General features: G+C 71.6%; 54 protein-coding genes (2 of these 54 only partly in view). 31 read left to right on the forward strand and 23 right to left on the reverse strand.

All coding sequences use genetic code 11. The features are described 5' to 3' along the window. From B0I32_RS41550 to B0I32_RS41575, 6 genes are all read right to left on the reverse strand, one after another. Positions 1-352, reverse strand: the 5' end (the start) of a protein-coding gene (locus tag B0I32_RS41550; RefSeq protein WP_106249075.1) for a glycosyltransferase family 2 protein. It extends 482 nt beyond the left edge of the window; the window shows 352 of its 834 coding nt (coding positions 1-352); it begins with the start codon at positions 350-352; the stop codon falls past the left edge of the window. A 171-nt stretch (positions 353-523) separates the two neighbouring features. After that, the gene (locus B0I32_RS41555; RefSeq protein ID WP_106249077.1) at positions 524-1,627 is read right to left on the reverse strand and encodes a GNAT family N-acetyltransferase; all 1,104 of its coding nucleotides are present in this window, start codon (positions 1,625-1,627) and stop codon (positions 524-526) included. Beyond that, positions 1,624-1,995 carry a hypothetical protein gene (locus tag B0I32_RS41560; RefSeq protein WP_106249078.1) on the reverse strand — a complete coding sequence of 124 codons (372 nt, stop codon included), beginning with the start codon at positions 1,993-1,995 and terminating at the stop codon, positions 1,624-1,626. The genes B0I32_RS41555 and B0I32_RS41560 overlap by 4 nt, the downstream gene beginning before the upstream one ends. Positions 1,996-2,287: 292 nt before the next feature. Continuing rightward, positions 2,288-3,865 carry an RNA polymerase sigma factor gene (locus tag B0I32_RS41565; protein WP_181308364.1) on the reverse strand — a complete coding sequence of 526 codons (1,578 nt, stop codon included), beginning with the start codon at positions 3,863-3,865 and terminating at the stop codon, positions 2,288-2,290. A 109-nt stretch (positions 3,866-3,974) separates the two neighbouring features. Then, the gene (locus B0I32_RS41570) at positions 3,975-5,747 is read right to left on the reverse strand and encodes a substrate-binding domain-containing protein (RefSeq protein WP_245956355.1); all 1,773 of its coding nucleotides are present in this window, start codon (positions 5,745-5,747) and stop codon (positions 3,975-3,977) included. Positions 5,748-5,881: 134 nt separating this feature from the next. Further along, on the reverse strand, positions 5,882-6,520 hold the full coding sequence (locus B0I32_RS41575; RefSeq protein ID WP_106249084.1) for a cation diffusion facilitator family transporter: 639 nt from the start codon (positions 6,518-6,520) through the stop codon (positions 5,882-5,884). Between the two features lie 181 nt (positions 6,521-6,701). Here B0I32_RS41575 and B0I32_RS41580 point away from each other — a divergent pair, with 181 nt between their 5' ends. Together B0I32_RS41580 and B0I32_RS41585 are read left to right on the forward strand one after the other, a co-directional pair. Next, a complete protein-coding gene (locus B0I32_RS41580) occupies positions 6,702-7,472 on the forward strand; it encodes a DUF4184 family protein (RefSeq protein ID WP_106249198.1) in 771 nt (256 codons plus the stop codon). Continuing rightward, positions 7,465-8,292 (forward strand): TrmH family RNA methyltransferase, encoded by an 828-nt coding sequence (locus B0I32_RS41585; RefSeq protein WP_106249085.1) that lies wholly within the window; start codon positions 7,465-7,467, stop codon positions 8,290-8,292. The genes B0I32_RS41580 and B0I32_RS41585 overlap by 8 nt, the downstream gene beginning before the upstream one ends. 76 nt (positions 8,293-8,368) lie before the next feature. Here B0I32_RS41585 and B0I32_RS41590 read toward each other — a convergent pair whose 3' ends face one another. Then, positions 8,369-8,932, reverse strand: coding sequence for a helix-turn-helix domain-containing protein (locus tag B0I32_RS41590; RefSeq protein ID WP_106249087.1), 564 nt, complete (start codon positions 8,930-8,932; stop codon positions 8,369-8,371). Between the two features lie 62 nt (positions 8,933-8,994). Here B0I32_RS41590 and B0I32_RS41595 point away from each other — a divergent pair, with 62 nt between their 5' ends. The 3 genes from B0I32_RS41595 to B0I32_RS41605 all read left to right on the forward strand — a co-directional run bounded on the left by B0I32_RS41595 (position 8,995) and on the right by B0I32_RS41605 (position 10,754). After that, the gene (locus B0I32_RS41595; RefSeq protein ID WP_106249089.1) at positions 8,995-9,933 is read left to right on the forward strand and encodes an alpha/beta hydrolase; all 939 of its coding nucleotides are present in this window, start codon (positions 8,995-8,997) and stop codon (positions 9,931-9,933) included. Positions 9,934-10,029: 96 nt separating this feature from the next. Continuing rightward, on the forward strand, positions 10,030-10,275 hold the full coding sequence (locus B0I32_RS41600) for a DUF4235 domain-containing protein (RefSeq protein WP_106249091.1): 246 nt from the start codon (positions 10,030-10,032) through the stop codon (positions 10,273-10,275). A gap of 41 nt (positions 10,276-10,316) precedes the next feature. Continuing rightward, the gene (locus B0I32_RS41605) at positions 10,317-10,754 is read left to right on the forward strand and encodes a group II truncated hemoglobin (protein WP_106249093.1); all 438 of its coding nucleotides are present in this window, start codon (positions 10,317-10,319) and stop codon (positions 10,752-10,754) included. Between the two features lie 6 nt (positions 10,755-10,760). On the opposite strand, the gene B0I32_RS41610 is transcribed toward B0I32_RS41605, so the two are convergent. Then, a complete protein-coding gene (locus tag B0I32_RS41610; protein WP_106249094.1) occupies positions 10,761-11,045 on the reverse strand; it encodes a hypothetical protein in 285 nt (94 codons plus the stop codon). Positions 11,046-11,281: 236 nt separating this feature from the next. Here B0I32_RS41610 and B0I32_RS41620 point away from each other — a divergent pair, with 236 nt between their 5' ends. Continuing rightward, positions 11,282-11,875, forward strand: a complete 594-nt coding sequence (locus B0I32_RS41620) for a hypothetical protein (protein ID WP_146178504.1) — start codon at positions 11,282-11,284, stop codon at positions 11,873-11,875. Between the two features lie 188 nt (positions 11,876-12,063). Here B0I32_RS41620 and B0I32_RS41625 read toward each other — a convergent pair whose 3' ends face one another. Next, the gene (locus B0I32_RS41625; RefSeq protein WP_245956356.1) at positions 12,064-12,834 is read right to left on the reverse strand and encodes a D-alanyl-D-alanine carboxypeptidase family protein; all 771 of its coding nucleotides are present in this window, start codon (positions 12,832-12,834) and stop codon (positions 12,064-12,066) included. 176 nt (positions 12,835-13,010) lie between these two features. On the opposite strand from B0I32_RS41625, the gene B0I32_RS41630 reads away from it, so the two are divergent. Both B0I32_RS41630 and B0I32_RS41635 read left to right on the forward strand, forming a co-directional pair. Continuing rightward, entirely contained in the window at positions 13,011-13,211 is a 201-nt protein-coding gene (locus B0I32_RS41630) for a YegP family protein (protein ID WP_106249100.1), read from the forward strand. Positions 13,212-13,246: 35 nt separating this feature from the next. Further along, on the forward strand, positions 13,247-13,945 hold the full coding sequence (locus B0I32_RS41635) for an alpha/beta fold hydrolase (protein ID WP_106249102.1): 699 nt from the start codon (positions 13,247-13,249) through the stop codon (positions 13,943-13,945). A 26-nt stretch (positions 13,946-13,971) separates the two neighbouring features. Here the strand turns inward: B0I32_RS41635 and B0I32_RS41640 are convergent, their stop codons facing one another. Next, on the reverse strand, positions 13,972-14,499 hold the full coding sequence (locus B0I32_RS41640) for a DedA family protein (protein ID WP_106249103.1): 528 nt from the start codon (positions 14,497-14,499) through the stop codon (positions 13,972-13,974). 167 nt (positions 14,500-14,666) lie between these two features. Between B0I32_RS41640 and B0I32_RS41645 the strand changes: the two genes are divergently transcribed. Beyond that, positions 14,667-15,185 (forward strand): hypothetical protein, encoded by a 519-nt coding sequence (locus tag B0I32_RS41645; RefSeq protein ID WP_146178505.1) that lies wholly within the window; start codon positions 14,667-14,669, stop codon positions 15,183-15,185. An 89-nt stretch (positions 15,186-15,274) separates the two neighbouring features. On the opposite strand, the gene B0I32_RS41650 is transcribed toward B0I32_RS41645, so the two are convergent. The 3 genes from B0I32_RS41650 to B0I32_RS41660 all read right to left on the reverse strand — a co-directional run bounded on the left by B0I32_RS41650 (position 15,275) and on the right by B0I32_RS41660 (position 20,678). Continuing rightward, the gene (locus B0I32_RS41650) at positions 15,275-18,688 is read right to left on the reverse strand and encodes an ATP-binding protein (protein ID WP_106249107.1); all 3,414 of its coding nucleotides are present in this window, start codon (positions 18,686-18,688) and stop codon (positions 15,275-15,277) included. Between the two features lie 66 nt (positions 18,689-18,754). Then, positions 18,755-19,810 (reverse strand): lysylphosphatidylglycerol synthase domain-containing protein, encoded by a 1,056-nt coding sequence (locus tag B0I32_RS41655; protein WP_106249108.1) that lies wholly within the window; start codon positions 19,808-19,810, stop codon positions 18,755-18,757. Positions 19,811-19,859: 49 nt separating this feature from the next. Further along, entirely contained in the window at positions 19,860-20,678 is an 819-nt protein-coding gene (locus B0I32_RS41660) for a PIG-L family deacetylase (RefSeq protein ID WP_245956357.1), read from the reverse strand. Positions 20,679-20,701: 23 nt separating this feature from the next. Between B0I32_RS41660 and B0I32_RS41665 the strand changes: the two genes are divergently transcribed. Then, positions 20,702-21,886 (forward strand): glycosyltransferase family 4 protein, encoded by a 1,185-nt coding sequence (locus B0I32_RS41665; protein ID WP_181308368.1) that lies wholly within the window; start codon positions 20,702-20,704, stop codon positions 21,884-21,886. 226 nt (positions 21,887-22,112) lie between these two features. On the opposite strand, the gene B0I32_RS41670 is transcribed toward B0I32_RS41665, so the two are convergent. After that, positions 22,113-22,487 (reverse strand): hypothetical protein, encoded by a 375-nt coding sequence (locus B0I32_RS41670; protein ID WP_146178506.1) that lies wholly within the window; start codon positions 22,485-22,487, stop codon positions 22,113-22,115. An 89-nt stretch (positions 22,488-22,576) separates the two neighbouring features. Further along, positions 22,577-23,140, reverse strand: a complete 564-nt coding sequence (locus B0I32_RS41675) for a TetR-like C-terminal domain-containing protein (RefSeq protein WP_106249114.1) — start codon at positions 23,138-23,140, stop codon at positions 22,577-22,579. 51 nt (positions 23,141-23,191) lie between these two features. Here B0I32_RS41675 and B0I32_RS41680 point away from each other — a divergent pair, with 51 nt between their 5' ends. Further along, the gene (locus tag B0I32_RS41680; RefSeq protein ID WP_106249116.1) at positions 23,192-24,283 is read left to right on the forward strand and encodes an FAD-dependent oxidoreductase; all 1,092 of its coding nucleotides are present in this window, start codon (positions 23,192-23,194) and stop codon (positions 24,281-24,283) included. 62 nt (positions 24,284-24,345) lie between these two features. Beyond that, positions 24,346-25,458 carry an aromatic ring-hydroxylating oxygenase subunit alpha gene (locus tag B0I32_RS41685; RefSeq protein ID WP_106249117.1) on the forward strand — a complete coding sequence of 371 codons (1,113 nt, stop codon included), beginning with the start codon at positions 24,346-24,348 and terminating at the stop codon, positions 25,456-25,458. On the opposite strand, the gene B0I32_RS41690 is transcribed toward B0I32_RS41685, so the two are convergent. Then, entirely contained in the window at positions 25,428-25,982 is a 555-nt protein-coding gene (locus tag B0I32_RS41690) for a DUF1707 SHOCT-like domain-containing protein (protein WP_245956358.1), read from the reverse strand. The two genes, B0I32_RS41685 and B0I32_RS41690, sit on opposite strands and share 31 nt — an antisense overlap. 185 nt (positions 25,983-26,167) lie before the next feature. On the opposite strand from B0I32_RS41690, the gene B0I32_RS41695 reads away from it, so the two are divergent. Next, a complete protein-coding gene (locus B0I32_RS41695) occupies positions 26,168-27,100 on the forward strand; it encodes a sensor histidine kinase (protein WP_106249120.1) in 933 nt (310 codons plus the stop codon). A 4-nt stretch (positions 27,101-27,104) separates the two neighbouring features. On the opposite strand, the gene B0I32_RS41700 is transcribed toward B0I32_RS41695, so the two are convergent. Continuing rightward, positions 27,105-28,079, reverse strand: coding sequence for an aldo/keto reductase (locus B0I32_RS41700; protein WP_106249202.1), 975 nt, complete (start codon positions 28,077-28,079; stop codon positions 27,105-27,107). Between the two features lie 272 nt (positions 28,080-28,351). Between B0I32_RS41700 and B0I32_RS41705 the strand changes: the two genes are divergently transcribed. From B0I32_RS41705 to B0I32_RS41740, 8 genes are all read left to right on the forward strand, one after another. Then, positions 28,352-28,972, forward strand: a complete 621-nt coding sequence (locus B0I32_RS41705) for a DUF998 domain-containing protein (RefSeq protein WP_106249122.1) — start codon at positions 28,352-28,354, stop codon at positions 28,970-28,972. 71 nt (positions 28,973-29,043) lie between these two features. Continuing rightward, entirely contained in the window at positions 29,044-29,502 is a 459-nt protein-coding gene (locus B0I32_RS41710) for a universal stress protein (protein ID WP_106249123.1), read from the forward strand. 201 nt (positions 29,503-29,703) lie between these two features. Further along, complete coding sequence (locus tag B0I32_RS41715) at positions 29,704-30,960, forward strand: APC family permease (RefSeq protein ID WP_106249125.1); 1,257 nt, start codon at positions 29,704-29,706, stop codon at positions 30,958-30,960. A 109-nt stretch (positions 30,961-31,069) separates the two neighbouring features. Beyond that, on the forward strand, positions 31,070-32,503 hold the full coding sequence (locus tag B0I32_RS41720) for a methionine--tRNA ligase (protein ID WP_106249127.1): 1,434 nt from the start codon (positions 31,070-31,072) through the stop codon (positions 32,501-32,503). Between the two features lie 129 nt (positions 32,504-32,632). Then, positions 32,633-33,610, forward strand: coding sequence for a phosphotriesterase family protein (locus B0I32_RS41725; RefSeq protein ID WP_106249204.1), 978 nt, complete (start codon positions 32,633-32,635; stop codon positions 33,608-33,610). Between the two features lie 41 nt (positions 33,611-33,651). Further along, positions 33,652-34,038: an STAS domain-containing protein gene (locus tag B0I32_RS41730; protein WP_106249128.1), complete on the forward strand. Its 387-nt coding sequence runs from the start codon at positions 33,652-33,654 to the stop codon at positions 34,036-34,038. A 9-nt stretch (positions 34,039-34,047) separates the two neighbouring features. Then, a complete protein-coding gene (locus B0I32_RS41735; RefSeq protein WP_106249130.1) occupies positions 34,048-34,941 on the forward strand; it encodes a sigma-70 family RNA polymerase sigma factor in 894 nt (297 codons plus the stop codon). A gap of 161 nt (positions 34,942-35,102) precedes the next feature. After that, positions 35,103-35,540 (forward strand): hypothetical protein, encoded by a 438-nt coding sequence (locus tag B0I32_RS41740; protein WP_146178507.1) that lies wholly within the window; start codon positions 35,103-35,105, stop codon positions 35,538-35,540. Positions 35,541-35,752: 212 nt separating this feature from the next. On the opposite strand, the gene ilvD is transcribed toward B0I32_RS41740, so the two are convergent. Next, positions 35,753-37,402: a dihydroxy-acid dehydratase gene (gene ilvD, locus B0I32_RS41745; RefSeq protein WP_106249133.1), complete on the reverse strand. Its 1,650-nt coding sequence runs from the start codon at positions 37,400-37,402 to the stop codon at positions 35,753-35,755. A 76-nt stretch (positions 37,403-37,478) separates the two neighbouring features. Then, positions 37,479-38,699 (reverse strand): saccharopine dehydrogenase family protein, encoded by a 1,221-nt coding sequence (locus B0I32_RS41750; RefSeq protein WP_106249135.1) that lies wholly within the window; start codon positions 38,697-38,699, stop codon positions 37,479-37,481. A 96-nt stretch (positions 38,700-38,795) separates the two neighbouring features. Between B0I32_RS41750 and B0I32_RS41755 the strand changes: the two genes are divergently transcribed. Genes B0I32_RS41755 through B0I32_RS41765 form a run of 3 tightly spaced genes read left to right on the forward strand, consistent with a single transcriptional unit; the run spans position 38,796 to position 41,339 of the window. Beyond that, positions 38,796-39,494: a TetR/AcrR family transcriptional regulator gene (locus tag B0I32_RS41755; protein ID WP_106249136.1), complete on the forward strand. Its 699-nt coding sequence runs from the start codon at positions 38,796-38,798 to the stop codon at positions 39,492-39,494. Positions 39,495-39,503: 9 nt separating this feature from the next. Next, a complete protein-coding gene (locus B0I32_RS41760) occupies positions 39,504-40,247 on the forward strand; it encodes a DNA-formamidopyrimidine glycosylase family protein (RefSeq protein ID WP_106249138.1) in 744 nt (247 codons plus the stop codon). A gap of 18 nt (positions 40,248-40,265) precedes the next feature. After that, entirely contained in the window at positions 40,266-41,339 is a 1,074-nt protein-coding gene (locus B0I32_RS41765; protein WP_106249139.1) for a spore photoproduct lyase family protein, read from the forward strand. A 509-nt stretch (positions 41,340-41,848) separates the two neighbouring features. Here B0I32_RS41765 and B0I32_RS41770 read toward each other — a convergent pair. The 4 genes from B0I32_RS41770 to B0I32_RS41785 form a co-directional block, all read right to left on the reverse strand. Then, entirely contained in the window at positions 41,849-42,808 is a 960-nt protein-coding gene (locus tag B0I32_RS41770) for a hypothetical protein (protein WP_146178508.1), read from the reverse strand. A 697-nt stretch (positions 42,809-43,505) separates the two neighbouring features. Continuing rightward, positions 43,506-45,995, reverse strand: coding sequence for a Tex family protein (locus B0I32_RS41775; protein ID WP_106249142.1), 2,490 nt, complete (start codon positions 45,993-45,995; stop codon positions 43,506-43,508). 27 nt (positions 45,996-46,022) lie between these two features. Then, positions 46,023-47,207 carry an amidohydrolase gene (locus B0I32_RS41780; RefSeq protein WP_106249205.1) on the reverse strand — a complete coding sequence of 395 codons (1,185 nt, stop codon included), beginning with the start codon at positions 47,205-47,207 and terminating at the stop codon, positions 46,023-46,025. A gap of 114 nt (positions 47,208-47,321) precedes the next feature. Next, entirely contained in the window at positions 47,322-47,756 is a 435-nt protein-coding gene (locus B0I32_RS41785; RefSeq protein ID WP_106249144.1) for an RpiB/LacA/LacB family sugar-phosphate isomerase, read from the reverse strand. Between the two features lie 66 nt (positions 47,757-47,822). Here B0I32_RS41785 and B0I32_RS41790 point away from each other — a divergent pair, with 66 nt between their 5' ends. The 7 genes in view from B0I32_RS41790 to B0I32_RS41820 are tightly spaced (at most 22 nt apart) and all read left to right on the forward strand, a layout consistent with a single transcriptional unit that may run on beyond the window. Beyond that, positions 47,823-48,902, forward strand: coding sequence for an S-methyl thiohydantoin desulfurase family protein (locus B0I32_RS41790; protein ID WP_106249145.1), 1,080 nt, complete (start codon positions 47,823-47,825; stop codon positions 48,900-48,902). After that, positions 48,895-50,466, forward strand: coding sequence for a hydantoinase/oxoprolinase N-terminal domain-containing protein (locus B0I32_RS41795; RefSeq protein WP_106249147.1), 1,572 nt, complete (start codon positions 48,895-48,897; stop codon positions 50,464-50,466). Before B0I32_RS41790 ends, B0I32_RS41795 begins: the two co-directional genes overlap by 8 nt. Positions 50,467-50,488: 22 nt before the next feature. Beyond that, a complete protein-coding gene (locus B0I32_RS41800) occupies positions 50,489-52,099 on the forward strand; it encodes an ABC transporter substrate-binding protein (RefSeq protein WP_106249149.1) in 1,611 nt (536 codons plus the stop codon). Between the two features lie 2 nt (positions 52,100-52,101). Next, positions 52,102-53,118: an ABC transporter permease gene (locus B0I32_RS41805; RefSeq protein WP_106249150.1), complete on the forward strand. Its 1,017-nt coding sequence runs from the start codon at positions 52,102-52,104 to the stop codon at positions 53,116-53,118. Beyond that, the gene (locus tag B0I32_RS41810; RefSeq protein ID WP_106249152.1) at positions 53,115-53,981 is read left to right on the forward strand and encodes an ABC transporter permease; all 867 of its coding nucleotides are present in this window, start codon (positions 53,115-53,117) and stop codon (positions 53,979-53,981) included. The genes B0I32_RS41805 and B0I32_RS41810 overlap by 4 nt, the downstream gene beginning before the upstream one ends. Then, positions 53,978-54,727 (forward strand): ATP-binding cassette domain-containing protein, encoded by a 750-nt coding sequence (locus B0I32_RS41815; RefSeq protein ID WP_245956360.1) that lies wholly within the window; start codon positions 53,978-53,980, stop codon positions 54,725-54,727. The genes B0I32_RS41810 and B0I32_RS41815 overlap by 4 nt, the downstream gene beginning before the upstream one ends. Positions 54,728-54,729: 2 nt before the next feature. Then, positions 54,730-55,432: the 5' portion of an ABC transporter ATP-binding protein gene (locus tag B0I32_RS41820; protein WP_245956364.1), read on the forward strand. Its footprint extends 173 nt past the window's final position; only the first 703 of its 876 coding nucleotides appear in the window; the start codon lies at positions 54,730-54,732; its stop codon lies off the right edge, out of view.

A 55,432-nucleotide genomic window follows, 5' to 3' on the forward strand; every position in this document is an offset into this window, starting at 1 on the left:
CGATCATCACGATGATGTCGCTGGTGCACGCGGCGAAGCCGGCGGACAGGGCGTCGCCCTTGCCCTTTCCGGTCTGCGTCACGACTTTCACGTTGGGCCGCAGCCGTCTGGCCACGGCCACCGTGTCGTCGACGGAGTTGCCGTCGACGAGCACGATCTCGTCCACCCACTGCGGGATGGTGGCGAACACGTGCGGCAGGTTCTCGGCCTCGTTCATCGCCGGGACGACGACGCTGACCGTCGGGGAGATGGCCAGGTGCGGCGTCACGGGCGTGAAGCTCGAAGGCGGCGGCATCGAGCGGAGGGGCGAGGAGTGAACCTTGCCGTTGTGCTTGGTGATCTCGGGACTCATGGCGAGGGAAATCCTTCCGGGGCCCTTCGGTGCGGACCGGACGGTGTCATCCCCGGGTGCTGCGGGAATGGCGAAGCCGGCGAACGATGCATCGAAGGGTCCTGTGCGTGTGAGGGTGTGCTGTGCCGGGGGTATTCGGGGGCGGAACGCGGGCGCTCCGTCGGTTCTGGGTTACGTGTTGGGTGACTCCTGTTGCTGCATGGAACTGCGCACCCGACCGAAACCCTTGAGTACACGGTCGGCTGCTCTATAGAGAGACGGCCGATCCATGACAATTGTTCGGGCTTTGTTGAAAGGAGTTCGGCCCATCCAGTGAACCGTCGCCGCCGGGGACGGTCTCGAGATGCGGCCCTCGGCGACGTAGAGGACGCCGCTCTTGAGCCAGTCCTTGTACTCCTTGCCGCCCTTGCCCATGTCGACCATGTGCAGACCGGCGTTCGCGGCGGCCTCGGCCATCTGGAGATGGTGGACGATGCCCGGCGAATAGCGGCCGAACTCGGTGTCGTAGGCGGGGAACCACCCTACAAGCGTGGTCGCCGTACGGAGGCCGAAATGCCCGGCCACCGGGACGTCCCCGGCATACAGCATGGTCAGGACGCCCGCGAAGTCCGATGAGTTCTCGGCATGCATCATGTCGGTCAGTTCGACGATCCACGGCTGGGCGAACCGGTCGACCCGGCCGGTCCTGCGGTACTGGTCGGACTTCCAGTTGAGCAACGTCCGCAGCACCTCGGGATCGGCCGAGGACCACTCGAAGCGCAGCCCGCCCTGCTCCCTGCCGAACTTCCGCTCCTTGTAGCGGACGGTCTTGAGGTTCTTCGGCGAGTTGGACTTGACCTGTTCGAGCCAGGCGTCGAAGCCGGCGGTGAAGTCCATCACCGGCGCGGGCCTGACGTCGGCCTCGTAGGGCGCGAACGTCGGCTGCCCCGCGACCAGGTGGTCGAAGTCGAAGACGCTGAGCTTGCAGGCGCGCAGCAGGGCCTTGGCGTCGAGCCGCAGGTCCTGCTCGGCGATCAGGCCGTGGCAGGTGGTGAGGAAGCCGCCGAGCGGCTTGCCGATGCCGAAGCTGTGCCGCTCGTACGGGAAGAATCCCTTGATGCCGCCGCCATCGGAGACGACCGCCACCCTCACGTAGTCGCGCAAGCGGTCCATCGCCACGGCGAACTCGACCGACAGGAACGGGTTGTCCAGACTCGGGTCGGCCTTCTGCAGCTCCCGCCAGCGGGCGCGCTCGGCGTCTCCGAGCTCTCCCGGCCGAACTACCTGGATGTTCACCTTGCCCTGGCCCCCTGTTCGGTCTGCATGTTCTTCCCCCGGTACAACACGCGAAGCACGTACATGAACCCTCCGAGCACGGCTACCGTCGCGACGCCGGCTCGGGGTGACCACGCGTTGAACAGCAGCATGGCCTCGGCTAGGAGCACGTTCAGTACGAGACTCGCGGCGGCTCCTACTGATAGTGCGGCAAGGGGATCACGATCACGCAACAGTCCCACCACTGCCGCCCCTGGAACCACCAGAAGAAACAGGGAGATCAGGAACGGGCGCAGCGGCGTCTCGATGTCGAACAGCGCGATGACCGCTCCCGCGATGCAGGCGAGCGCCACCAGCCAGGCCAGCGCTCTGCGGTGCTGCTTGAGCATTCCTGTTTATCTCCCGCTCCTACTGGTCGAGCGCGTCTGATCGCAGTTCATGGGACCAATCCGCGCGTGGACACGTCAATGCCGACGCTTGGCGACGCACTCCGGTTTACCGCAGGCGGAGACTTCTTCGTGTGACGTTAAACACACGGTCAAGAGATCGTCTGCCCCGACGCCGTCCCCAAGCACACCAGGATGCCCTATGTGGCCTAGGATCTTCGACTCAGGGCCCGAATTATGCCTATTTGTCGATCAATCCTGTGGATCTACTGTGAATTTTCATCCACTTTGCGCATCAGTCGTGCAGCGGCTCGCCCGTCGAGGACGTCCGCAGCTCCTGGTCAGGTGAGTCGGGGCCCGAGGTCGGCTCCCCGGTGACCGTCGGCTCGTCGGTGGGCGGGTCGGAGGCGTTCGGGAGTTCCTGGCCGCGCCAGGAGAGCGAGCAGGTGGCGGTGCCGCCGTTCGAGGTGAAGGCGACGCGGCCGCGGCCCGATCCGGTCGGGTCGACGACCGTGACCATGAGCGTCACCGAGGCGCCCCGCTTGATGGATCCGCTGGCCGGGAACACGTCCAGACCCTGCGAGGCCGTGGCCACCCAGGAGACGGCGGCGTTGCGGGCGTTCAGCCCGATCTTGGCCGCGCCGTCGATCCCGTCCGGGCACGAGGCGCCGAGCCTGGCGCCGGGGGCCGCCCTGCGCCGGGTGGGCGCGGGGCGGGTGGAGCGCCCGGTGGCCGGCCTGGTGCCCAGTCGGTTGCCCGGCCGCGTCACGGCGGGCGGCGCGTCCGGCGTGCGGGTCCGGCTCGGAGTCGGCGTCGGCGTCGGCTCGGGCTCCTCCTCGTCCTCGTACGGCTCCGGCGTCGGGCTCTCCTCGACGGGAAGCGTGGGGGAGGGGGCCGGACGCAGCGCGGTGGTGTCGGAGGACTCACCGCCGTTGATCACCACCATGGCTCCCGTGGCGGCCAGCAGGCAGACGCCGGCCAGCACGAGCGGCCCCACACGGCGCGGCCGGCGGCGGCGCGAGCGGCGGTCGGCCGGCACGGGGAACCCGGTCCGGTCGAAGTCGTCGCCCAGGTCGGTGATCAGGACGCGCGTCTGGTCCAGCTCGGGCTTGACGCACGTGTCGATCACCCGGCGGCGCAGCGAGATCCTCGGGTAGGCCACCGGCACCATGTCCAGCAGCCGCGCGGCCGAGACCTGCCGGTGCCGCCGCTCGGTGCACACCTCGCACCCGCCGATGTGCCCCGACAGCCGCCGGCGCAGCAGCGGGGTGAGCGGGCCCTCCCACGAGTCCACCATCGCCGACAGGTCGGGGCAGTGCGCCCGGCCGACCCTGGCCAGCACCACGGCCGCGGCGGCGATCTCCAGGTGGTCGCGGGCCCGGCCGAGCCTGGCCGCCGCCTGCCGGGAGGTCAGGCCGAGCACCGCGGCGACCTCCGCGGGGGTCAGGTCGTGACGCACCGAGAGTTCGAGCACCTCGCGCTCGCCGCCGCTCAGCTCGCCCAGCGTCTCGTGGACCAGGTCGGCCAGCTCGGGGTCCTCGTGCTCGTCCAGCTCGGGCAGCGGCAGGCCGCCGGCGGGGGTGCCGGGGCGGCGGGCCAGCCTGGCGCGCACCTGGAACCTGGTCAGCGCGTACAGCCAGGGCCGCAGCCGGCCCGGGTCCTTGAGCCGGCTGACGCATTCCTGCGCGGTGACCAGCGCGTCGTGCACCGCGTCGGCGGCCAGGTCGTCCGCCCCGGCCAGGGAGAAGGCGTAGTCGTGCAGCCGCTCGGCGTAGGAGTCGTACAGCTTGGCGGGAGCATCGGTCTCCGTCCGGCTCAGCGCTTCGACGAGCTGCTGATCGGCGGCACGATCGACGGTCGGCCATCCAGGCACGGATTTCCCTCCCCGCGGGTAGCACAGGCGCTTCGGCCCCACGCGGAGAGGACGCGGCCGTCAACAGGCCGGTTCGCCCTTCATGCCCAATGGGCATGAAGGGGGGAAATCAGCCGTCGCAGTTGGGCGTGCAGAGGCGGCGCTCCATGCCCTGCAAGAAGAAGTCGCGGACCTGGAGGATGTTCTCGGCGATGTACGCCTCGCCGCCCGTGGCCTTGGCCAGGGTCTCCATCTGCTTCTTGCCCTTCTTGGCGTCCGGTCCGAACGCGATGAGCAGGATGGAGATCGGCCGCTTCGGGTTGTAGGTCTTGGTCAGGTACTGGATGATCTCGGAGTTCTTCACGCCGCCGTCGGGGTCGTCGTTGCCCGCGCCGTCGGTGAGGATCAGCAGGGTGTTGACCTTGTCCTGCTGGTACGTCTTCGTCAGCTGCCCGTAGGCCGCCTTGACCGTGTCGTTCAGCCCGGTGTCGCCCGTGGCCTTGGCCCGCATCTGGGCGAGGGTGCTGGCCATCACGTCCTTGCGCAGCGCCCCGTCGATCGACTCGCTGAGCGGCCCGACGGGGACGTTCTCCTTCCAGTCCTTGCCCTTGCCGTCCAGGTGCGTGGAGAACGTCCACAGGCCGATCTCGGATCCGGCGGGGAAGAGCCCGAGGCCCTCGGCGGCGATCTTGTTGATCGCCTGCATGCGCGTCATGCCGGTGCCGGGCACGGGCAGCGCCATCGTCCCCGAGACGTCGAGCAGGGTCAGCAGGCGGCTGCCCAGGTTCAGCCTGGTCCAGGTCTGCACCATCCGCGTCACGGTCGCGCCGTCCGGCGGGTCCAGCGCCACCGGGGCCTCGGGGGTGAAGCCCTTGTCCTCCGACAGCGCGTCGCCGGCCTTGCCGTCCGCGCTGCGGAACCCGGCCGCGCGCAGGACCTTCTTGGCCGACTCCGAGGAGAGCTCCTGCTTGAAGTCCGTCGCGGCCTTCAGCACGCCCGTGTCCTTGGTCAGGATCGTGACGGGGTAGTCGAGGCTGAGCGTGCCCTCCTTGGGATAGAGGGCGACCACCGGGGCCTCGGGCTTCTTGGTGTTGTGCGCGTGGATGGCCTGCTCGGTGGTGACGCCCACCGGCACCCTGCTGCCGGACTTGACCGTGAGGCTGGCCAGCAGTGCGTTCGAGTCGGGCGCGAGCTGGCCCGACAGCTCCTTGAGCGCGCCCACCAGCGCCTTGTCCTGGCCGGCCTCCTTGGCCGTGCCGGCCGCGGCCAGCAGCGCCGCCAGGCCGGCGGAGTTCTTCTGCGGGTCGAGCGCGAGCACCCGGACCTTCCTGCCGGGGCCGTCCACGTTGGCCACGTTCGCCGCGGAGACCATGGCGGTCCAGCTCGGCTGCAGCGCCCCCGACAGCTTCTCGGCCGACGCCTTCGCCGCCGCCAGCACCACGGGGGAGCTCGCGATCGAGCCCTCCACCTGCGGCAGCGTGTCCTTGCCTGAGATCGCGCGCATGCTCTCCATGAGCAGGCTGGAGTCGGCCACCCAGAAGTCGGCCTTGGACTTGCCCGCCGCCAGCGCGTTCGCGGTCCTGGCCGCCGCCTCCTTGGTCACCGACACCTCGACGCACTTGCTGTCGATCGAGTGCATGGCCTTGTTGTAGTTGCCGGCGATCTTGTTCAGCGCGGGCTGGATGTCCGGCGTGGCCACCACGCGCAGCGGCAGCTTGCCGGCCGTGCAGTCGTGGTCCCTGTTGAAGATCACGAAGGCCGCGACACCGAGGAGCACGGCCATGGCGACCGCTCCGGCCAGCGGAACGAGCACTCTGCCCCGGCTGTTCTTGGACCGCCTGCGGGGAGGGGGTTCGCTGGCTCGGTAGCCGTCGTCGAGCTCGTCTGTGCGGTGTCGCCCCACGATGTCCTCTTAGGTTGCTTGAGACCTTCCGGAGACCCTAGCGGGAGATGCTCCGCAATACTCCGGGAACGATACTCGGTGCGGTATGTGTGGCAAAACAGCCCTTTTGGTGCGACGATTACCGAGTGTTGCGGTCAATGGCAACAAGTGTGACCGCCCCAGGCGCGCTTTCCCTCCCGTACGGCGACCCCCGCCAGCACCACCGCCACCACCGGATCCACCCACCACAGACCCATCGTGTTGAGCCACAGGCCCGCCAGCACGCCCGCGGCCATGGCCGCGCAGATGAGGTTCTGCGTGCCCTCGCCCGAGGTGGCGGCCGAGGCCAGCCGCCTGCCGAGCCGGCGCTTGGCCAGGCCCAGCGCCGGCATGCCGGCCAGGCTGAGCGAGGTCACCACGATCCCGAGCGCGCTCGGCGCCGCCCGCTGGCCCGCGTCCAGGTCGTGCGCGACGTGGACGATCAGATAGGGGGCCAGCAGCCAGAAGCTCAGCGCCACCAGCCGGCGCGCGGTGCTCTCGGCGCTGGACGACAGCGTACGGGCGCCGGTGAACCGCCACACCACGATCAGGCTGGCCACCGCCTCGACCAGCGCGGTCAGGCCCCAGCCGATGAGCGCGACCGAATGCGCGGCCAGGCCCGCCGCCAGGCCGAGCGTGCTCTCCACGCCGAGCCAGACCAGCGTGCACACCGAGAGCGAACGAGCGGCCCGCGCGGCGCGCAGCCACTCGGCTGACGCGGCCGGATGCTCATGAATTCGCTGATCAGGCACCATGAACCCCCGAACTCCCGGCTATCCGGCCGTCGACAGCGATCTGTACCGTACCCATCACTCTCCGTGACTTCATCCGATGACGGCAAAGGACGGTCAAGCTTCGGCCGCATAATGAGCCTTTGATCGCCGAATGATCACCGGATGCGATGCTTTCGGTGAGTGGGAGATCCGGGGGGATTTCGTGCCGTTCACGCCCAGCCACATCGCCGCCGTCGTGCCGCTGATCACCTCGTCCCGGCTGCGCCGGATCGTCGATCCATGGGCGCTGGCGATGGGCGCGATGGTCCCCGACCTGCCGATCTTCCTGCCGTTCCTGCCCGACTACACGGACTGGCACTCCTGGCTCGGCGTGGTCACCATCGACCCGCTCGCGGTGCTGATCCTGCTGCCCTTCTTCCACCTCGTCCTGCGCGACCCGCTGATCTCGCTCCTCCCGCCCGCGCTGGCGGGCCGGGCCGCGCTGCTGACCCCCGAGCGCCCGCGGCTGCTCCCCATGCTCGCCGGAGCCGTGGTCGGAGCCGCCACCCACGTGCTGTGGGACAGCTTCACCCACTCCACCGGCTCCGTGGAGTGGGGCGCCTGGCTCTCCGTCTCCGTCTTCGGCGTGATCAGGCTCTTCCGCCTGCTGCAGTACACCTCGTCGGCGATCGGCCTGGCCGTGGTGGTGTGGTGGGCCTGGCGCGGGCTGTCCAGGATGCCCGCGGCGCCCGTACCCGACCGGCTGCGCGTCTCCGCCCGCACCCGCCTGACCGTCCTCGCGGGCTCGGCCATCGGCATCGTGGCCGGCGCCCTCCTCTGGCCCCTCGTGGACGAGCCCAACCCGAAGTTCGGCATCGCCAGCGTGATCACCAAGACGGGCGCGGGCACCGTGATCGGCCTGTGCCTGGTCCTCGTCTGCTACGCGGCCGTCTGGCAGGTCAGGCGGCGCATGGCAGTATCGGAAGGTGCTTGAGTACGTCACCGCCGCCGACGACCCGCGCCTCACCGACTACACCCGGCTGAGGGACGTGGAGCTGCGCAAGAGCCTGGAGGCCGAGCGCGGCCTGTTCCTCGCCGAGGGCGAGAAGGTGATCAGGCGGGCCGTCGGCGCCGGCTACCCGATCCGCTCCGTGCTGACCACCCGCCGCTGGCTGGCGTCCCTGGAGGACGTGCTCGGCGACGCGACGGTCTACGTGGTGGACGACGCCACCATGACCGGCATCGCGGGCTTCCCGGTCCACCGCGGCGCCCTGGCGTCGATGGAACGCCTCCCGCTGCCCGCCGTGGAGACCCTGCTGGAGGGGGGCGCGCGTCTGGGGGGCTGCGTGCGCCGCTTGCTGGTGCTTGAGGACCTGGTCGACCACGCCAACGTCGGGGCGATCTTCAGGTGCGCCGCCGCGCTCGGGGTCGGCGGCATCGTCCTGTCGCCGCGCTGCGCCGACCCGCTCTACCGCCGGGCGGTGAAGGTCGCGATGGGCGCGGTCTTCTCGATCCCGTACGCGCGCATGGACGACTGGTTCGAAGGGCTGTCCACCCTGCGCAAGGCCGGCTTCCAGACCCTCGCCCTGACCCCGGACCAGACGGCCACCCCGCTCGACACGGTCGCTCTGTCCGAGCGGGTGGCGCTGCTGCTCGGCTCCGAGGGCGACGGTCTGTCCTCCCACTGGCTGCAGGAGGCAGACGAGGCGGTGTGCATCCCGATGAGCGGGGAGGCGATGGCGGCGGGAGTCGACTCGCTGAACGTCGTCGCGGCGGCGGCCATCGCCTGCCACGGGCTGATGCGGTCCACCTGAGCCCGCCGGTGCGGCCGGCCTTCGCGGTCCGTCCGAGACCGCCGCGTGCGCCGGCCGGCTTGCTCGCGGCGGTGCGTCAGCCGCCGGAGGGCGCTCCGGCCGCGGCGTCGTCGGCGGACTTGTCGGGGACCACGGTGAGGCTGACGAGGTGGCGGGTGCGGCCGTCGCCGGGTCCGTTGCCCGTGCGGCGGGTCACCACGGCCTCGATCTCCGCGGCCAGCTCGGCGCACTCCTCCTCGCTCAGCCAGACCGCGGCCTGGCGGCAGAGCAGCCCCTCGCGGGCGGGGTCGGCGTCGTCGCGGGCGAGATAGCGGTCCACGTCGGCCATCAGAGCCCCGCTGAACAGGGCGAAGGCGCGCTGATAGTCGTCCTTGGTCATGCTCGAACGCTCCTCCGCGTCCAGGAGCGACCTGTCCCCGCGGACCCGGTAACCGCGTTCGACCACGCCGCGGACCCGTCTCTCGCTCACCACCTCCAGGAAACCGGCCTCGGCGAGGGCGGCGACGTGCCGGTACATGGTGGCCGGGGCGATGTCGGGCAGCCGCTCGCGCAACTGGGCCGTGGTCAGCTCGTCGGCGCCGAGCATGGTCTGCATGATGCGCAGTCGTACGGGATGGAGCAGATGATGTGCGGTTGCCATGTGCCCATGTTCTCATGTTTGATAGCATTATCGAAATCGAGAACATTCGGAAAGGCGCAGCCATGCCCGAGATCGACATGACAGTGACGGCTGACGACGGAATCTCCCTGGCCGGCACCCTGACCCTCCCCGCCGGGCCGGGCCCGTACCCCGCCGTGCTGCTGCTGCACGGCTCGGGCCCGCTCGACCGCGACGGCAACACCCGCAAGGCCGCCATGAACCTCGGCCGGCCGCTGGCGGAGGCGCTGGCGGCGGCGGGCATCGCCACGCTGCGCTACGACCGGCGCGGCACCGGCGCCACCCCCGGCGCCTGGCGCGCCGCCGGTTTCGTCGGCAACCGCCAGGACGCCGCCGCGGCCCTGCGCGCGCTGCGGGCCCACCCCGCCGTCCTGGCCGAGGCCGTCGGCGTCGTCGGCCACAGCGAGGGCGCGACCCACGCCATGGCGCTCGCCGCGCACCACGGGGCCCGCGCCGCGGTGCTGCTGGCGGGGTACGCGGGCTCGGGTGAGGACGCCCTGCGCAGGCAGGCGCGCTCGGTCGCCCAGAGCCTGCCCGCGCCCTTACGAGCGCTGCTGCCCTCCCTGGCCGGCCGACTGATCGCCCGGGTCAAGAAGACCCGCACGGACGTGGCCCGCGTCGCCGGGGCCCCGGTCAACGCCCGGTGGATGCGCGAGTTGTTCGTCCACGACAGCCGCGACGACCTCGCCGCCATCCGCGTACCCGTCCTGGCCGTCACCGGCGACAAGGACCTCCAGGTCGACCCGGACGATCTCGACGTGGTGCGCCGGCTGGTGCCGGGCCGGACGGAGGTCCACCGCGTCCCCGACCTCACCCACATCCTGCGCCGTGACCCCGGGCGGCCCACGCTCGCCTCCTACCGCCGCCTCCTGCGCGAGCCGGTCGACCCCGGCGTGCTCGCCCTCGTGGCCGGCTGGCTGGACCGCAACCTCGCCGCCGCCCCCGCCCGGCGGCCCGCCACGGAGCGGACGATCCCCTCCTGACCCCCACGTACGGGAGGCCCTCAGCAGGGGCGGAAAGCGCGTTTAGAAGCGTGACACGGGGCACGGGCACACACCACATCGTCGTAAGGAGATGGGATGCAGCCCCTAGAGAAGGTCACAGCGCTGGGAATGAGCCTGGCGAGCGGAGCGCTGGCGGTCGCGCTCGCCAAGAAGGTGTGGACGCTGGCCACCGGGCAGGACGAGGCCCCCGACGCCGAGGACCTCGATCGCGGCTGGACGGAGGTCCTCGTCGCGGCGGCCGTGCAAGGCGCGATCTTCGGCCTGGTCAGGGCCGCGGTGCAACGTACGGGCGCCAGGACCTTCCAGCGTCGCGGCCGCTAGAAAGCCTGGCCCGACCCAGGCGCGCGTGTGACCCTGGAGTCATGGAGACCTTATTCGAGCACGCGGGCGGCCAGGACAAGCTGCACGAGTTCATCGAGATCTTCTACCGCAGCCTGCTGGCCGACCCGCTGCTCCAGCCGCTCTTCGGCGCGGGCAGGGCCACCCACGTCGATCATCTGACCGCCTTCACGGTGGAGACCTTCGGCGGCCCCGACACCTTCTCCGCCGAGATGGGCGGGTTCCCGCTGCTCATCCGCGCCCACCGGGGGCTGCGGATCACCGAGGAGCAGCGGCTGCGCTTCGTCGAGTTGTACATGGCGGCCGCCGACCGCGCGGGCCTGCCCGACGACGAGCCGTTCCGGGCCGCCCTGCGCTCGCACGTGGAGTTCGGCACCGAGGTGGCCAAACAGAACTCCCACGCCGAGACCGACGATCAGCTCCATCCCCTGCGGGAGGTGCCGCTCTGGGGGTGGGAATGACGGGGGTCAGGCCTGGCCGTCGGTGAGCCAGTCGGGGTAGCTGTCGATGTCGTGGGTGACCGGCTCGGCCGCGACGGGCGCGTCGGGGGACGCGCGTCTGATGTGCCGCTCCAGGGCGGCGACCTGCGGGCCGGCCGCGATGAACGTGAGCTGCCAGGCGGTCGCCTCGCGACCGGGCGCCTCGGCGATGTCGATCGACGTCGCCAGGCCGGAGAAGAGGATGCCGTGAGCCAACTCGGCCGCCTGCTCGCGGCCTCCGATCGTGGTATGGACCTCGAAGAATTCCGCCATGAGGTCGTCCTTAACGGGGAGGTGACGGGCCTCACCTTACCCGCCGAATGTGCGGTGAGCGGTCATTCGCCGGGAAAGTCCACATGGTGAGCGTGGCGGACCCGCGCCGACTGGTCGACGCCCATGCACTCCCTTCCTGCGCATGGTGAAGGAGGTCGAACGGCGTCCACCGATGATGCACAATGTGAACGATCGATTACTGAGTGTGATCGGTCGGCATCGTCGAGAGGGGACCCATGAACGCGGCCTGCATCCTCGCACTCGCCACGACGGCGGGCACCCCGCTCCTGGCCCCGGCACTCGCACCCGCTCCACCACCGGCCCTCGCGCCGGCAGTGGTCAGGACCCCGATGTCGGCCCCGGCGCCGGCTGCCGCGTTGACGTGTGCCGTCTCCACGCCGACCGGGCGGCCGGTGACCTTCGCGCCCAAGGTCGGGCTGACGCCACGGCGGGTGACGGCGCGAGCCGATCTTGAGCTCACCGGGTGCTCGTCGCCCGACGGTTCGGCCGCGTACCTGCGTTCGGGCTGGGCCGTCGTGAAGGCCGAGGCGCGGGCGTCCTGCGCCAGCGCCCGTCAGGTGCGCGGCCGGGCGGTGGTCACCTGGTTCGGCGCCGACGGCCGTCCCGTCGGCACCTCCCGGCTGCGCGTCCGCGCCGACCGCCTCGTGGCCCAGCGCCCGGCCGACACGCTGCTGACCGGCGACGTCGCGGCGGGCCTGCTCGTGGGAGAACGCGTCCAGGGCGGCATCTCGCCCGCCACCGCCCTGCTCGACTGCGCCACCAGAGGCATGGCCGCCCTCCCGGGCAACGGCCGCATCACCTTCAGCTGATCCCCGACCTCACCCGGCCTCGACCTGGCCCCGGTCCCGGATCTCGACCTGGCCCCGGTCCCGGATCTCGACCTGGCCCCGGTCCCGGATCCCGACCTGGCCTCGGTCCCGGGCCTCACCCCGGTCCCGGACCTCGCACCATCGCCCGGCCTCGCCGTCGGTTCACCAGGCCGGAGGCTCGTCGTCGGTCAGCCGAAGGCGATCTGTTCGGCGGCGTAGTCGAGGAGGCGTTCGGCGGTGCTGAAGCGGCGTTCGTTCTGGTCGTCGAGCAGGACGCCCACGACCTTGCGCCCGTTGCGCTCCCCGGCGAACAGCAGGCAGTGCCCCGCCGCGTTCGTGTAGCCGGTCTTCACGCCCAGCACCCCGTCCGCCCGCGACAGCAGCTTGTTGGTGTTGGTCCAGGTGTGCTTGCGGTGCACCTTCGTCTTGCTCACCTTGTGCGTCCTGCTGCTCACGACGGAGGTGAACGTGCCGTTCTCCAGCGCGTGCTGCGCGAGCTTGGCCTGGTCGAAGGCCGTCGAGTAGCCGCCGTTGGCGGGGGTCGGCATGCCGTCCGCGTTCGTGTAGCGGGTGTTCGTCAGGCCGAGCGAGCGGGCGGTGCGGTTCATCTTGGCGACGAACGCCTCCTTGCCGGGGCCGTAGTGCCGGGCCAGGGCGTTGGCCGCGTCCGCCCCGGAGGGGAGCATGAGCGCGTACAGCAGGTCGTTGACCGTGAACCGCTCGCCCTTCTTCAGCCCCGCCGTGGCCGCGCCGCCACGGGCGGCGTACTTGACGTCGGTCGCGCTGATCGTGATCGTGTCGCTCAGCCGGGCCTCGCGCAGCACGACGTACGCCGTCATGACCTTGACCAGGCTGGCCACCGGGACCCGCCGCGTCTCCCGCTTGCCGAAGTGGACCGTTCCGGCGGAATCGACGACGTACGCCTCCTTGGCGCCCACCTTCGGAGCCTCCGCGGCCATGGCGGGAGCGGATACCCCCACAACCACGGCGACTACCGCAGAACTGATCAAACCCGCTATACGCATGCCCAACATGGTGACAGGAGATCGAGGCTTCGTTTGCTCAACACGGCCATGCGGCACCATCAGATGGGGGTAAATCTCTGATAGATCCGATATGGCGGGGGGAGGCCACCATGGCGGGAAGATTCATCATCAGTAGGGATGAGCAGGGCGGATACCGTTTCGCGTTGATCGCGAACAACGGGCAGACACTGGCGGTGGGGGAGGGGTTCCCGAGCAAGGTGGCATGCGTGAACGGCATAGAAACCGTCCGCAGGAACGCTCCCGGCGCCCCCATCGAGGACCCGAACGGCCAGGAGATCCAGGACGCGTAGCGGAGTCCGGCGAGCGGCTCCGTTACGGTGCGGTCATGGTGGATTTCGTACTGGTCGCGGGCGCGCGGCTCGGGGCGTGGGCATGGGACGACGTGGTGCCGCGGCTGCGCGCGGCCGGTCATGGCGTTCATCCGCTGACACTGTCCGGCCTCGCCGACAAGCGGGGTGTGCCGGCCGGGCAGCGGACCCACGTCCAGGACATCGTGGACGAGGTCGAGCGTCACGACCTGCGCGACGTCGTCCTGGTGGGTCACAGCTACTCGGGCATCCCCGTCGGCCAGGCCGCGCAGCGGATCGGTGACCGGCTCGCCCACGTGGTCTTCGTCGATTCCAGCGTGCCGGCCGACGGCGAGGCGTTCGTCTCCGCCTGGCCGGACGGCGGGGCGCAGATGAGGGCCTTGATCGCCGAGAACGGAGGGTTCTGGCCGGTCGCGCCCGCGGCCCACTTCGACGGCCACGGCCTCACCGATGAGCAGATCGCCCGGATCACGGCCGGATCGACGCCGCACCCGGGCGCCACGCTGACCGAGCCCGCCGTGCTGCCCCGGCCCCTTGACGAACTCCCCGCGACGTACATCCTGTGCCTGCTCGCCGGAGCCGAGCCCAGCGGCGAGGTGGTCGAGCTGCTGGCCGGCGGGCACTGGCGGCTGGTCGAGATGGACACCGGCCACTGGCCCATGTTCTCCCAGCCACGCGAACTGGCGCGGATCTTCCTCGAAGCGGCCGCGGACTGACTCCGGGCATCCCTTCGCCGGTCGGCTCAGGAGGCGAGGGCCTGGTCCTCGGCGGCGCGGCGGCGGCGTCTGCGCCGGACCGTGAGCCAGGCGACGAGCGCGACGACCGCCACGGCCGCGATCGCGGCCGTCAGCGGGGAGCGGGCGGCCAGTTCCAGCCAGCCCCACACGAGCGCCGCGAGGCCGAACCACCAGATGGGCGCCCAGGTCAGGCAGCCCAGCGCGCTGGCGACCACGTACCAGGGATAGGAGACGCGCAGCGCCCCCGCCACCCAGGGCAGCGTGTGGCGCAGCATGGGCACCCAGAAGCAGCCGTAGACGGCCAGCGCGCCCCAGCGCTCGACGACGCGCTCGATCTTGGCGATGCGGTCGCGGCCGAGCCTGACGCCGACGCGCGAGTCGTAGAGCTTCTCGCCCAGCCGGCGGCCGACCCAGTAGTAGACCTGGAAGGCGCCGAAGAGGGCCAGGATCAGGATGGCGCCCACGAGCCAGTAGGGCATCCCCAGGAAGAACGGCTCCGTCGGAGCGGGGACGGCGATCCTCGCGCGCCACATGGCCGGCCCACCACCCCTCCACGATCCTTAGGTCAGGCTTACCTTATTTCAGCGGCGATCGCGGTGCCACACCGGGTTGCAAGCCTCCCGCAAAGGGTGCAACCGGCCGACAACCAGCACTCAACCACCCGGCCCCACTCTAAGGGTGAGCAAAAGGGGTGTTGACGATGCCGACCAGAAGCGCAGCCGTCCTGGCCAGTGGAACCACGAACGCCGCCAAGCTGTTCATCGCGGCCCTCGCCTTCACCAGCGCGTACGTCGGCTTCTCCGCCTACAGCAGCGCCGGCTCCGCGGCCGTGCCGGCCGGCCCGGTCACCACGGTCACCCTGGCGGCCCGCGAGGTGCCCGTCACCGAGGACATCACCACCGCCGCCGTGGCGGGCAAGGTCACCGTGAACGTCCTGGCCGACGGTCAGGCCGGCTGCGTCAAGTCGTACGTGGCCCGCAGCCTGCTCATCAACCCCGACCCCGACCAGGGCGTCACCTACCGCTGGCGGCTGACCCGCTGGAGCCCGGCCACCAAGACCTGGCGCACCTACCTGTCCGACCACGACGGCACCGCCGCGGCCGAGCAGACCGTCCAGTGGCGGCCCCGGGTCACCGGCAACCCGGGCTGGTACCGCGTCGAGCTGAAGGTCCAGGGCGCCGACCCGATCAACAGCGACCGCTTCCAGGTCACCTGCTGACCGACCGCCCCGGCCCGGTCCCCCGAGGAGCTCCGAGCCGGCCGCCCGGCTTCGTGCCCGCGTGATCTCCTGACCGGCCGCCCGGCCGGTCAGGAGCGGCCGTTGCCGAGGGAACTGCTGACCGACTGCCTGGCCGCCTCCACCCAGCGCGGCACGCCGACCCGCTCCGCCACCTCCAGCGCCTTCTCGTAGTGCTCGCGCGCCGCGTCCGGCTGGCCCAGCCGGATGGCCAGGTCGCCGAGGGTCAGCGCCACCGGCCACAGCGCCACCACGCCGGTGCCCGCGCCCGCCACCCGGTCGGCGAACGGCTTGAGCTTGTCGTAGCAGTCGACCATGCGCTCGCGGTCGTCGAGCAGCATGCCGGCCAGCGCCCGCCAGGTCATGGCCAGCTCGTAGAGGAAGTCGGGCCGCACCGGCGGCCTGGTGGCGGCCACGGCCTTGGCGTCGTTGACGTGACCGGCCGAGGCCAGCGCCAGGGCGTAGGCGTCGAGGGTCCACTTGGCGCCCTGCTGGTGCTTCTCGGCCAGCCGGTCGACCGTCTCGGCCGCCCGCCCGGCCACCAGGTGCAGGCAGAACGTGGTGATCAGCGGCAGGTCCTGGCGGCCCTCCAGCATGCCCGCCCGCGCGGTCATCCTGGCCGCCTCGCGGTAGGCCCGCTCGGCGCCCTCGTAGTCGCCGCTGATCATGAGCCGCTGCCCGGTGTACCAGACGACCACCGCGGCGGGCGCGGACAGGTCGTACTGCCTGGCCAGGCGGTCGGCCGCGGCCGCGTGCTCGTCGGCCACGGCGAACTCGCCGCGGGCCGCCGCGCATTCCAGCAGCACCAGGTGGGCCAGCGCCTGCGTGGCCATCTGCCCGGAGCGCTGGGCCACCTCCAGCAGCTCCCTGCCGATGCTCTCCCGCGTGTCGACGGCCGGGATGTCGTACGACTGCCGCAGCCGCCCGCTCAGCGCCGCCGCGATGAGCGTGGGGTCGCCGCTCTGCCGGGCCAGCTCCAGCGCCTCCAGCGACGCCTGGCGGCCCCGCTCGGGCGAGGAGGAGCCTTCGAGCTCCAGCGCCAGCGTGGTCAGCAGGCTCGCCCGCAGCCGCTGCTCACCCTCGGGCAGCTCCATGAGCGCCTTCTCGGTGACGTCCACGATCTCCCACGCGGTACGGGTGAAGTCGCGCGCCATGCCCTTGTGCGGCACGGCCAGCGACGCCGCCACCTTCGCGGTGATCTCCAGGTCGCCCAGCGGCAACGCGGCGTCCATGGCCTGACGGCGCAGCAGCCGGGCCCCGGTCATGTCGCCGCACAGGGCCAGCGCCCTGATCTGGCGCAGCATGAGCCGCAGCCGCTCCTTGGCCCGCTCGGGACGCTGCTCGCCGCTCTGCTCGTCCGTCCTGGACTCGTCGCCGCGCGAGCGGTCGAACGCGGCGATGGCCTGCTCCCACAGCGTGGCCGCCTCGCGGTGGGCGAAGCGCCGCTCGGCCTGCTCGGCGGCCAGCCCCGCGTAGTGCACGGCCTTGCCGGCCGTGTCGGCCAGGAAGTAGTGATGGGCCAGCGCCGCCACGTCGGACGGCGTGCGCTGCTCGATGACCGCCCCCACCTCGGCGTGCAGCCTGGTGCGGCGCAGCCGGGAGGCGTCGGAGTAGATCGTGTCGCGGACGAGGTCGTGGTCGAAGCGCAGCAGCCCCGGGCCCGGCTCGGTCACCAGCCCGGCCAGCAGCGCCGCCTCGACCGCCTCGATCACCGAGTCCTCGTCGACCGCCACGGCCACCAGCACGTCGAGGTCGACGTCACGGCCGATCACCGCCGCCTGCAGCAGAATCTGCTGGGCGCCGGCGGGCAGCCGCGAGATGCGCCGCCGCAGCACGTCGCGCACGCCCGAGGGCACCTGCGACAGCACCTCGGTGGCGCTGGCCCGGTCGGCCGCGCCCTCGGAGTCGAGCAGGCGCACGGTCTCGCGGACGAAGAACGGGTTGCCGCCGGTGCGCTCGACGATCGACTCGACCGCGTCCTCGTCGATCTCGCGGACGCAGGTGGCCTTGACCAGCTCGGCCACGGCCTTCGGATCGAGCCCCGACAGGCCCACCCGGAGAGGGCTGAGCCGGGCCAGGGCGGCCAGCACGTCGGACTGGCGGTCGTCGAGCTCGCTCTCCCTGCACGTCACCACGAGCAGCACCCGGCTGGTGGCCAGCAGGCTCGGCAGCGCGCGCAGCAGGGCCAGTGTCTGGTCGTCGGCCCAGTGGAGGTCTTCGAGCGTCAGCAGCACGGGCCCGCGCCGCGCCACCCCGGCCAGGTAGCCGCCGACCGCGCGGTGCAGCCGGAACCCGCCGGACACCTCGTCCTCGTCGGGGTCGGGCGCGGCGTCGTCGAGCAGCGGCGCGAGCAACTGGGTGTATTCGCCCGCGCCCGTCATGCTGATGAGCGTGCGCAGGATCTCCACCCAGGCCCAGCCGGGCGGCGTGGCGCTGGAGTCGGGGCAGGCGCCGGACGCGGTGATCCAGCCGTCGCCGCCGAGCCTGCTCTCCAGCTGGCGCAGCAGCGTGGTCTTGCCCGCGCCGGCGACCCCGGTCACGATCGCGACCTGGAACCTGCCCGTACGGGAGGCGGCGGTGGTCAGCCTGGCCAGCTCGGCGTCCCGGCCGACGAACGGCTCGGGCTCCAGCGGCGGCGGCTCGACCGGCGCGGCCGGGCGGGGCGGCCAGGTGTCGGTGACCGGCGCGGCCGGCCTGGCCGGACGCGCGGACGGAGCCAGCTCCAGCTCCGGCGCCTGGGCCAGGATGTCGGACTCCAGCTTGCGCAGCGCGGGACCGGGATCGATGCCGAGCTCGTCGGCCAGGATGTTCCTGGCCCGGCGCAGCGCGGCCAGCGCGTCGCCCTGACGGCCGCAGCGGTAGAGCCCGAGGGCCAGCAGCCGCCAGCCCTCCTCGCGCAGCGGATGCTCGGTGGTCAGCGCCTCCAGGTCGGGCACGGTCTCGGCGTGCAGGCCGAGCCGCAGGCCGGTGTCGGCGTGCCGCTCGCGCGCGACCAGCCGCAGCTCGGTCAGCCGGTTGACCTCGGCCTCCGCCCACGCCTGGTCGGCGAAGTCGGAGTAGGGGGTGCCGCGCCACAGGCCCAGCGCCTTCTCCAGGCGGCCTCGGGCGGACTGCGGATCGCTCTCCTCGAGGTGCTCGCCGGCGGCCCGGACGAGCTGCTCGAACCTGAGCGCGTCGACCTGTTCGGAGGCCACGCGCAGGGCGTAGCCGGACGCGACCGTCACCAGCAGGCGGTTGGGCCCTCCGCGCGGGCGGCCGGGCTCGAGCACCCGGCGCAGGCGGGAGATGTAGACCTGCAGACCCGACTGCGCGCCCTTGGCCGCGTCGTCGTCCCACAGATCGTAGAGAAGCGTGTCAACGGGCACGACCTGACCTCGGGCCACGAGAAGCCGGGCGAGGACGGCCCGCTGCCGCAACCCGCCGAGGTCGAGTTCGTCGTCGTGTTCGTACGCCTCGACTGGCCCCAGAACTCGGAACGCCACCATGTCAGCCGCCACGCTATGCGGGCCTACGAATCACGCACAAGGTCTTTGAGGGGTTTGGGATTGTCACTAGGTGGCCTTCGAGATCGCGGACGGGGGCTCCGCGCCGGCGTTCCGGCCGTTGCGCCTGCGCAGGAGCGCCCATGCGCCCAGTGCCAGGCCGCCGAACGGGATCTCGATAGTGTAAGTCCAGAAGCCGAAAAGCAGTGCGGTGGCGATGGCGGGAGTCGACTCGACGCCGAACGCGATCAGCAGCGCGGCCACCCCGCTCTCCATGATCCCGGCACCGCTGGGCGTGATCAAAGCGCTGGTCAGGACCCTCGACAGGGCGAAGACGGCGATCGATTCCGCCGGGCCGGGCCAGGCGCCGGTGGCCTGCATGCAGACGGCCATGATCGCCCACTGGAAGCCGAGGAAGAACACCATGCCGAGCGACAGGCCCGGCCATCTGGTCCGTACGACGCCCGCGGTGTCGGCGCGCAGCCGGTGGAAGGCCCCTGAGGCGTCGGCCTTGAGCCGGAGCAGCCGGGTGAGGCCGTCGAGGGCCCGGCCGAGCAGGTCGGCGGCGAGCTGCCAGTAGAGGGCGGCGGCCACGATCGCGCAGAGCACGAGGATCGACACCGCGCCGGTCCAGCCCGCGTTGGCCACGGTCGGGTTGGCCGCCTTGCCCGCCATCAGCAGCGCGATGATGCCGACGGCCGGCAGGATGAACCTGAACAACGTGTTCCAGATGCCGCTGACCAGCGTCATGACCACGATCGCCCGGTTGCCGAAGCCCCAGCCCCTGGTCATCGCGAACGACACCGCGACCCCCACCGCGCCGCCGAACGGCAGCAGGTTGCTCACCGCGCTGCCCGCCGCGTTGAGCGTGAGCCCCTGCAGGTTGTTGAGGCCGGGCAGGGAGTTAGTCAGCACGAACGTGTAGGCCAGCAGGCTCAGCAGCCAGACCGCGGCCATCAGCGCGACCTCGCCCCCGCCGAGCGCGGCGAAGACGGCTCCGACCTGCGCCCAGGACACGTCCTTGCCGGTCAGGGCGCGCACGATCTGGGGCAGGTAGACCATGAGCAGCACGGCCAGGCCGAGCGAGGCCGCCGACAGGAGGATCTGGAGCCATCTGTTCTTCATCGGGGTCCAGTCTGCCGGGTCGCGAGCGCCCGCACGTCAACCCTGGGAACTACTTCGGCCACCGGTCGAACGGATGAGTGAGCCGGGCGCCCGGGGGCAGGTCGCGGCGGACGTACCACTCGGTGCCGAAGACGAAGCGGTAGATCGGGCGGGGGACCTTGAGCATAACGGCGAGCGTGCGGTCGCTGTCGCCGCCGCTGGCCTGGGAGGCGTGCGCGGCCATGGACGCCCGCTTCTGTTTCGTATATTTCCGGACATTGACCCGATGGGTGATCGTCTCACCCGGCGAGTACGCGACCTCGAACGTCCGTACGTCGAACTCCGGCGGGAACCGGTAGAACCGGCCCGCCAGCTTCAGCAGCCGGACCAGCGGATCGCGGTTGACCGTCGCCTCCAGGACGATCTCCGTGCCGGCGATCTCGGCCGCCCGCTTGCCCACCCGGTGCACCTGCACGTGGTCGGGATGGCCGTAACCGCCCGCCGGATCGTAGATCGCGAGCAGGTCGGCCCGCTCCTCGTGCAGGATCGCCGCCAGCGCCTTGGCGGCCGCCTCGGTGTCGGCGTCGATGAAGGCGTTGTCGGGCCGCTCGTCGGCGACCCCGCCCTTGGGGCTGAGCCCCGAGTCGCCGTAGCCGAGACACTCGACGCGGGCGCAGCCGAGCAGCGCGGCCGACTCGTACAACTCCTTGAGCCTGGTCTCGCCCAATTCGTCGCCCGGATCCATCTCGGCCAGGCCGCGCTCGCCGGCCGTGGCCACCACGAGCACGACCCGATGCCCCTCGGCCGCGAGCATCGCCATGGTGCCCGCCGTCAGCAGGGCCTCGTCGTCGGGATGAGCATGGAAGAACACAGCGGTACGTGGAGGCACACGCCCAGATTAGTGTGGGAGGCGTGCGGATCTTTCACGTGAGCGACTGTTACCTGCCGCGACTCGGGGGGATCGAGGTCCAGGTGGCCGATCTCGTACGAATGCAGCGGGAGGCCGGGCACGAGGTCTCGGTGGCCACGGCGACCAGGGGAGAGCCGCTGCCCGGCGTGCGCAGGATCGTCGCGCGGATGCCGTTCGACCTGCCCGTGCACCCCTTCGGAGTGGGGCATCTCACCCGCTGGATCACCTCGGGGCGTCCCGAGGTGGTGCACGTGCACACCGGCGCGGTGTCGCCGTTCGCGTGGATGGGCGTGCGCGCGGCCTTCCGCGCGGGCGTGCCGTGCGTGGTGACCGTGCACAGCATGTGGGACCCGGTGACGCGGCTGCTCTACCGGCTGCTGCGGCTGGCCTTCGGCTGGCAGCGGTGGCGACTGGTGGCCACCACGGTGAGCAACGCGGCCGCGGCCCCGATCCGCGCCGTCGCGGGGCCCGAGGTGCCGGTGCGGGTGGTCTCCAACGGCCTCGACCTGTCGGGCTGGGCTCCGGCCTCCGGCGCGTGGGACGGCGGGGCTCAGGGCGGGCAGGAGGGCGAGGCGCCGCTGCCTGGCGCGCCGGACGACCGGGCGCCCGGCGGGCGTGAGGTGCACATCGTCGCGGTGGGGCGGCTGGCTCCGCGCAAGCAGCCCGTACGCCTGCTGAAGCTCCTCCAGGCGGCCCGGGCCCGCGTGCCGGGCGGGATCCCGATGCGGGCCACGATCGTCGGCGACGGGCCGGCCCGCGGCCAGATGGAGCGCTTCCTGGCCCGCCACGGCATGTCCGGCTGGGTCTCGCTGCCGGGCCGCTACACCCGCGAGCAGATCGCCAAGCTGCTGGGCTCGGCCGACGTGTTCGTCGCGCCCGCGCCGCGCGAGTCGTTCGGCATCGCGGCGCTCGAAGCGCGGGCCGCGGGCGTGCCCGTGGTGGCCAGGGCGCAGAGCGGGGTGGCCGACTTCGTCAAGGACGGTACCGAGGGGCTGCTCGGCCGCACGCTCGGGGAGCTGGCGCGGGCGGTGGCGCGGCTCTGCGCGGACACGGGCCTGCGCGCCTCGATCGCCGCGCACAACAGGAGCACACCCCCGGCCGCGGGCTCGTGGCCGGCCGTGCTGGCGGGGTTCGACGCGGCGTACGAGAAGGCACGGGGCGAGCCCCCGCACCACGACCAGGCGTAGACCCCCGGGCATGGAGAAGGCCACCGGTGCGAGGAGCGCGATGGCGCTCACTCGCACGCGGTGGCCCTGGGTCCGTGGGCGGGAGACTCCCGGCGCTCACCCCCCGTGCGCGCCACAGAACCTCACCCCCGCCACGGCCGGCGCCATCGTGGCGACGGCGCCGGATCCGACGCGGCCGCCGCCGCGGTCCTGCCCCCCACAGGCCGTGACGGCGACCGCGAGCCCACTAGGAGCAGGCCGCGGTGATCTTGCTGGTGAAGCCGTTGACCTTGCCGCTGAACTCGGTGATGCTGCTCAGGTCACCGCCCTTGATGGAGCCGAAGCCGTCCGCGAGGTCGTTGAGCGCGGCGGCGACTTCGCCGTCGTACTTGCCGGCGAGCTCCTTCGTCTTCGTCTCCGCGGTCTTCGAGGCGGCCTCGACGGCGTCCCCGTTGGCGGCGTCCTTGGTGACCGTGGAGCTCCACTCGGTCGCGATCTTGGCGGCGTCGTTGGCGGCGGTGTTGCAGTCAACGGCCTGGCCGAGCGCGCCACAGGCGGTGGTGAGCACGGCAAGAGTCAGCGTCGCGCCCGCGACGGCGAGGCGACGACGAGGGGGTGTCATTTTTGGTGCCCTTCGTAGGTTTAGCGAACGAAGGGAACATTATGGTTCCTCCCTTGACGGTCGCTTGCACCCCACTAACACCACGGGCATCAACTCAGCGTAAAGCCGTGCAGCAGGACCTGCACGATCTCCTCCGGTTCAGGCAGCGGAAGATCCAGGAGCCCCCGGTAGGTCACGAAGCCCGAGAACAGGTCCGTGAGCATCCACAGGTCCGCGTTCGGCGGGAGCTCGCCGCGTTCGATCGCGCGCTCGTACACGACCCATGAGCGCTCCATCCGGGTGCGCATGCTCGTGCGGATGAGCTCGGCGACCGCGGGGTCCCGCCCGGCCTCGCCGTACACCTGCCTGGCCGTGCGCGACAGACCGGGCATCCGCCACAGGGCGAGCGTGTCGGAGATGACCACCCGCAGGTCGCCCTCCAGCGAGCCGGTGTCGGGGATGGCGACGTGCGTGTTCATCAGGCCCGCGATGGCTTCGAGCAGCATGTCGCGTTTGGTGGCGTAGCGGCGGAACACGCTCGCCCGGCCCACGCCTGCCGCCGCCGCGACGTCGTCCATGGTGAAGTCGAAGCCGTGGGTCAGCACGAGCCCGGACGCGGCCTGCCTGATCCGGGTGTCGACCGTGGGGTCGGGCTTGCGGCCGCGCGCAGACATTGTGATACTCCTAGTATCTGATATTGAGAGTCTCGTTAATCAGGGGTCGTAATGAGGGTAATCATCATCGGCGCGGGCGTCGCGGGGCTCGCCCTGGCGCGTGGCCTGCTGAACGCGGGACACGAGGCCGAGGTGTACGAGGAGGCCCCCGAGCCGCGCACGGCCGGCGGCTCCGTCACCCTCTGGCCCGGCAGCACGGCCATCCTGGAGCAGCTCAAGGTCGACTGCTCGGGCGTGGGCCGCCGCCTGGAGACCCTGGAGTCGTGGGCCACGGACGGCAGGCGGCTGCTCACCCTCGACCTCACCGTGGCCGAGCGCCGCTACGGCCACCCCGTCGTGCACGTGGCCCGCAACGAGCTGGTCGAGCTGCTCGCCGACGGCGTCCCGGTGACCTACGGGGCGCGGGCCGAGCACGTGACGCCCGAGCGGGCCGAGGCGCGCCTGTCCGACGGCCGCACGGTGCGCGGCGACGTGCTCGTGGGCGCCGACGGCCGCCGTTCCGTGGTGCGCGCCGCGTTGTGGGGGCAGGACGCCGCCACGCTGAGCCCGTTCGTCACCTGGCAGGGGTTCACCACCATGCCCACCGCGCTCACCGAGCAGCGCAGGGCCGTGATGATCGCCGGCGGCGCGGGCTTGTGCGGGCTGATCCCGGCCGGAAGGGGGCGGCTGCTGTGGTGGTTCGACGTGCGGTCGGCGCCGGGAAAGCCGTTCTGGGCCGACGACCCCGACATCGTGGAACGGCTGCGCGAATGTTTCCGCGACTGGGCCGAGCCGGTGCCCGGCATCCTCGCCACGCTGACGGACATCGACTTCTTCCCCCACCACCGGCAGCCGATCCGCGACGTCTGGGGCAGAGGCCCGACGACCCTGGCGGGTGATTCCGCCCACACCATGCCCCCGACCATGGCCCAGGGTGCCAACCAGGCCCTGGAGGACGCGTGGTCGCTCAGCGGGTCGATCGGGGACCTGCGGGCGTACGAGAAGGCCAGGTCGAAGGTGGTGCGCAGGCCCGCCAGGCTGGCCGGGACCGAGCTCACCGACATGCAGCGGCCGTTCGCCGGACTGCTGCCGGACGGGCCCATGAGCAAGGTGTACGCGAGGCTGCTGCGCCGCTACAGCAACTACCTCTTGACAGCCCCCTGAGGCCGCCCGACTATGACGCATATAGAGCAACTCGGTGCGTAATACGCAACTAGGGGTGTCGGTTGACCACCACGTCGAGCTTGATCTCCACGCTGCCAGGACGCTCCTACACCGACCCCGCGATCTTCGCGGACGAGCAGGCCAGGATCTTCGAAGATCTCTGGTTCTGCGCCGTCAGGGCCGACGACCTGCCGAAGCCGGGGGCGTTCAGGACCGTACAGGTCGGCAGGGAGAACGTGATCGTGGTGCGTGGGCGCGACCAGCGCTTACGTGCCTTCCTCAACATCTGCCGGCACCGCGGCGCGCGCTTGTGCGCCGAGGAGGCGGGCGAGGTCAGAAGGACGATCAGGTGCGCCTACCACGCCTGGTCCTACGACCTCGACGGCCGCCTGGCCGCCGCGCCCAACCTGGCCAAGATGCCCGACATCGACCGCGTCCAGTACGGCCTGTCACCCGTCCACCTGCGCGAATGGCTCGGGTACGCGTGGGTCTGCCTGGCCGCCGAGCCGCCCTCGTTCGAGGACGAGGTCATGTACGCCGCCACGGAACGCCTCGGCGACCCCGCCGCCATCGAGCGCTACCACGTGGAGCAGCTCGCGCTCGGCCGCCGCATCGTCTACGACGTCAAGGCCAACTGGAAGCTCATCGTCGAGAACTTCATGGAGTGCTACCACTGCGCCACCATCCACCCCGAGCTGACCGCCGTGCTCCCCGAGTTCGCCGGCGGCTTCGCGGCGCAGTACTACGTCGGCCACGGCGCGGAGTTCGCCGCGCGGGCCGAGGGGTTCACCGTGGACGGCAGCCCCGGCTTCGGCAAGCTGCCCGACGTCGCCGCCGAGCAGGACCGGCGCTACTACGCGATCACCGTCAAGCCCCAGGTGTTCGTCAACCTGGTGCCCGACCACGTGATCCTGCACCGCATGATCCCCATGGCCGTGGACAGGACCGTGGTGGAGTGCGACTGGCTCTACCACCCGGACGTGATCGCCTCGGGGGCGGACCTGTCGCTCTCGGTCGAGCTGTTCCACCGGGTCAACGCGCAGGACTTCGACGCCTGTGAGCGCACCCAGCCGGGCATGTCGTCACGGGCGTACCGGGAGGGCGGGGTGCTCGTGCCCAGCGAGCACCACATCTCGCTCTTCCATCAATGGGTGAACCAGCGTCTGCGCGGATAGCGCACCGTGAGACTGCCGTATTTCGCCCGCCCGGTGATCACCACCCGCAGGGCACCGGGCCGTGGCCTGCTCGGCAGGTCGGAGGTGTTGACGCTGCCCCACTCGCTCCTGAAGCCGTCGACGTCCACCACGCCGCCCTCCGGCACGATGATCTTGCCGGAGCCGTAGGTGAGGTCGATCTCGATCTCCACGACGGAATGGGCGATGACCGCCTCGGACAGGTCGAGGTCGATGCTGCCGTACTTGGACGACACCCGTAGCCGGCGCGGGACGTTCCAGTCGCCGGAACGCTTGAGATTGCCGGTCTTCGACTCCAGCTCGACCACGTCGCCGGCCGCGGGCTGCTCGCTGGGCAGATCGTCGATCAGGCCCAGCAAGTCCGCGTACGTCTTCGCCGACAGCGCGATCTCCAGCCGGTCCTCGAGCTCGATCTGGTTGAGGCGGCCTTCGGTGAACGCGCGCTGCAGCTGCTGTGCGGTGCGCTCCCGGTCCTCGTCGGACACTCTCATCTGCAATTCCGACATGTCCCGAGCATAAGGTCGTGCGGCTCAGAACGGGAGCCGTCGGCCTGAAGGAGTGCGGAGATCGAGGGAGCCGTAGGGGTTACGGGTCGGACGGGGGCGGCGAACGAGCTGGACTCTCTTCACATCCCTTTAGGTACCCCAATGGATTGCCGTGAATTCATCAACCTTGGGTAGCGTGGAAGGTGATGTCGGCGAAACCGTTCGCGCACCCGGCACTCCTCTACCGGGGCGCACCCGAATACGTGGCCGCCACCACGGCTTTCGTCCGCGAAGGGCTGGCCGCGGGCGACCCCGTGGCGGTCGCCGTGCCCGCCGCGAATCTCGCCCTGATCGAGACGGCGCTCGGGGCGGAAGCGGGCAAAGTGCTGCTGCTCGACATGACGGAGGCCGGGCGCAACCCGGGGCGGATCATCCCCGGCGTCCTGCGCGAGTTCGCCGACCGGCATCCGGGCCGGCACGTGCGCATCATCGGCGAGCCGATCTGGCCGGGCCGCAGCGTGACCGAATATCCGGCCTGCGCCCAGCACGAGGCGCTGATCAACCTGGCCTTCAGCGGCCGGCGGGCCACGATCCTGTGCCCGTACGACCTCGACGGCCTCACCCCCGAGGTGCTCGAAGAGGCGGCCCGCACCCATCCCGTGCTGCGCGACGCCTCCCGCGAGTGGGACAGCGCCGACTACGCGCCCGAGCTGGTGATCGAGGGGCACAACCGGCCGCTCGACGAGCCCGAGACGTTCGTCTCGCTGCGCTTCGACAACGGCAACCTGTCGGCGGCGCGCGGCCTGGCCGCCCGCGAGGCCGCCGCGATGGGCTTCGGCGCCGACCGCCTCGACGACATCCGGCTGACGGTGGCCGAGCTGGGCGCCAACAGCCTCGACCACGGCGGCGGCGCGGGCACGCTGCGGGTGTGGGCCGAGGAGGGCCGGCTGGTGTGCGAGGTCAGCGACGCCGGCCACATCACCGACCCGCTGGCGGGCCGCGAGCCGGTCGACCCGCGCACCGCGGGCTCCCGCGGCCTGCTCATCGTCAACCTGCTCAGCGACCTCGTCCGCGTGCACACCAGGGCCGGCGCGACCACGGTCAGGGTCTACTTCGACCCCGACCGGCCCGGCCCGTGAGCGGTCAGCGCTCGACCTCGTTCATGCTGGGATAACGCGTCCCGCGCACCGCGTCCGCGGGAACGGCCCGCACCAGCGCGTCGAGCTGCTCGGGCGTCAGCGTGAGGTCCGCGGCGGCGGCGTTCTCCTCCAGATACTTCAGCCGCTTCGTGCCCGGGATCGGCACGACGTCCTCGCCCTGGGCCAGCAGCCAGGCCAGGGAGATCTGCGCCGCCGTCATGCCGGCCTCGTCGGCGACGCGCTTCACCGCGGCCGCCAGCGCCAGGTTGTGCTCGGCGTTCTCGCCGGAGTAGCGCGGCATGTGCCGCCGGAAGTCGTCGTCGGCCAGCTCGCCGGCGCCCGGCATCGCGCCCGACAGCAGGCCGCGGCTGATCGGCGAGTACGCCACCAGCCCCACCCCCAGCTCCCTGGCCGCGGGCAGGATCTCCGCCTCCAGGCCCCGGGTGAACAGCGAGTACTCGCTCTGCAGGGCCGCGATCGGATGCACGGCGACGGCCTGGCGCAGCGTGGCGGCCGACACCTCGGACAGTCCGAGATGGGCCACCTTGCCCTGCTCGACCAGCTCCGCCATCGCCCCGACCGACTCCTCGATCGGCACGTCGGGATTGCGGCGGTGCATGTAGTAGAGGTCGATGCGGTCGATGCCGAGCCGCCGCAGCGAGGCGTCGCACGCCGCCCTGATGTACTCGGGGCTGTTCTCGATCGTCCGGGAGGCGCCGTCGCGCTTGACGCCGAACTTGGTGGCCACCACCGCCTCGTCCCTGCGGCCCTTGACGGCCCGGCCGACCAGCTCCTCGTTGGTGCCCCTGCCGTACATGTCGGCGGTGTCGAGGAAGTTCATGCCGAGGTCGAGGGCCCGGTGGATGACGGCGACGGACTCCTTCTCGTCGCCGTGACCATAGAACTCCGACATGCCCATGCAGCCGAGGCCGAGAGCGGAGACCTCGAGACCGTCCCTGCCGAGTACGCGCCTTTCCATGTCCATCCCCTGTAGCTGTCGATCCACTGCTCCGGCGCTGCCCGTGCCGGATCTTCCTCTTCCAGGGTCGCCCTTCGAGGGCGCTCTAGGTCAAATCGGGTCGGGCCCGCCGCCCCCACCCTGAGGGGGCGAGCCCTACCCGGGGTCATCTCCACGCAGGTCAGCGGCCCGCCTCAGGGCTTACTCCGACCAAGGTATTAAGGGATCCTTCAGGGCCGGACCGGGCCGATCTCCGATGTTCGCAAAAGCCGCGTTCCGCGAGCGTAAAACGTATGAAGGCTTTGCTCGTCACGGGATTCACCGCCATCGGCGCGGGAAGCGGCGCCATGCTCACCTTGCACGCGGCATCGAACCTCGACCCGCTGCACAGCGTGATCAGCGAGTACGTCTGGCAGTCGGCCGGCTGGCTGCTGCCCGCCTCGCTCACCCTGTTCGCCGTGGGCTCCGCGCTGATCGCCGAGGCGCTGCGCCGGTCCGGGGCGAGCGGCTGGATCGTGGCCCTGCTGCTGCTCTGGGGGGTGAGCATGTTCCTGGTCGGGGCCTTCCCCACCGACAGGCCCGGCGTGCCGCTGTCGATGTCGGGCGGCATCCACCGCTACGCCGCCTTCGCCGCCTTCATGATGATGCCCGCCGCGGGGATGCTGCTGGCCAGGGCGAGGAGCCCGTACGCGAAGGCGATGCGGATCCTCAGCGCGCTGGCCCTGGGCGCCCTGCTGCTGGTCGTGGTCCCGTACGTGGTGCGCATGTTCGGCATCCCGCTGAGCAACGACGACATCCCCGCCGGGCTCACCCAGCGGGTCGTGGTCGTCACCGAGCTCGGCGTGCTGGCGCTGGCCGGGCTGTCGCTGCTCAGGCCGTCGGCCCGGCGCGAGGTCGCGCCCGCCCTGGCCTGACGATCATTGAGGCGTGAAAGCCGCCGTCCTGGATAGAGGTCAGGTCCGAACCTCTTGTGGAGTGGCTGAAAATGACGATTCTGATCGCGTACGACGGTTCCGACGACGCCAAGGCCGCCATCGCCTTCGCCGGGCGGCAGTTCCCCGGGCAGCAGGCGGTCGTGCTGACGGTGTGGGAGCGCCTGGCGATGACCACGGCCCGCGCCTCGGCCGGGCTCATGATGACGTTCGACCAGACGGGCGTGGAGGACGAGGCGGTGGCCGAGGCGATGACCGCCCTGGCCCGGCAGGGGGCGGAGCTGGCCCGGCAGGCGGGGCTGGAGGCGACGCCCCGGTGCGAGCCGGACTCCGTGGCCGTCTGGTCGACGATCGTGGACGTGGCCGACGAACTGGACGCCGACCTCATCGTGACCGGGACCAGAGGGCTGGGCGGGGTGCGTTCGCTGCTGCTGGGCAGCACCTCGGACCGGGTGCTGCACCACGCGCGGCGGCCGGTGCTGGTGGTGCCGGGCACGGAAAAGGACGACTGAGCGGGACGTCCGGCCGGTGATCCCGACCGGCCTCGGGACCGCGTCCGGTCGGGACCAGGACCGGAGCAGGACGTCCGGTGGGGAGCGGGACGTTCATCCTGGACCGGGATCGGCGCGGGACGTTCACCCGGCGTTGGTGGGGATCTGTCGGTGGGATAGGGCAGAGTGGGTTCCTCCTGGCGGGCAGGGGAGGCGAGGACGATGCCGGAGGAGCTGGCGCGCCGGCTCGGCACCACCGACGCGGTGGTCGTGGGGCTGAGCGCGATGATCGGCGCGGGCGTGTTCGCCGCCTTCGCCCCCGCCGCCGCGGCCGCCGGCGAATGGCTGCTGGTCTCGCTCGCGCTGGCCGCCGTCGTGGCCTACTGCAACGCCACCTCCTCGGCCCGCCTGGCCGCCCTCTACCCCGAGTCGGGCGGCACCTACGTCTACGGCAGGCGCCGCCTCGGGCCGCTGTGGGGTTACCTGGCCGGCTGGGGCTTCACGGTCGGCAAGACCGCCTCGTGCGCGGCGATGGCGCTCACGTTCGGCGCGTACGTGCTGCCGGGGCGCGAACGGCCGGCGGCCGTCGCGGCGGTGGCCGTGCTGACGGCGCTCAACCTCTTCGGGGTGCGCCGCTCGGCCGGCGCGGCGCGGGTGATCGTGGTCTTCGTGCTGGCCGTGCTCGCCGGGGTCGTCGTGGCCGGGCTGGTGGGTGACGACGTGGTGCGGTGGTTCTCGTACACGCCGGACCCGGCGCTGATCAGCACTCACCCCTGGGGCGTGCTGCAGGCGGCCGGGCTGCTGTTCTTCGCCTTCGCCGGATACGCCAGGATCGCCACCCTCGGCGAGGAGGTGCGCGACCCGGCCCGCACCATCCCCCGGGCCGTCGGCATCGCGCTGGCCGTCACGCTCGTCGTCTACCTGCTGGTCGCCCTGGCCGCGCTGCGTACGCTGAAGCCGGAGCTGCTGGCCAGATCCACCGCGCCGCTCACCGACCTGGTCAGGGAGGCCGGGTTCGGCTGGATGGCGCCCGTCGTGACGGTCGGGGCCGCGGTGGCGGCGCTCGGCGCGCTGCTGGCGCTGCTGCTCGGCGTCTCCCGCACGGTGCTGGCCATGGCGCGCGAGCGCGACCTGCCGGGGGCGCTGGCCGCCGTGGACCCGGTGCGGCAGGTGCCGAGGCGGGCCGAGCTGGCCGTGGGCGCGGCGGTGATCGTGCTGCTGCTGGTGGCCGACCTGCGCGGGGCGATCGGCTTCTCCTCGTTCGGCGTGCTGGTCTACTACGCCGTCGCCAACGCCTGCGCGCTCACGCTCGGCCGCGAGGAGGGGGCGCCGCCGCGCGTCGTCCCCGTGCTGGGGCTGGTGCTCTGCCTGGTGCTGGCGGCGACGTTGCCCCTGGCGTCGGTGCTGGCCGGGGTCGCGGTGTTCGCCGTCGGCTGGGTGATCTACGCGGTGCGTCGAGGGCGTACGATGTCCTCATGACGACTCGCGCGGTGATGATGACCCCCTAGGGGGTCCACCGCCACGTTCACGTTGAGGCCCTGCTAGCCGGGGCCTCTCGTCGTGTCCGGGGCCCCACGGGAGGCATCCGATGTACATCACGACGACCATCCCCTACGTCAACGCCCGGCCCCACCTCGGCCACGCCCTGGAACTCGTCCAGGCCGACGTGCTGGCCAGGCACCACCGGCGGCGGGGCGAGCCCGTACGGTTCCAGACCGGCACCGACGACAACTCGCTGAAGAACGTGCTGGCCGCGGAGGCGGCGGGCGTGCCGGTGCGCGAGCTGGTCGACCGGAACGCCGCCGCGTTCGAGGGCCTGCGCGGGCCGCTCGCCCTGTCGTTCGACTCCTTCATCAGGACCAGCACCCACCCCGCGCACCGTGAGGGCGTCGAGCGCATCTGGCGGGAGACCGGGCACGACCTCTACCAGCGCCACTACGAGGGGCTCTACTGCGTTGGCTGCGAGCAGTTCTACCCCGAAGGGCCCTGCCCCGACGGGCACGAGGCGCCGCTGCAGCGCGTCTCCGAGCAGAACTGGTTCTTCCGCCTCTCCCGCTACCAGGACGACCTGTACGCCCTGATCAGCAGCGGCCGACTACGGATCGAGCCCGCCGCGCGCCGCAACGAGGTGCTGGCCTTCGTCGCGGCCGGACTCGACGACATCAGCGTCTCCCGCTCCGCCGCCCGGGCCAGAGGGTGGGGGATCCCGGTGCCCGGCGATCCCGCCCAGGTGGTGTACGTGTGGTGGGACGCGCTGGCCAACTACATCACCGCGCTGAATGACGGTGGCGGTGGCGATTACGAGCGGTGGTGGGTGCGTGAGCCGAGCAAGGTCCATCTCGTGGGCAAGGGGGTGATCCGCTTCCACGCGGTGTACTGGCCGGCCATGCTGCTGTCCGCCGGGCGTCCGCTGCCCACGGCGATCTTCGTGCACGACTACCTCACGGCCGACGGGCGCAAGATCAGCAAGTCGTCGGGGAACGCCGCCGATCCGGCGGCGCTCGTGCGGGCGTACGGGACGGACGCGGTGCGGTGGTGGCTGCTGCGCGAGGTGCCGCGCGTGGGCGACGCCGACTTCACCGAGGCGCGGCTGGTCGCCAGGGCCGACGAGGATCTGGCCAACGGCCTGGGGAACCTGGTCAGCCGGGTCGCCACGATGGTCGTCCGCTTCCTGGACGGCCACGTACCCGAGGAGGGGGAGCCGCTCGCGGAGGTGGACGGCGTGGTGGACGCGGCGCTGGCGGAGTTCGACTTCCGGCGGGCGGCGCTGGCGGTGTGGACGCTCGTCGAGGAGGCCAACCGGTACGTCGAGCTCGCCCGGCCCTGGCAGCAGTCGCCGCGCGAGCGGGAGGCGTCGCTGGGCACGCTGGTGCGGACCTGCCGGGAGCTGGCCGTGCAGCTGGAGCCGTTCCTGCCGGGCGCGGCGGCACGTGTGTCGGCGGCGGTCGGCGCCGGCCGCCTGACCCGGCCCGAGCCGCTCTTCCCCCGCCACGCGCGCCCGGCGGCACGCGGCACGGCCTGACCGCGCCGCCGCGCGGCAGGTCCGACGGCGGCTCACTGAACGATGGCGGGGTCGTGCGGCGTGGCTGTTGACGGCGGGTCGGCAGGAGCTTAGTTTGGCGCACACCGACCAGCCGGTATGGAGGCGCGCATGCCCACAGTCGAGACCCTTCGCGGCCCCGTCGACGTCGGCGAGCTCGGGCAGACGCTGATGCACGAGCACGTCTTCGTGGTCGCCACCGAGCACCTGGAGAACTACGGCAGGGGCGCCTGGTGGGACGAGGAGGAACGGATCGCCGACGCCGTCACCAAGCTGCGCGCGGTGGCCGCCAAGGGCGTGCGCACGATCGTCGACCCGACGGTGTGGGGCCTCGGCCGGCACATTCCGCGCATCCTTCGCGTCTCCGAGCAGGTGCCCGGCCTCAACATCATCGTGGCCACCGGCATCTACGTCTTCGAGGAGCTGCCCCACACCTACACCTTCCGCGGCCCCGGCCTGATCATCGACCGCCCCGACCCGATGATCGACGACTTCGTCCGCGACCTGACCGAGGGCATCGCCGGCACCGGCGTCAAGGCGGCCTTCCTCAAGTGCGCCGTGGACGCGAAGGGCCTGACGCCCGGCGTCGAGCGCATCTGCCGGTCCGTCGCGCAGGCCCACCTGCGGACGGGCGCGCCCATCACCGTGCACACGAACTCCGCCGAGCGCAGCGGTCTCCTCGCGCTCGACCTGTTCGCCAAGGAGGGCGTCGACCTGTGCAAAGTGGTCGTCGGGCACGCCGGCGACAGCAACGACCTCGACTACCTCATGCGCCTGGCCGACACCGGCGCGACCCTCGGGATGGACCGGTTCGGCCTGGACGTCTACAACCCGACGGCGCAGCGCGTGGCCACGATCGCGGCGCTGTGCGAGCGCGGATACGCCGACCGCATGGTCCTCAGCCACGACACGGCCTGCTTCATGGACTACTTCGGCGGCGACTGGGAGGAGACCCGCAGCACGCTCGCGCCGAACTGGCGCTACGATCACATTCACGACGACGTTTTGGCCGCACTGCTGGGCTTGGGTGTGACCGATGACCAGATTGAGCAGATGCTGGTGTTCAACCCGAAGCGCTACTTCTCGTAAAGTGGTCGGATCGGGAAAGCAACGCGGGTAGGTGGAGCTGGGTGACTTCGGAGCAGGCCTTGTCGATAAGCCTCGGACTCCAGGGACCTTGCGTCATCGCGCGGCTGACGGGGGATTTCGATTTCGGGTCGGCGGCCGAGGTTCGCGATCGCGTCACCAAGGCGCTCGATCTCACCCAGCCCCCGATGCTCGTCATCGACATGCAGGCGGTGGCCGTCTGCGACTCCTCGGGTCTTTCCGTCCTGGTCTATCTGCACAAGGCCGTCACCGCCTCGGGCGGCAGGCTGCTGCTGTCGGGGCTCAACGGCAGGTGCAAGCACCTGTTCGCGATCACCGCGCTGGACAAGTTCTTCGACATCCGCTCCACGGCCGAGCTGGCCATCGCGGAACTCAACGAAGAGGGGAATCCGCCGCCGTTTACCGGGTAGTGCCCGGGCATGTCGGCCGACGAGCCCGATCTGCTCGGCACGTACCTGGAGCAGATCGGAAAAATCCCCTTGCTCTCCGCCGCGGACGAAGTGGACCTCGCCCGGCGGATCGAGGCAGGCCTGTACGCGGGCCATCTGATCGAGCGTGGTGAGGGCACGCCAGAACTCCACCGCGTCGCACGTGACGGGCGGCGCGCCAAGGACCTGCTGATCAGGTCCAACCTCCGGCTGGTCGTGGCCGCAGCCAGGCGTTACTCCTACCGGGGGCTGCCGATGCTGGACGTCATCCAGGAGGGGAACCTCGGGCTCATCAGAGCCGTGGAGAAGTTCGACTACACGCGCGGCTACAAGTTCTCCACGTACGGGATGTGGTGGATCCGCCAGGCGATCGAGCGCGGCATCCACGACAAGAGCCGTACCGTGCGGCTGCCCATCCACGTGGCGGAGGAGCTGTCGCGGCTGATCAGGGTCGAGCGCCGGCTGGCCGCCGAGCTGGGCCGCGAGCCGACCGAGGCGGAGCTGGGCGAGGTGGCCGAGCGGTCGCCGGCCCAGGTGGCGGCGTTGCGCCGGCTCGGCCAGGAGATGGTCAGCCTGGACCTGCCGGTGGGGGAGCACGGCGAGAGCCGGATCGGCGACATGATCGCCGACGAGGAGGGCCCGCAGGTGCAGGAGTTCACCGAGCGCCGCGCGCTCGGCGCGGAGCTGCGCGCGGTGGTCACGACGCTGCCGCCGCGCGAGGCCTTCGTGATCAGGCGCCGGTACGGTCTGGCCGGGCAGGAGGCCCAGAGCTACACCGAGATCGCCGAGCAGCTCGGCCTGACCAGGGAGCGCATCCGCCAGCTGGAGAAACAGGCGTTGCGGCGGCTCAGGGAGGGCGGGCCGCTGCTGGCGTGGGCCTCCTGAGACGGGCCACGACTTGGGCGGATAAAGCCGATATAAGCGGATAACCGTTCTATATCGAATCTTGCACGTCGTGCATGATTTTGTCCTGGTGCCTGATAGTAGTCGAAGAGACACGGGTCGCGGCCAGAGGGGGACGCGACCGTTTCGATTCTGGGGGCAGAATGTACAAGCGCCTCGCCGGCGCGGCCTTAGTGGCCGCTGCCGCGACTTCGCTCATGGCCACGCCCGCCGGCGCGTCCACATCCGCGCGGACCTCGTTCGCGGCGGAGACCGCCACGACGACGGCCGCTCGTCAGCTGATCCGCACCAAGGTCTCCTGGGGCCGGTGCAAGGACACCTGCCGGATCAACGTCCGGATCACGAACATCTCCCGCAAGTACCTCTACCGCGTCAAGCTGAACGCGCGGCTGAGCGTCAACGGCAGGTCGGTCGGCAGCTGCTACGACTACGTCGGCACCATCAAGCCGCGCAAGGTCCGCTACGCCGCCTGCACCGTACGCACGCGGGCGCTGTCGCAGAGGTGGAACAACTTCCTGGACGGCTGGGCCTACTTCAACCGCCACGCCAAGACCAGCGTGGCCTACCGCTACTACCGCTGAGCGAGTGAGGGGGCCGGCCGGCAGCGGCCCGGCCCCCCAGGGCTCACGCGGTGACGAGGAGCGCTACCCCGATCAGCACCACGACCGGGACGACCCACATCACGGCCTCGACAGCGAACTCCTTGTACATCGCGGAAGTCTCCTTCAAGGGCGAGGGCGGCAAACGTCATTGCGCAGCATAGCCGCCCTCACCCCGTGTTCGGTCCGCGACCTCAGGCCGTGACGGCGCCGTCGGAGGCGGAGGCGACGGTGGCCACGTACTTGGTCAGCACGCCGCGCTCGACGGGCCGGTCGGGACGCTGCCAGGCGGCCCGGCGTGCGGCCAGTTCCTCCTCGGGGACGAGCAGGTCCAGGGTGCCGGCCGCGCTGTCGATCACGATGGCGTCGCCGTCACGGACCAGGGCGATCGGGCCGCCGTGGTACGCCTCGGGCGCCACGTGCCCGATGACCAGCCCGTGCGAGACCCCGCTGAAGCGGCCGTCGGTGACCAGGGCGACCGAACTGCCGAGACCCCGTCCCACGAGCGGGCCGGTGATCGAAAGCATCTCGCGCATGCCGGGCCCGCCCGCCGGGCCCTCGTAGCGGACCACGATGACGTCGCCGGCCACGATCTGTCCCTGCTGGATCGCGGTGTAGCAGTCGGCCTCGGAGTCGAACACGCGGGCCGGGCCCTCGTGGCGGAAGTCGTCCTTGCCGCCGAGCTTGAGCACGCAGCCGCCCGGGGCGAGCGAGCCGCGCAGGATGGCCAGCGCGCCGCGCGGCTTGAACGGCCGGTCGGCACCGGCCACCACGGTCTGGCCGGGGGTCTCCCGGGCGTCGGCGGCGACGTCGGCCAGGCTGCGGCCGTCGACGAGGGTGACGTTCTCGCGCAGCAGCCCGGCCTCCAGCAGGCGGCGGACCACCAGGGCGGTGCCGCCGGCCCGCCACAGGTCCAGGGCGGTGCCGTCGCCGCCGCTGGGCTTGAGCCCGGTGATGATCGGGACCTGGCGGCAGATCTCGCCGATCCGGTCGATCTCCAGCGGCAGCCCGGCCTCGCGGGCGATGGCCAGCAGGTGCAGCACGGCGTTCGTGGAGCCGCCCATGGCGGCCACCGACACGATCGCATTGTGCAGCGCGTCGGCGGTCAGCACCTTGGAGGGGCGGGCGTCGGCGGCCAGCGCGCGCATGGCGATCTCGCCCACGCGGCGGGCGGCGGCCTCCTTGTCGGGGACGGTGGCCGGGATGTCGCCGACGCCGAACGGGGCCAGGCCGAGGAAGTCGGCGACGGTGCCCATGGTGTTGGCGGTGTACTGGGCGGCGCAGGTGCCCGCCCCCGGGCAGGCGTGCTTGGCCAGGTCGTCGAGGTCGGCCTGGTCCATCCGGCCGACCTCGCGCTCGCCGAGCGCCTCCCACATGTCCTGGATGGTCACGTCCTTTCCGCGCCAGCGGCCCGGCAGCATGCTGCCGCTGTAGAGGACGACCGAGGGCACGTCCAGCCTGGCCAGCGCCATGATCGCGGCCGGTACGGTCTTGTCGCAGCCGACGATGGCCACCAGCGCGTCGAAGCCGTGCGCGCGGCCCATCAGCTCGATGGAGTCGGCGATGACCTCGCGGCTGATCAGCGAGGTGCGCATGCCGGGGGTGTGCATGGTGAGGTTGTCGGAGACGGCGATCGTGTTGAACTCCATGGGCAGCCCGCCCGCCGCGCGCACGCCCTCGGCCACCTGGGCGGCCAGGTCGCGGTGGTTGAGGTTGCACGGCATCGTGCCGGTCCAGGTGGAGGCGATGCCGACCACGGGCCGGCGCATCTCCTCCTCCGACAGGCCCATGGCGTACAGGTGGGATCGGGCCGGTGCGCGGTCGGGATCGTCGGCGATGCTCAAGGGAAAACCTCCGATGTTCGGTTCGCTGCCTCCCCATGATGCTGCGCCCGCCGTCGCCGGTGGACCCCGGCCCCCCTCACTGCTCGCGCAGACCCCACGGTGAGCCGTACTCGACCAGCAGATCGAGGAACGGCCGCGGCTCGAAAGCCTCGGGACCCAGCACGCCCGCGCCCTTCCAGACGCCCGTCGCCATCAGCTCCAGCGCGATCACCGGGTTGACCGCGGTCTGCCAGACCACCGCCTGGGAGCCGTACTCGCGCATCGACCACTCGTTGTCGACCACGTGATAGAGGTACACCTCACGCGCCCGCCCGTCCTTGACGCCCTTCACCCAGGTGCCGGCGCAGGTCTTGCCGTGCATGCGGTCGCCGAGCGCGGCCGGGTCGGGCAGCACGGCGGCGACCACGTCACGCGGTGACACCCTGGCCTCGCCGCGGTCGGTCATGACGGCGACCGGCTCGGTGCGGTCCACGCCGAGCGCGTGCAGGGTCTTGAGCGTGCCGATGAAGTCCTCGCCGAGGCCGTACTTGAACGTCACCCGCTGCGCCGGGATCCATCGCGGCACCAGCACGACCTCCTCGTGCTCGACGTTCACGCACTCCACCGGGCCGATCCCGTCGGGGAAGTCGAAGATCTCGGGCTCGCTGAACGGCTCCGTGGTGTACCAGCCGCGCTCCTTCTCGTAGACGAGCGGTGGGTTGAGGCACTCCTCGATCGTGGTCCAGATGGAGAAGGAGGGGGCGAAGTCGTAGCCGTCGACGGTGAGGTTGCCGCCGTCCCTGATGCCGATCTCCTCGATCTCGTCGAACAGCTCGTCGGCGGCGTAGCGGGCGAAGACGTCGGCCAGGCCGGGCTCCACGCCCATGCCGACCAGCGCCAGCCTGCCCCGCTCGGCCCACTCGCCCGCGCGGGCGAACTGCTCGTCGCCGAGCTTGACACCCACCTCCTCGTACGGCCGGTCGGGGTGCGGCCTGGACATCGACATGGCCATGTCGAGGTAGTCGGCCCCGGCGGCCAGCGCCGCCTCGAACAGCGGCAGCACGAAACGCGGGTCGGTGGCGTTGAGCAGCACGTCGCAGCGGTGCTCGGCCAGCAGCGCGGTGACGGCCCGCGCGTCGGCGGCGTCGACCCTGGCCGGGGTGAACCTGGCGGCCCGGTCGCCGAGCGCGGCGACGGCGGCCTTGGCGCGGGGCAGGTCGTAGTCGGCGACCACCATGTGGTCGAAGAACGGGCGGCGGGCGGCGATCCGGGTGATGGCGGTTCCCACGCCGCCGGCTCCCACGATAAGGATACGCATGACGATAAATCCCCTTTTGGCTGATTTGGGGGTGTGTTGACCATCCAACGTCCGTAGGCTGGTCAACGTCAATGGTGTTGGCATAAGGAGGAGCGCGTGGCCAAGCGAGTGGTGCCGGAGTCGGCGCGCCGGCGGCGGCGTCCCACCAAGCGAGGACAGGTGCTGACGCACGCGCTGATCGTGGAGACCGCGCTGCGGATGTTGCGCGAGCACGGCGCCGACGGGCTGAGTGCCCGCAGGCTCGGCCTCGCGCTCGGCGCTGACGCCAGCACCGTCTACCGCTACTTCCGCGGCATGGACGATCTGATCCTGGCCATCGCGGACGAGCTGTTCCGCCACGCCATGGAGGACTGGCGGGCCACCGGTGACTGGCGGGCCGACCTGCGCGACCTCGGCCTGCGCATCCACCACGCCTACCTGGCCCATCCGCAGGCCGCCGTGCTGACCGCCAGCCGGGTCACCGGCCGGCCGAACGAGGTTGCCGGCGACGAGACGATCCTCGGCATCGTGCGCGGGGCCGGCTTCGCCGACGCGGACGCGGTCCGGATTTATCACGCTTTCATCGACCAGAGCCTGGCCTTCGCCATCCTCGATGCCGCCACACTGGCCCTGCCGAAGGCGGCGCGGGAGGCCGACGAGGAGGTGTGGCGCGACACGTACGCGCGGCTGCCCGCCAGCACCCACCCGAACATCGCGGCCACCGCGCCGCTGCTGGTCGCGCGGATGAACGACAGCGCGTACCCGACGGCGCTCGACATGCTGCTGTCCAGCGCGTCCGCCCAGCTCACGGGGTAGGTCCCGGGTATGCCCGAAGGACACCTGATCCACCGCCACGCCGACGCCCAGCACAGCGACCTCGCCGGGCGCGTCGTGCGCGCGTCAGGTCCCCAGGGCCGCTTCGACGCGCGGCCCTACGACGGGCGCACGGTGACGGAGGTGGAGGCCGTGGGCAAACACCTCCTCTACCACTTCGGCGACGAGGCGATCCACGTCCACCTGGGGATGCGCGGCATCTTCCTCCGGTACGACGACCCGGCCGCAGAACCCCGGGCCGGCACCCGGCTGCGGTTGGCCACGGACGAGGTGGCGTACGACCTCATCGCGCCCTCCCGCTGCGAACCCCTCGACGCGGACGCCGTGACGGCACTGCGGACCTCGCTCGGCCCCGACCCGCTGCGCGCGGACGCCTCCTCGCGCGAGGCGGTGCGGCGGCTGACCGCGTTCAAGGGGCCGGTCGGGGCGGCCGTGCTCGACCAGGGCGTGTGGGCGGGCATCGGCAACGCCTGGCGGGCCGAACTGCTCTACCTGACCGGCCTGCATCCGAGCCGGCGCGACGTGGACGAGCCGGCGGCCCTGCGGCTGTGGGAGACGGCGGTGACGCACCTCGCCATGGGACGCGACGCCGGCCAGGTGATCAGCGACCCGGACGCGCCCGACGAGCGCTGGGTCTACAAGCGCGAACACTGCCGCCGCTGCGGCGCCCCCGTCGAGATCTGGCCGCTGGCCTCCAGGACCGCCTATGCGTGCCCGGTCGAACAGGGCGGGTAGCCTGGAACGAGGAGTAACATGAATCTCACTTCTCGTAACAACCTGCTGGACATCCGCCGCATCTACGTCGAGCCCGCCGCCGCCGAGCTGCCGCGCGGGCAGGAGATCCTGGCCCGGTTTCCCGACGCCGAACGGGTGGAGGTCGAGAGCCACCACCGCATCCCCGAGCTGTACGGCGACGAGACCAACGTGGCCCGCTGGGTGCGGATCAAGACCGAGGCGCTCGTGCTCGGGGTCAAGAAGTCGCTGACCGCCCGGCCCAACGGCCGCTCGGCCGACTTCATCGCCCCCTCGACGGCCAACGGCTGCGCCATGGCCTGCGCCTACTGCTACGTGCCCCGGCGCAAGGGCTACAGCAACCCGATCACGGTGTTCGCCAACATCGACCAGATCCTCGGCTACCTGCGCCGCCACGCCGGCCGCCAGGGGTCCAAGACCGAGCCCAACCAGGTCGACCCGCACGCCTGGGTCTACGACATCGGCGAGAACTCCGACTGCTCCCTCGACGCCACCGTCTCACGGAACGTCCGCGACCTCGTCGAACTCTTCCGCGACCTGCCCGAGGCCAAGGCCAGCTTCGCCACCAAATACGTCAACCCGGAACTCCTGGACTGGGACCCGCGCGGCCGCACCCGGATCCGGTTCAGCCTCATGCCCGCCGCCGACGCCAAACTGCTCGACATCCGCACCTCCCCGATCGCCGACCGGATCGCCGCCATCTCCGACTTCGTCGCCGCCGGCTACGAGGTGCACGTCAACTTCAGCCCGGTGGTGGTGAGAGACGGCTGGCTGGAGTCGTGGGCCGAACTGTTCACCCAACTGGACGACGCGCTGAGCCCGCAGGCCCGGCAGCAGCTGGCCGCCGAGATCATCTTCCTGACCCACAACGACCGGCTGCACGAGGTCAACCTGGGCTGGCATCCGAAGGCGGAGGAGGTGCTGTGGCGGCCGGAGCTGCAGCAGGCCAAGCGGTCCCAGACGGGCGGCTGGAACGTCCGCTACCGCACCGGCCACAAGGGCCGCTACGTCAATGCCCTCACCGACCTCCTGACAGCTCGCCTCCCTTACTGCCGCATCCGGTACGCCTTCTGACGACGGCGATGACGTCGCGCTATGGCGTCGCACGGCCGAGACTGCGCTGTCGGGGTTGGGCTGTCGGGTTGGGCTGCTCAGGTTGCGCCGCTCAGGTTGCCCCGGCCGACCCCCCGCTGCCGACATCCGTCCGCCAACACCGCAACCCGACACCAACGTCCGTCCGCCGCCGGTAGGCCATCACGTTCACCGCGTCCGGAAACCAGGTCCGGCCGTCGAGGGCGCGACGCCGACGCTGGGGACGCCGACGTTTGGGACATCGCGCCCGCCACCGATGTGACCGGACAGCGGGTTCGACGCCGAGGGCGCGACGCCGAGATCGCAACGCCGACATTGCACCCCTGACGCTCCCATTCTGACCGACATTGCCCAGCCGGCGACGTCGCGTCGGTGACGTTCACCTGTCGCCAACGACGTTGCGATGGGCTGGGGTGGGTGCCACGCCGACATCCTGACCTGGCGTTCTGATGCCGGAAAGCCTGCCTACCCGCGCAATCGGCTCGATCGGCTCAATCGGGGAGATTCTGCTGGGCGAGGCGTTTGCCGAGGCCGGCCAAGGAGTCGTCGGCCATGAGGGCGGGCAGGCGGGGTGCGTCCTCGTCGATCTGGCGCAGCACGGCCGGCTGGTCGCCGCAGTGCCGGGTCCATGCCCGGACGACCTCCGGCATGGCCTCGATCGCCTCCTGCGACAGGATCGCCTCCCTGGGCAGCCACGACGTCAGGAACTGTCGCACCCTTCCCGGGCTCCACCAGAGCGGCCGATCCCCGACGAACTCGGTCAGCTTCCCGAACGCCTCCTCCGCCCCCGGCAGGTCCGGCAGATCCTGGAACGCGGCCATGGCACCGTCGGGAGCACCGCCACGTACAAGGCCGGGCACGGACCGGGCGCGGGACACCGCCAGCGGCCGGATCGCCGGCAACGTCTCCGCCACTTCCGCGCCCATGAGCCGATCACCCAGCTCGAACGCGTCCAGGGTCCGCCCCGCCACCACTCCCGGCTCAGCTTCCCGCAGCCCCAGATCGTCGAGAAACTTCAACTCCTCCACCAGAGCGTCCACGGCCAGTCCACCGTGTGGCTGGTCGATCCCGGTGACCACGATGTGCGGCTCCTTGCCGTTCTCGTACCGGAAGGCCAGGACCGCCAGAACCTGCTCACCGTATGGATCGGCCTTGCCGTACCAGGCGCCGTCGCACGTCACGCGCCCCATCCGCCGTACCCACCCGGGCAACTCACCCTTGCCCTCGACGGGATCCTCGGCCGGACGATCAAGCGCCGCCATGGCCGCGACCGCAAGGCGCGCCTCCAGCCGACCGTCCTCCGCCGCTCTCCGCGAGAACTCCTCCGCCTCCCCGGCCTCCTCCAGCTCGGCCGCGAGCCGGGCCGCCCACAACTCGGTCCGCAGGGGAGAACGCCACCTGAGCAGGTCGCGTGCCTGAGTGATCGCCGTGTCGAACGCAGTCATGCTCACCCTTGCACCGTACCGCCCACCCCCACCGTCCCAGCGGACCCACAGCCCCTCACCCGGCGGGGGTCGGGTCGCGGTCGATCACGGTTCTCCATCGACCTTCCACACCTCCGGAGAAGGGCCGGGTTTCTGGGCGGTTCGTGGCCGTGTGCGCTTATCCGGCTCAAGGTGCCGGTCATTCGCCGAACCAGGGCGGTAGGAGGGGGGCTGGTCGGTGCGGCGGCCGTGCGGGGTGAACGGGTGGCGCATGCCGCTCCTCCGCCGGGGCCAAGGCGGGATCGGTCGGTGCGTGGCTGGCCGGCGGGCGGGTGGGTGACGCCTGCCACTACTCCGCCGGGCAGGACGGTGGGGTGGTGGCTGATCGGGTGTATGTCGTTCATCTGGGGTGGAGGCTGTACCGCTCCTTCGCCCGGCCAGGGTGGTGAGGCTGGGTCGGTTGGTGCGCTGGCTGGCCCGCCGATGGGTGGACGCGTGCCGTTACCCCGACGAGCCAGGATGACTGGTCGGTGCGCTGGCTGGCTGGGGAGGCTGGAGGGAGCGTGCCGTTCCTTCACCGGGCCAGGGCGGTGCGGTGGTGGCTGGTCGTGCGCTGGGTGGTGGCGCTTGCTGCGTCGTTGTCTCGGCTGGCAGGGGTGGGTGGCGCGTGCCCGGCGGCTCAGCTTGGTCGTCGGGCACGCGCGTGCCGCGTTGTTCTGTGGCCCTAGCGGTTGTCGCCGCCCAGGCCGGCCTTTCTCAGGGCTTCGGCCATGGCGCCGGTCGGGGCTGGGCGGCGGGGGCCGTCGCCGCGGCCGCGTCCGCTGTCGCCGCGGTTGCGGCCGGCGCCGTCGCCTCGCTGGTCGCCACGGCCGCGTCCGCCGTCACGGCTGCCGTCGCCTCGGCCGCCGTCGCGGGCACCGTTGTCACCTCGGCTGCCGTCGCCGCGGGCGCCGTCGCGGCCGCGGTTGCCCTGGCCGCGGCCCCCGTCGGCGCGGCCCTGAGGGGCGTCGCCAGGCCGGCCGTCTCGGCGGCCTCCCGCGTTCTTGCGGGGGCCGTCGCCGGTCTGGGCGGTGGTCTCGTCTTCGAGGCGGAGGGTCAGGGAGATGCGCTTGCGGGGGATGTCCACGTCGAGGACCTTGACGCGGACGATGTCGCCGGGCTTGACCACGTCGCGCGGGTCCTTGACGTAGGTGCGCGACATGGCCGACACGTGGACGAGGCCGTCCTGGTGCACGCCGATGTCGACGAAGGCGCCGAAGGCGGCGACGTTGGTGACGACGCCCTCCAGGATCATGCCGGAGGTCAGGTCGGAGAGCTTCTCGACGCCCTCCTTGAAGGTGGCCGTCTTGAAGGCGGGACGCGGGTCGCGGCCGGGCTTCTCCAGCTCGCGCAGGATGTCGGTGACCGTCGGCAGGCCGAACTTGTCGTCGGTGAACTCCTCCGGCCTGAGCGAGCGCAGCGCCGCCGTGTTGCCGATCAGTGACTTGAGGTCGGCCTTGGCCGAGGTCAGGATGCGCCGCACCACCGGGTAGGACTCGGGGTGCACGCTGGAGACGTCGAGCGGGTCGTCGCCGCCGGGGATGCGCAGGAAGCCCGCGCACTGCTCGAACGCCTTGGGGCCCAGCCGGGGCACGTTCTTCAGCGCCGAACGGGTGCGGAAGGGGCCGTTGGAGTCGCGGTGGCGCACGATGCTCTCGGCGAGCGTGGCGCCGATGCCCGACACGCGGGTGAGCAGCGGCGGCGAGGCCGTGTTGACGTCGACGCCCACCGCGTTGACGCAGTCTTCCACGACCGCGTCGAGCGAGCGGGAGAGCTTGGACTCGGCCAGGTCGTGCTGGTATTGGCCGACGCCGATCGACTTGGGGTCGATCTTGACCAGCTCGGCCAGCGGGTCCTGGAGCCGGCGGGCGATGGAGACCGCGCCGCGCAGCGACACGTCCAGCTCGGGCAGCTCCTGCGAGGCGTACGGCGAGGCGGAGTAGACCGAGGCGCCCGCCTCGGAGACCACGATCTTGGTGAGCCCCGGCATGTGCTTGACCAGCTCGCCGGCCAGCTTGTCGGTCTCGCGAGAGGCGGTGCCGTTGCCGATGGCGATCAACTCGACGCCATGGCGCTGCGCGAGCGCGCCCAGCACCGCCAGCGACTGGTCCCACTGCCGCTTGGGCTCGTGCGGGTAGATGGTCGCGGTCTCCACGACCTTGCCGGTGGCGTCGACGACGGCGACCTTCACGCCTGTGCGCAGGCCGGGGTCGAGCCCCATCGTGGGCCGGGTGCCGGCCGGCGCGGCGAGCAGCAGGTCGCGCAGGTTGGCCGCGAACACCCGCACCGCCTCGTCCTCGGCCGCCTGCCACAGCCGCATCCGCAGGTCGATGCCGAGGTGCACGAGGATGCGGGTGCGCCAGGCCCAGCGCACGGTCTCGTTGAGCCACTTGTCGGCGGGCCGGCCCTGGTCGGAGACGCCGAACCGGGAGGCGATGCGCAGCTCGTAGTCGGGGCTGTCGTCGGGCTCCAGGGTGACGGAGAGGATCTCCTCCTTCTCCCCCCTGAACATGGCCAGGATCCGGTGCGAGGGCAGCTTCGTGAACGGCTCGCCGAACTCGAAGTAGTCGGAGAACTTGGCCCCCGCCTCCTCCTTGCCCTCGCGCACCTTCGACACCAGCCGGCCCCGGGTCCACAGCTGCTCGCGCAGGCCGCCGATGAGGTCGGCGTCCTCGGCGAAGCGCTCGATCAGGATCGCCCTCGCCCCTTCGAGCGCCGCGCTCTCGTCGGCGACGCCTTCGGCGAGGAAGCCCTTGGCGGTCGTCACCGGGTCGAGCGTGGGATCGGCGAGGAGCTGGTCGGCCAGCGGTTCGAGGCCGAGCTCGCGGGCGATCTGCGCCTTGGTGCGGCGCTTGGGCTTGTAGGGCAGGTAGATGTCCTCAAGCCTGGCCTTGGTCTCGGCCGCCATGATCTGCTCGCGCAGCTCGTCGTCGAGCTTGCCCTGGGACTCGATGGACTCCAGGATCGCCGTCCTGCGCTCCTCCAGCTCGCGCAGGTAGCGCAGCCGCTCTTCCAGCGTGCGCAGCTGCGCGTCGTCGAGGGCGCCGGTGGCCTCTTTGCGGTATCGCGCGATGAAGGGCACGGTCGCGCCGCCGTCGAGCAGGTCGACCGTGGCCTGAACCTGCCCGTCGCGTACGCCGAGCTCGGCCGCGATCCGCTGGGAAATAGAGAGCACTTGCCTGCCTTTCGATGGTCCCGCCGGTCAATTGTGCAGGACAACGCCATCCTTCATGACCAGAGTGCGCGCAGGGTGAACGACCACCGCCTCCGCCGGGCCCCCGCAGGGAACCACGACCAGGTCGGCCCGGTCGCCCGGGGACAGGCCGTAGCCCTCCAGCCCGAGCGCCCGCGCCCCGCCGTGGGTGGCCGCCTCCAGCGCCAGCTCGATGTCCTCATCCGCCCGGAACGTGCTGCGGTAGGCGACGTGCATCGCCCGTTCGAGCATGTCGCCGCTGCCGTACGGCCCCCACAGGTCGCGGATGCCGTCGTGACCGCAGGCCACGGTGACCCCGGCGGCCCGCAGCCTCTTCACCGGGGGCACGGGGAAGCTGTAGACGGCGGCGGTCACGATCGCCACCCCCGCTCCCGCCAGCCCCTCGGCCAGGCGACCTTGGTGGGCCTCGTCGAGCTGGCCCAGCGCGTAGGCGTGGCTGACCGCCACCCGGCCGCCCAGCCCGAGCGCCCTGGTGCGTTCGATGATCAGCTCCAGCTCCCACGCGCCGAGCGTGCCGCCGTCGTGCAGGTGGAGGTCGAGGTGGGTGCCGTAGCGCCCGGCCAGGCCGAAGATCAGGTCGAGGTGACGGACCGGGTCGCGGTCGATGCCCGCCGGGTCGAGCCCGCCCACCGCCTCCACCCCGCTCTTCAGCGCCTCTTCGAGCAGCTCGGCGGTGCCCGGGTTGATGAGCACGCCGTGCTGGGGGAAGGCCACCTGGCGCACGTCCACGGGGGAGCCCGCCGCGGCCTCGCGCACGGCCTCCACGCCGCGTAAGCCAACCTCGGGGTCGATGTCGGTGTGGGTGCGGACGTGGGTGGTGCCCGCCGCGCTCATGGCGGCCAGCAGCGCGGCGATCCTGGCCACGCTGGGCACGCCCAGCCCGGCGCGGCGGCGCAGGTCGTTGCCGATGCGGCCGGCGAGTGTGTCGTCGGCGGAGTGGGGCACCCACGGGCCGCCGTAGAGGGTCTTGTCGAGGTGGCAGTGCGCCTCGACCAGGCCGGGCAGGACGAGCTGCCCGGTGACCTCGACGACGGTGGCCCCGGGCGCGTCGATCGCGGGCGCGACCCGGTCGATCCGCCCGTCGCGCACCAGGACGTCGACCGGCGCGCGAACGCCGGGCCCGGAGGCTGCGGGCTCCCACGGGAGCCCGCCACGGAGCAGCACGTCGGTCATGCCCAGCACCCTAAACGGCGGGACCGACGATTTCGCCGGCTCAGCTGTGACGGTCTTGCACACCTTTCCGCCCTCTGAGGCTCCCCATGGGGTACGGCGGGTCGCCGCGCCCGATCAGATGCCGTCGAGGTGGGAGACGTTGGCCACGTCGGCGGGGTCGGCGCTCGGCCGGCCCGCGAACCAGGCGTCCAGGATCTCCTTCAGCACCACCTCGGAGGTGAGCCGCAGGCTGAGCGCCAGCACGTTGGCGTCGTTCCACTTGCGGGCGCCGTCGGCGGTGTAGGCGTCGACGCACAGCGCCGCGCGCACCCCGCGCACCTTGTTGGCCGCGATCGACGCGCCGGTGCCGGTCCAGCAGCAGACGACCGCCTGCTCGGCCCGCCCCTCGCTCACGTCTCGCGCGGCCAGCTCGCAGGCCCACGCCCAGTCGTCGCGCTCGCCGTCGCTGAGCGCGCCGTGGGTGACGACCTCGTGCCCGCGCCCGCGCAGCTCCGCCACGACCCGCTCGGCCACGCCGTCCTTGCTGTCGGCGGCCACCGATATCCGCATCCGCCCATACTCGCACGTACGCGGACTGGCGCGCCGGGGGCGGTATGTGCTTGGTTGTGGCGTCATATGAGTCTTACGAGTATTGACGCGAATGACATCGCGGCGCTCGCCCGGGGATGTGCCGTCCTGGGCACGGGCGGCGGGGGAGACGTGCGTACGGGTTCGCTGGCGGCGGTGCGGGCCATCCGGGAGCACGGTCCTGTGCCGCTGACCCGGCTGGCCGACCTGCCGGAGGACGCCCTGGTCGTGCCGCTGTCCGGCATCGGGGCCCCGACCGTCAGCCACGAGATGATCCACGGCGAGGACGAGCCCAGGCGCATCGTCGAGGAGATCGAGCGGATCTTCGGCCGCCCGCCGAGCGCGATCATGTCCTCCGAGATCGGCGGCGCCAACGGGGTCGCGCCCGTGGCCTGGGCCGCCCAGCTCGGGGTGCCGCTGCTCGACGCCGACGGCATGGGACGGGCGTTCCCCGAGGTCCAGATGGTCTCGATGTACGTGGCGGGGCTGCCCGCCGACCTCGTGGTCATGTCGGACGTCGCGGGCAACGTGGTGACGATCCGCCCGGTGGACGGGCTCTGGTCGGAGCGCCTGGCCCGCGCCGTCTGCGTGGCCGCCGGGTCGCACGCGTTGATGGCCGACTACGTGCTCACGGCCGGCCGGGCCAGGGGCGCGGTCATCGAGGGCACGGTCACCCGCGCGCTGGAGATCGGCCGGGCCACGCAGGGCGCGGCGGACCCGCTGGGCGCGCTCCAGGACCGCCTGGGCGCCGCCCGGCTGATCACCGGCAAGCTGACCGACGTGGAACGCCGCACCACGGGCGGGTTCGTCAGGGGCACGGCCACGATCGAGGGCACCGGCGACGACCGGGGCCGCCGGCTCGCGCTGGAACTGCAGAACGAGAACCTGGTCGCCACAGAGGAGGGCCGGACGCTGGCCATGGTCCCCGACCTGATCACGGTGGTGGACACCGAGACGGCCGCCGCCGTCCAGACGGAGGGCCTGCGCTACGGCCAGCGCGTCACGGTGCTCGCCTGGCCCTGTGACCCGCTCTGGCGCACGCCCAAGGGACTGGAGACGGCCGGGCCCGCGGCCTTCGGATACGACCTGGACTACGTACCCGTCGAGGAGCTGATGGCGCGTGCCTGACCTGCGGATCGGGATCGACGTCGGCGGGACCAACACCGACGCGGTGGTGCTCGGGGCGGACGGCCAGGTGCTCGCCAAGGCCAAGCGGCCCACCACGCCCGGGGTGACCGACGGCCTGCGCGCGGCCCTGGACGCCGTGCTGGACCAGGTCGAGGACCGGGCCGAGGTGACGCGCGTCATGCTGGGCACCACGCACGCCACGAACGCGATCCTGGAGCGGCGCGGCCTGGGCCGGGTCGCGGTGCTGCGGCTCGGCGCGCCCGCCACCACCTCCGTGCCCCCGCTCTCCGACTGGCCCGCCGACCTGCGCGAAGTGGTTTCGGCCGGGGAGGCGATCGTGCCCGGCGGCCACTACGTGGACGGCAGGGAGATCAGCCCGCTGGACCTGGACGCCGTACGCCGCTTCATGGACGGCGTGCGGGCCGACGCGGTGGCGGTCACCAGCGTGTTCAGCCCGGCCGACGACGGGCACGAGCGGGCCGTCGAGGCGCTGGTCCGCGCCGAGTACGGCCTGCCGGTCTCGGTGAGCCACGAGATCGGCTCACTCGGCCTGCTCGAACGCGAGAACGCGACCGTGCTGAACGCCGCCCTGTACGGCGTCGCCGCCCACGTCACCGACGCCCTGGTCACGGCACTGGCCGAGCGCGGCCTCGGCGCGCGGCCGTACCTGGCGCAGAACGACGGCACGCTCATGACGCTGGAGCACGCCGCCCGCCTGCCGGTCTCCACGATCGGCTCCGGCCCGGCGAACTCGCTGCGCGGCGCCGCCTACCTGTCGGGCGTGTCGGACGCGATCGTGGTGGACGTGGGCGGCACCAGCACCGACCTCGGGGTGCTGGCCGGCGGCTTCCCGAGGGAGTCGGCGGCGGCGGTGGAGATCGGCGGGGTGCTGACCAACTTCCGCATGCCGGACATCCTGGCCATCGCCCTGGGCGGCGGCACCGTGGCGCGGAGCGGGGGCGTCGGGCCGGACTCCGTCGGCTACCGGATCGCGCGGGAAGCGCTGGTCTTCGGCGGGACGACGGCGACGATGACGGACGCGGCGGTGGCGGCGGGCCGGATCCCGGCCGGGGCCGAAGAGTGGCGCGAGCGGCTGAAAGCCGCCCTGAAGGCCACCGGGACGGGTGACATGTCGGAAGGAATCGCCGACATCCTGCAAAGGGCGCTGGCCGTCGCCGACGGGATGGTGGCCGACGCCGTGGACCGCATGTCGCTCGGCCGGAGCGACCGTCCGCTGGTGGCGGTGGGGGGCGGGGCGTTCCTGCTGCCCGATCACATCGCCGGGGCGAGCACGGTGATCCGCCCCGAGCACGCGGAGGTGGCCAACGCCGTGGGGGCCGCCATCGCGCTCGCGAGCGGCAGAGTGGATACGATCTTGCCTGCGGGAGATAGCAGGACAGAAGCGATCGAAAGCGTCAAGAAGGAGGCGCGGGCGCGAGCCGTGGCGGCCGGGGCCGACCCCTCCGGAGTCGAGATCGTGGACCTTCTCGAGGTGCCGCTGAGCTACCTCTCCGAACCCGCCGTGCGGGTACACGTGAAAGCAGCCGGACCCCTCGCCCGGTGACCCACCGAAAGGATCCCCCACCATGCGCTGGCACAAGCGTCTGCTCGTCGCCGGGGTAGCCGGTCTCATGGCCCTGACCGCGTCCGCGTGCGCGGGCGGCCAGGTACGTGGCGCCGGCGGCACACCCCAGCCGCAGACGAGCGGCGGCGGCAGCCCGGCCGGCGGGCAGGCCAACGACGCCACCTTCGTCTACGCGCCCAACCACGACGTGGTCACCGACTGGGACCCGGCCACCTCCTACTCCAACGAGATCATCGCCCTGTCGAACATCTACGAGGGCCTGACCAGGTACGACTCCGAGACCAAGGAGGCCTCGCCGCGCCTGGCCACCGAGTGGACCTCGGCGAAGGACGGCAAGGAGTGGACCTTCAAGCTGCGGCAGGGCGTGACGTTCCACTCCGGCGCCACGTTCGACGCCACGGCCGCGAAGAAGGCCATCGAGCGGACGAAGGAGAAGAAGGGCGGCGCCGCCTACATCTGGGACCCGGTCGACAAGATCGAGGCGGTGGACGCGAGCACGCTGAAGTTCACCCTGAAGTACGCCGCCCCGCTCGACCTGATCGCCGCCTCCGGCTACGCCGCCTGGATCTACGACGTGGACGCGGTGGACGCCGACGGCAAGAAGACCGCCGGCACGGGGCCGTACACGATCGACACCTGGCAGAAGGGCAAGGAGACCGAGCTCACGCTGAAGGCGTTCGACGACTACTGGGGCGGCTGGAAGCCGGCGCAGTACAAGAAGGTCGCCTTCCGCGTCACGCCCGAGATCACCACCGCCTGGCAGCTGCTGCAGAAGGGTGAGGTGAACTTCGTCGAACGGCTGAACCCGCAGCTCTTCGAGCAGGCGCAGACGACGGAGTCGGTGCGGACCGCCGAGTCGCCGTCGTTCCAGAACCTGCTGGTGCTGTTCAACACGGCCGCGGGCCCGACGCAGGACGTCAAGGTCAGGCAGGCGCTGCAGCTCGCGATCGACTACGACGGCCTGGCGGCGGCGCTGGAGGGCGCCGGTCAGAAGGCCAGCGGCCTGGTGCCGCAGGGCCTGGTCGGGCACGCCAGCGGGATGGAGCCCAAGCAGGACCTGGCCAAGGCGCAGGCGCTGCTGGCCGAGGCGGGTTACGGGCCCGACCTGAAGGAGCTCAAGCTGAGCCTCACGTACGGCATCGGCGACGAGGACCAGAAGCTGCTGGTCACGCTGCTCAGCTCGACGCTCAGCAAGCTGAACGTGACCCTCCAGGCCAAGCCGATGAACTGGAGCGCGCAGTGGGACCTGGGCAAGAAGGGCGGCCAGGACGTCTTCGTCATGTACTGGTACCCGGACTATCCGGACGCCTACTCCTGGTTCCTCAACGTGTTCAAGAGCGCCGACAAGCCGCAGTTCAACCTCTCCTACCTGAAGAACACCGAGATCGACGCGGCCATCGACAAGCTCCCCGAGCTGACGGCCACGGACCGGCTGGCGGCCGTCGAGGAGTACAAGACCCTGCAAGAGAAGATCATCCAGGAGCAGGCAGCGGTGGCCGTGCCCTACGTGCAGAAATACCAGCGCGCCCTCTCCTCTGACGTACAGGGCTACAAGGACAACGCGGCCTACCCCAACGTCGTCTTCTTCTACGACCTGACCCGCGCCTCCTGACCATGCTGCGCTATCTGGCCCGCCGCCTCGGCCAGGCCCTCCTGGTCGTGGCCGGCGTGGTCGTGCTCACGTTCGCGGTGATGCGGCTCGTGCCCGGCGATCCGGCGGTGGCCTTCGCCGGGCCGAAGGCCACGCCCGAGCAGCTGGCCGCGGCCCGCGCGCGGTTCGGGCTCGACGATCCGCTGCCGGCCCAGCTGCTCACGTACGTGCGCGACCTGCTGGCCGGAGACTGGGGCGTCAGCCTGCGCACGCGGCAGCCCGTGCGGGACGACCTCTACCTCGCCTTTCCCGCCTCACTCGAACTCGTCGGCACGGCGCTGCTCATCGCGGTCGTGCTGGGCATTCCGCTCGGCGTGCTCGCCGCCCGCTATAAGACGAAATTTCCGGACTTTGGGGTGCGGGTCGGGAGCATGCTGGCCGTCTCCGTCCCCGTCTTCTGGCTGGCCCTGGCCCTCCAGACGATCTTCGCCAGCAACCTCGGCTGGTTCCCCATCGCCGGCGAGTACGACTCCGCACTCGACACCACCAGCCCGCTCACCCTCTGGACCAACATCACCGTCGTCGACGCCCTCATCACCGGGAACTGGCCCATCCTCACCAGCACCCTCGACCACCTGGTGCTGCCCGCCCTGGTCGTGGCCGCCTATCCCACCGGCGTCATCGCGCAGATGACCAGGGCCGCGCTCATCGAGGAGTCGGGCCAGGACCACGCCAGGCTGGAGCGCGCGCTGGGCTTCGGGGAGACGTCCATCCTGACCAGGTTCGCGCTGCGGCCGGCGCTCGGTCCCGTGCTGTCGCTGATCGCGCTGGTCTTCGCGTACGCGATCGTCAACGGCTTCCTCGTCGAGGCCGTCTTCAACTGGCCGGGCCTGGGCCGCTACGCCGCCGAGTCCATCCGCTCGCTGGACACCCCGGCCATCGCGGGCGTCACCCTGCTGGTCGCCCTGGTCTACGTCCTGGCCAACCTGGTCGTGGACATCCTCCAGGGCTTCGTCGACCCCCGGGCCAGGACACGATGACCACGGAGACACGGACACCGGAGACACAGCCGCTGCGCCGCACCCTGCCGCGCATCCCCGACCGGTTCGCCGCGTTCGGGGCGGTGCTCATCGTGGTCGTCGTGCTGGCGGCGGTGCTCGCGCCGTGGCTGGCGCCGTACCCGGTGGACGACCCGAGGCCGCTGGAGCGGCTGCTGCCGCCGAGCGGCGCGCACTGGTTCGGCACCGACCAGGTCGGGCGCGACGTGCTCACGAGGATCCTGTACGGCGGGCGCACCTCGCTGTTCATCGCCGTGGCCGTGCTGGCCGTCTCGGCGCTGGCCGGGGTGACGCTCGGCGTGGTCGCCGGGTACGCGGGCGGCTGGATCAGAGACGTGATCATGCGCGTCACGGACGTCTTCCTGGCCTTCCCCGCGCTGCTCCTCTCCCTGGCCCTGGCGGTGGTGCTGCAGCCCGGGGTGAACACCGTGATCCTGGCCATCGCGGTGACCTGGTGGCCCTGGTACACGCGGCTGGCCGCCTCCATGGCCGCCTCGATCGCCACCCGCCCCTACGTGGACGCGGCCCGCTGCCTGGGCGTGCCCGCGCCGCTGATCATCCTGCGCCACGTGCTGCCCAACTCGCTCACGCCCGTGCTGGTGCAGCTCTCGCTGGACGCGGGCGGGGTGATCCTGACCTCGGCGGCGCTGTCGTACCTGGGGCTGGGCGCGCAGGAGCCGACGGCCGAATGGGGGCTGATGGTGCAGCAGGGACAGACGCTGTTCACCACGAACTGGTGGGTGGTGACCTTCCCCGGGCTGGCGATCCTGGTGACGGCGTTCGCGTTCAACGTGCTCGGCGAGGGGCTGCGCAACGCGCTCGACCCGCGGAGGGCGGTCAAGTGAGCGATCACCTGATCGAGGCGCGCGACCTGCGCGTCAGCTACGGCGGGCGGGTGGTGGCCGAGGTGCCGCGGCTCGACGTGGGCGCGGGGGAGTGCGTGGCGATCGTGGGGGAGAGCGGCTCGGGCAAGTCCACGACGCTGCTCTCGCTGCTCGGCCTCACCCAGAATGCCGAAATATCAGGACAGGTACGGGTGTGCGGCGTGGACGTACTCACGGCCTCCCCACGCGCGCTGCGCGAGCTGCGCGGCGCGCGGGCGGCGCTGGTGATGCAGTCGCCGCACGCCGCCCTCAGCCCCGCCACCCGCCTCGGCGTGCTGATGCGCCGCGCGCTCAAGCTGCACGGCGTGCGGGACGTGGACAGGACCATGGCGCGGGCCATGGAGGAGGTCCTGCTCGACCGCGAGCTGCTGCGCCGCTATCCGCACGAGGTCTCCGGCGGCCAGGCCCAGCGCTTCGCCATCGCGCTGGCCATCGCCCTGGGCGCCGAGGTCATCCTGGCCGACGAGCCCACCAGCGCGCTGGACGTGACCGTACAGGCCGAGGTGGTCGGCGTGCTGCGCCGGCTCAGGGCCGAACGGGACCTCGCGCTGCTGCTGGTCTCGCACGACCTGGCCCTGGTCTCGACGATCGCCGACCGGGTGCTGGTCATGAAGGACGGCGCGGTGGTGGAGTCGGGCCCCGCCGCCACGGTGCTGGCCGAGCCGTCCCATCCCTACACCCGCGAGCTGCTGGAGGCGCTGCCGTGACCATGCTCAGGGCCGAGCTCAGGGCCGATCGGGTGACGCTCGGGTACGGCCGCCGCCCGGTCGTCCACGACGTGAGCATCGACATCACCGAGGGCGGCGTGGGGCTGATCGGGGAGAGCGGCTCGGGCAAGACGACGCTGGCCCGCGCGTTCCTGGGCCTCCTGAGCCCCATCTCCGGAAATATCTGGTACGGCGACCAAACGCTGAAAAAAGCGGACATGCGGAAGTTCCGGAGGGACGTCCAGCCCGTCTTCCAGGCCGAGGCCCTCGACCCCCGCATGCGCGTCGGCACCTCCATCGCCGAGGCTCTCCCGCGCGCCGCCCGCTCCCGCGTCCCCGACCTGCTCGAACAGGTCGGCCTCGATCCGGAACTGGCCGGCCGCCGCCCCCATGAGCTCTCCGGCGGCCAGCGCCAGCGCGTGGTGATCGCCCGCGCCCTGGCCGTCGGCCCGCGCCTGCTCATCCTCGACGAGCCCACCAGCGCGCTCGACGTCACCGTCCAGGCCAGGGTGCTCGACCTGCTGGCCTCCCTGGACACCGAGCGCCTGCTCATCACGCACAACCTGGCCGTGGTGGAACGGCTCTGCCGCACCTCCCACGTGCTCTTCGCGGGCCGCGTGGTCGAGTCGGGGCCCACCGCCGACCTGCTGGCGAACCCGGCCCACCCCTACACCCGGGCCCTGCGCGACGCCGTACCGAAGCTGG

The sequence above is a fragment of the Nonomuraea fuscirosea genome, assembly GCF_003001935.1.
Taxonomy (GTDB): domain Bacteria; phylum Actinomycetota; class Actinomycetes; order Streptosporangiales; family Streptosporangiaceae; genus Nonomuraea; species Nonomuraea fuscirosea.

Excerpts from the sequence above, each read along its gene's own strand:
- B0I32_RS41740 (WP_146178507.1), top strand. The coding sequence starts at position 35,103 with ATGTACAAGCGCCTCGCCGGCGCGGCCTTAGTGGCCGCTGCCGCGACT.
- B0I32_RS41805 (WP_106249150.1), top strand. The coding sequence starts at position 52,102 with ATGCTGCGCTATCTGGCCCGCCGCCTCGGCCAGGCCCTCCTGGTCGTG.
- B0I32_RS41675 (WP_106249114.1), bottom strand. The coding sequence starts at position 23,140 with ATGTCTGCGCGCGGCCGCAAGCCCGACCCCACGGTCGACACCCGGATC.
- B0I32_RS41635 (WP_106249102.1), top strand. The coding sequence starts at position 13,247 with ATGGTGGATTTCGTACTGGTCGCGGGCGCGCGGCTCGGGGCGTGGGCA.
- B0I32_RS41810 (WP_106249152.1), top strand. The coding sequence starts at position 53,115 with ATGACCACGGAGACACGGACACCGGAGACACAGCCGCTGCGCCGCACC.
- B0I32_RS41780 (WP_106249205.1), bottom strand. The coding sequence starts at position 47,207 with ATGACCGACGTGCTGCTCCGTGGCGGGCTCCCGTGGGAGCCCGCAGCC.
- B0I32_RS41590 (WP_106249087.1), bottom strand. The coding sequence starts at position 8,932 with ATGGCAACCGCACATCATCTGCTCCATCCCGTACGACTGCGCATCATG.
- B0I32_RS41650 (WP_106249107.1), bottom strand. The coding sequence starts at position 18,688 with ATGGTGGCGTTCCGAGTTCTGGGGCCAGTCGAGGCGTACGAACACGAC.
- B0I32_RS41695 (WP_106249120.1), top strand. The coding sequence starts at position 26,168 with ATGTCGGCGAAACCGTTCGCGCACCCGGCACTCCTCTACCGGGGCGCA.
- B0I32_RS41690 (WP_245956358.1), bottom strand. The coding sequence starts at position 25,982 with ATGTCGGAATTGCAGATGAGAGTGTCCGACGAGGACCGGGAGCGCACC.
- B0I32_RS41700 (WP_106249202.1), bottom strand. The coding sequence starts at position 28,079 with ATGGAAAGGCGCGTACTCGGCAGGGACGGTCTCGAGGTCTCCGCTCTC.
- B0I32_RS41710 (WP_106249123.1), top strand. The coding sequence starts at position 29,044 with ATGACGATTCTGATCGCGTACGACGGTTCCGACGACGCCAAGGCCGCC.
- B0I32_RS41655 (WP_106249108.1), bottom strand. The coding sequence starts at position 19,810 with ATGAAGAACAGATGGCTCCAGATCCTCCTGTCGGCGGCCTCGCTCGGC.
- B0I32_RS41575 (WP_106249084.1), bottom strand. The coding sequence starts at position 6,520 with ATGGTGCCTGATCAGCGAATTCATGAGCATCCGGCCGCGTCAGCCGAG.
- B0I32_RS41560 (WP_106249078.1), bottom strand. The coding sequence starts at position 1,995 with ATGCTCAAGCAGCACCGCAGAGCGCTGGCCTGGCTGGTGGCGCTCGCC.
- B0I32_RS41750 (WP_106249135.1), bottom strand. The coding sequence starts at position 38,699 with ATGCGTATCCTTATCGTGGGAGCCGGCGGCGTGGGAACCGCCATCACC.
- B0I32_RS41610 (WP_106249094.1), bottom strand. The coding sequence starts at position 11,045 with ATGGCGGAATTCTTCGAGGTCCATACCACGATCGGAGGCCGCGAGCAG.
- B0I32_RS41765 (WP_106249139.1), top strand. The coding sequence starts at position 40,266 with ATGAATCTCACTTCTCGTAACAACCTGCTGGACATCCGCCGCATCTAC.
- B0I32_RS41595 (WP_106249089.1), top strand. The coding sequence starts at position 8,995 with ATGCCCGAGATCGACATGACAGTGACGGCTGACGACGGAATCTCCCTG.
- B0I32_RS41620 (WP_146178504.1), top strand. The coding sequence starts at position 11,282 with ATGAACGCGGCCTGCATCCTCGCACTCGCCACGACGGCGGGCACCCCG.
- B0I32_RS41790 (WP_106249145.1), top strand. The coding sequence starts at position 47,823 with ATGAGTCTTACGAGTATTGACGCGAATGACATCGCGGCGCTCGCCCGG.
- B0I32_RS41735 (WP_106249130.1), top strand. The coding sequence starts at position 34,048 with ATGTCGGCCGACGAGCCCGATCTGCTCGGCACGTACCTGGAGCAGATC.
- B0I32_RS41600 (WP_106249091.1), top strand. The coding sequence starts at position 10,030 with ATGCAGCCCCTAGAGAAGGTCACAGCGCTGGGAATGAGCCTGGCGAGC.
- B0I32_RS41800 (WP_106249149.1), top strand. The coding sequence starts at position 50,489 with ATGCGCTGGCACAAGCGTCTGCTCGTCGCCGGGGTAGCCGGTCTCATG.
- B0I32_RS41625 (WP_245956356.1), bottom strand. The coding sequence starts at position 12,834 with ATGGCCGCGGAGGCTCCGAAGGTGGGCGCCAAGGAGGCGTACGTCGTC.
- B0I32_RS41715 (WP_106249125.1), top strand. The coding sequence starts at position 29,704 with ATGCCGGAGGAGCTGGCGCGCCGGCTCGGCACCACCGACGCGGTGGTC.
- B0I32_RS41785 (WP_106249144.1), bottom strand. The coding sequence starts at position 47,756 with ATGCGGATATCGGTGGCCGCCGACAGCAAGGACGGCGTGGCCGAGCGG.
- B0I32_RS41720 (WP_106249127.1), top strand. The coding sequence starts at position 31,070 with ATGTACATCACGACGACCATCCCCTACGTCAACGCCCGGCCCCACCTC.
- B0I32_RS41760 (WP_106249138.1), top strand. The coding sequence starts at position 39,504 with ATGCCCGAAGGACACCTGATCCACCGCCACGCCGACGCCCAGCACAGC.
- B0I32_RS41640 (WP_106249103.1), bottom strand. The coding sequence starts at position 14,499 with ATGTGGCGCGCGAGGATCGCCGTCCCCGCTCCGACGGAGCCGTTCTTC.
- B0I32_RS41645 (WP_146178505.1), top strand. The coding sequence starts at position 14,667 with ATGCCGACCAGAAGCGCAGCCGTCCTGGCCAGTGGAACCACGAACGCC.
- B0I32_RS41725 (WP_106249204.1), top strand. The coding sequence starts at position 32,633 with ATGCCCACAGTCGAGACCCTTCGCGGCCCCGTCGACGTCGGCGAGCTC.
- B0I32_RS41630 (WP_106249100.1), top strand. The coding sequence starts at position 13,011 with ATGGCGGGAAGATTCATCATCAGTAGGGATGAGCAGGGCGGATACCGT.
- B0I32_RS41705 (WP_106249122.1), top strand. The coding sequence starts at position 28,352 with ATGAAGGCTTTGCTCGTCACGGGATTCACCGCCATCGGCGCGGGAAGC.
- B0I32_RS41605 (WP_106249093.1), top strand. The coding sequence starts at position 10,317 with ATGGAGACCTTATTCGAGCACGCGGGCGGCCAGGACAAGCTGCACGAG.
- B0I32_RS41670 (WP_146178506.1), bottom strand. The coding sequence starts at position 22,487 with ATGACACCCCCTCGTCGTCGCCTCGCCGTCGCGGGCGCGACGCTGACT.
- B0I32_RS41680 (WP_106249116.1), top strand. The coding sequence starts at position 23,192 with ATGAGGGTAATCATCATCGGCGCGGGCGTCGCGGGGCTCGCCCTGGCG.